58 protein-coding genes (2 of these 58 cut by a window edge) are annotated in these 56,803 nt (G+C 69.4%); 33 read left to right on the top strand and 25 right to left on the bottom strand.

The features are described from left to right. From mtrB to secA, 5 genes are all read left to right on the top strand, one after another. Positions 1-675: the end of an MtrAB system histidine kinase MtrB gene (mtrB, locus tag ACYVHG_RS04855; protein ID WP_461166286.1), read on the top strand. It extends 1,011 nt beyond the left edge of the window; the window shows 675 of its 1,686 coding nt (coding positions 1,012-1,686); the start codon falls outside the window, past its left edge; it ends in the stop codon at positions 673-675. Beyond that, complete coding sequence (gene lpqB, locus ACYVHG_RS04850; RefSeq protein WP_461166285.1) at positions 668-2,494, top strand: MtrAB system accessory lipoprotein LpqB; 1,827 nt, start codon at positions 668-670, stop codon at positions 2,492-2,494. Before mtrB ends, lpqB begins: the two co-directional genes overlap by 8 nt. 26 nt (positions 2,495-2,520) lie before the next feature. Beyond that, complete coding sequence (locus ACYVHG_RS04845; RefSeq protein WP_461166284.1) at positions 2,521-3,282, top strand: ComF family protein; 762 nt, start codon at positions 2,521-2,523, stop codon at positions 3,280-3,282. Between the two features lie 245 nt (positions 3,283-3,527). Beyond that, positions 3,528-4,247: a ribosome hibernation-promoting factor, HPF/YfiA family gene (hpf, locus tag ACYVHG_RS04840; protein WP_461166283.1), complete on the top strand. Its 720-nt coding sequence runs from the start codon at positions 3,528-3,530 to the stop codon at positions 4,245-4,247. Between the two features lie 129 nt (positions 4,248-4,376). Next, positions 4,377-7,088: a preprotein translocase subunit SecA gene (gene secA / locus ACYVHG_RS04835; RefSeq protein WP_461166925.1), complete on the top strand. Its 2,712-nt coding sequence runs from the start codon at positions 4,377-4,379 to the stop codon at positions 7,086-7,088. Between the two features lie 6 nt (positions 7,089-7,094). Here the strand turns inward: secA and ACYVHG_RS04830 are convergent, their stop codons facing one another. Next, positions 7,095-7,688, bottom strand: a complete 594-nt coding sequence (locus ACYVHG_RS04830) for an Rv3235 family protein (RefSeq protein ID WP_461166282.1) — start codon at positions 7,686-7,688, stop codon at positions 7,095-7,097. A gap of 92 nt (positions 7,689-7,780) precedes the next feature. On the opposite strand from ACYVHG_RS04830, the gene ACYVHG_RS04825 reads away from it, so the two are divergent. The 6 genes from ACYVHG_RS04825 to ACYVHG_RS04800 all read left to right on the top strand — a co-directional run bounded on the left by ACYVHG_RS04825 (position 7,781) and on the right by ACYVHG_RS04800 (position 15,177). Next, a complete protein-coding gene (locus ACYVHG_RS04825; RefSeq protein WP_461166924.1) occupies positions 7,781-9,193 on the top strand; it encodes a WS/DGAT/MGAT family O-acyltransferase in 1,413 nt (470 codons plus the stop codon). A gap of 6 nt (positions 9,194-9,199) precedes the next feature. Continuing rightward, on the top strand, positions 9,200-9,727 hold the full coding sequence (locus ACYVHG_RS04820) for a DUF6912 family protein (protein ID WP_461166923.1): 528 nt from the start codon (positions 9,200-9,202) through the stop codon (positions 9,725-9,727). A 100-nt stretch (positions 9,728-9,827) separates the two neighbouring features. Then, entirely contained in the window at positions 9,828-10,973 is a 1,146-nt protein-coding gene (locus ACYVHG_RS04815; protein ID WP_461166281.1) for a ferredoxin reductase, read from the top strand. Between the two features lie 89 nt (positions 10,974-11,062). Further along, positions 11,063-12,328: a fatty acid desaturase family protein gene (locus ACYVHG_RS04810; RefSeq protein ID WP_461166280.1), complete on the top strand. Its 1,266-nt coding sequence runs from the start codon at positions 11,063-11,065 to the stop codon at positions 12,326-12,328. A gap of 116 nt (positions 12,329-12,444) precedes the next feature. After that, entirely contained in the window at positions 12,445-13,731 is a 1,287-nt protein-coding gene (locus tag ACYVHG_RS04805; RefSeq protein ID WP_461166279.1) for a fatty acid desaturase family protein, read from the top strand. A 33-nt stretch (positions 13,732-13,764) separates the two neighbouring features. After that, entirely contained in the window at positions 13,765-15,177 is a 1,413-nt protein-coding gene (locus ACYVHG_RS04800; protein ID WP_461166278.1) for a fatty acid desaturase family protein, read from the top strand. On the opposite strand, the gene ACYVHG_RS04795 is transcribed toward ACYVHG_RS04800, so the two are convergent. From ACYVHG_RS04795 to gabT, 6 genes are all read right to left on the bottom strand, one after another. Continuing rightward, on the bottom strand, positions 15,167-16,024 hold the full coding sequence (locus ACYVHG_RS04795) for a universal stress protein (protein ID WP_461166277.1): 858 nt from the start codon (positions 16,022-16,024) through the stop codon (positions 15,167-15,169). The two genes, ACYVHG_RS04800 and ACYVHG_RS04795, sit on opposite strands and share 11 nt — an antisense overlap. Next, positions 16,021-17,877, bottom strand: a complete 1,857-nt coding sequence (locus tag ACYVHG_RS04790; protein ID WP_461166276.1) for an amino acid permease — start codon at positions 17,875-17,877, stop codon at positions 16,021-16,023. The genes ACYVHG_RS04795 and ACYVHG_RS04790 overlap by 4 nt, the downstream gene beginning before the upstream one ends. Further along, positions 17,870-18,997 (bottom strand): CaiB/BaiF CoA transferase family protein, encoded by a 1,128-nt coding sequence (locus ACYVHG_RS04785; RefSeq protein ID WP_461166275.1) that lies wholly within the window; start codon positions 18,995-18,997, stop codon positions 17,870-17,872. The genes ACYVHG_RS04790 and ACYVHG_RS04785 overlap by 8 nt, the downstream gene beginning before the upstream one ends. Continuing rightward, positions 18,994-20,466: an aldehyde dehydrogenase family protein gene (locus ACYVHG_RS04780; protein ID WP_461166274.1), complete on the bottom strand. Its 1,473-nt coding sequence runs from the start codon at positions 20,464-20,466 to the stop codon at positions 18,994-18,996. The genes ACYVHG_RS04785 and ACYVHG_RS04780 overlap by 4 nt, the downstream gene beginning before the upstream one ends. After that, positions 20,466-21,644 carry an acyl-CoA dehydrogenase family protein gene (locus ACYVHG_RS04775; protein ID WP_461166273.1) on the bottom strand — a complete coding sequence of 393 codons (1,179 nt, stop codon included), beginning with the start codon at positions 21,642-21,644 and terminating at the stop codon, positions 20,466-20,468. Before ACYVHG_RS04775 ends, ACYVHG_RS04780 begins: the two co-directional genes overlap by 1 nt. Before the next feature lie 89 nt (positions 21,645-21,733). Continuing rightward, positions 21,734-23,131 (bottom strand): 4-aminobutyrate--2-oxoglutarate transaminase, encoded by a 1,398-nt coding sequence (gene gabT, locus ACYVHG_RS04770; protein ID WP_461166272.1) that lies wholly within the window; start codon positions 23,129-23,131, stop codon positions 21,734-21,736. Between the two features lie 126 nt (positions 23,132-23,257). Here gabT and ACYVHG_RS04765 point away from each other — a divergent pair, with 126 nt between their 5' ends. The 4 genes from ACYVHG_RS04765 (at position 23,258) to msrA (ending at position 27,134) form a co-directional block, all read left to right on the top strand. Then, positions 23,258-24,850, top strand: coding sequence for a PucR family transcriptional regulator (locus ACYVHG_RS04765; protein WP_461166271.1), 1,593 nt, complete (start codon positions 23,258-23,260; stop codon positions 24,848-24,850). Next, complete coding sequence (locus ACYVHG_RS04760; RefSeq protein WP_461166270.1) at positions 24,850-26,226, top strand: FAD-dependent oxidoreductase; 1,377 nt, start codon at positions 24,850-24,852, stop codon at positions 26,224-26,226. The genes ACYVHG_RS04765 and ACYVHG_RS04760 overlap by 1 nt, the downstream gene beginning before the upstream one ends. 6 nt (positions 26,227-26,232) lie before the next feature. Continuing rightward, a complete protein-coding gene (locus tag ACYVHG_RS04755) occupies positions 26,233-26,430 on the top strand; it encodes a hypothetical protein (protein WP_461166269.1) in 198 nt (65 codons plus the stop codon). Between the two features lie 170 nt (positions 26,431-26,600). Next, positions 26,601-27,134, top strand: coding sequence for a peptide-methionine (S)-S-oxide reductase MsrA (msrA, locus tag ACYVHG_RS04750; protein WP_461166268.1), 534 nt, complete (start codon positions 26,601-26,603; stop codon positions 27,132-27,134). A 3-nt stretch (positions 27,135-27,137) separates the two neighbouring features. On the opposite strand, the gene rsgA is transcribed toward msrA, so the two are convergent. Then, positions 27,138-28,130, bottom strand: a complete 993-nt coding sequence (gene rsgA / locus ACYVHG_RS04745) for a ribosome small subunit-dependent GTPase A (protein WP_461166922.1) — start codon at positions 28,128-28,130, stop codon at positions 27,138-27,140. Continuing rightward, on the bottom strand, positions 28,127-29,410 hold the full coding sequence (gene aroA / locus ACYVHG_RS04740) for a 3-phosphoshikimate 1-carboxyvinyltransferase (protein WP_461166267.1): 1,284 nt from the start codon (positions 29,408-29,410) through the stop codon (positions 28,127-28,129). Before aroA ends, rsgA begins: the two co-directional genes overlap by 4 nt. 92 nt (positions 29,411-29,502) lie before the next feature. Here aroA and ACYVHG_RS04735 point away from each other — a divergent pair, with 92 nt between their 5' ends. The 3 genes from ACYVHG_RS04735 to ACYVHG_RS04725 are packed head-to-tail and all read left to right on the top strand — an operon-like array spanning position 29,503 to position 31,618. Next, on the top strand, positions 29,503-30,375 hold the full coding sequence (locus ACYVHG_RS04735) for a hypothetical protein (protein WP_461166266.1): 873 nt from the start codon (positions 29,503-29,505) through the stop codon (positions 30,373-30,375). A 33-nt stretch (positions 30,376-30,408) separates the two neighbouring features. Beyond that, positions 30,409-30,861 carry a redox-sensitive transcriptional activator SoxR gene (soxR, locus tag ACYVHG_RS04730; RefSeq protein ID WP_461166265.1) on the top strand — a complete coding sequence of 151 codons (453 nt, stop codon included), beginning with the start codon at positions 30,409-30,411 and terminating at the stop codon, positions 30,859-30,861. Position 30,862: 1 nt separating this feature from the next. After that, positions 30,863-31,618: an SOS response-associated peptidase gene (locus ACYVHG_RS04725; RefSeq protein ID WP_461166264.1), complete on the top strand. Its 756-nt coding sequence runs from the start codon at positions 30,863-30,865 to the stop codon at positions 31,616-31,618. A gap of 27 nt (positions 31,619-31,645) precedes the next feature. On the opposite strand, the gene ACYVHG_RS04720 is transcribed toward ACYVHG_RS04725, so the two are convergent. From ACYVHG_RS04720 to ybaK, 3 genes are all read right to left on the bottom strand, one after another. Continuing rightward, the gene (locus ACYVHG_RS04720) at positions 31,646-32,998 is read right to left on the bottom strand and encodes an NAD-dependent succinate-semialdehyde dehydrogenase (protein WP_461166263.1); all 1,353 of its coding nucleotides are present in this window, start codon (positions 32,996-32,998) and stop codon (positions 31,646-31,648) included. A gap of 99 nt (positions 32,999-33,097) precedes the next feature. Continuing rightward, on the bottom strand, positions 33,098-35,215 hold the full coding sequence (locus ACYVHG_RS04715) for an SDR family oxidoreductase (protein ID WP_461166262.1): 2,118 nt from the start codon (positions 35,213-35,215) through the stop codon (positions 33,098-33,100). A gap of 66 nt (positions 35,216-35,281) precedes the next feature. Next, positions 35,282-35,770: a Cys-tRNA(Pro) deacylase gene (gene ybaK / locus ACYVHG_RS04710; RefSeq protein ID WP_461166261.1), complete on the bottom strand. Its 489-nt coding sequence runs from the start codon at positions 35,768-35,770 to the stop codon at positions 35,282-35,284. A 159-nt stretch (positions 35,771-35,929) separates the two neighbouring features. Between ybaK and ACYVHG_RS04705 the strand changes: the two genes are divergently transcribed. Together ACYVHG_RS04705 and rsrA are read left to right on the top strand one after the other, a co-directional pair. Beyond that, on the top strand, positions 35,930-36,595 hold the full coding sequence (locus ACYVHG_RS04705) for a sigma-70 family RNA polymerase sigma factor (protein ID WP_461166260.1): 666 nt from the start codon (positions 35,930-35,932) through the stop codon (positions 36,593-36,595). Further along, entirely contained in the window at positions 36,596-36,877 is a 282-nt protein-coding gene (gene rsrA / locus ACYVHG_RS04700) for a mycothiol system anti-sigma-R factor (protein WP_461166259.1), read from the top strand. A gap of 131 nt (positions 36,878-37,008) precedes the next feature. Here rsrA and ACYVHG_RS04695 read toward each other — a convergent pair whose 3' ends face one another. Then, positions 37,009-37,083 carry a 50S ribosomal protein bL37 gene (locus tag ACYVHG_RS04695; protein ID WP_371820987.1) on the bottom strand — a complete coding sequence of 25 codons (75 nt, stop codon included), beginning with the start codon at positions 37,081-37,083 and terminating at the stop codon, positions 37,009-37,011. Positions 37,084-37,168: 85 nt separating this feature from the next. Between ACYVHG_RS04695 and ACYVHG_RS04690 the strand changes: the two genes are divergently transcribed. From ACYVHG_RS04690 to ACYVHG_RS04680, 3 genes are all read left to right on the top strand, one after another. Beyond that, positions 37,169-38,665: a sensor histidine kinase gene (locus ACYVHG_RS04690; protein ID WP_461166258.1), complete on the top strand. Its 1,497-nt coding sequence runs from the start codon at positions 37,169-37,171 to the stop codon at positions 38,663-38,665. A 119-nt stretch (positions 38,666-38,784) separates the two neighbouring features. After that, complete coding sequence (locus ACYVHG_RS04685) at positions 38,785-39,036, top strand: type II toxin-antitoxin system Phd/YefM family antitoxin (protein WP_461166257.1); 252 nt, start codon at positions 38,785-38,787, stop codon at positions 39,034-39,036. Positions 39,037-39,044: 8 nt separating this feature from the next. Continuing rightward, positions 39,045-39,413, top strand: coding sequence for a PIN domain-containing protein (locus tag ACYVHG_RS04680; protein WP_461166256.1), 369 nt, complete (start codon positions 39,045-39,047; stop codon positions 39,411-39,413). Positions 39,414-39,627: 214 nt separating this feature from the next. Here ACYVHG_RS04680 and ACYVHG_RS04675 read toward each other — a convergent pair whose 3' ends face one another. The 4 genes from ACYVHG_RS04675 to ACYVHG_RS04660 all read right to left on the bottom strand — a co-directional run bounded on the left by ACYVHG_RS04675 (position 39,628) and on the right by ACYVHG_RS04660 (position 42,034). Beyond that, the gene (locus ACYVHG_RS04675; protein ID WP_461166255.1) at positions 39,628-40,038 is read right to left on the bottom strand and encodes a type II toxin-antitoxin system VapC family toxin; all 411 of its coding nucleotides are present in this window, start codon (positions 40,036-40,038) and stop codon (positions 39,628-39,630) included. Continuing rightward, positions 40,035-40,313: a type II toxin-antitoxin system Phd/YefM family antitoxin gene (locus tag ACYVHG_RS04670; RefSeq protein WP_461166254.1), complete on the bottom strand. Its 279-nt coding sequence runs from the start codon at positions 40,311-40,313 to the stop codon at positions 40,035-40,037. Before ACYVHG_RS04670 ends, ACYVHG_RS04675 begins: the two co-directional genes overlap by 4 nt. A 176-nt stretch (positions 40,314-40,489) precedes the next feature. Continuing rightward, positions 40,490-40,744 carry a WhiB family transcriptional regulator gene (locus tag ACYVHG_RS04665; protein ID WP_013125780.1) on the bottom strand — a complete coding sequence of 85 codons (255 nt, stop codon included), beginning with the start codon at positions 40,742-40,744 and terminating at the stop codon, positions 40,490-40,492. Between the two features lie 294 nt (positions 40,745-41,038). Further along, positions 41,039-42,034, bottom strand: a complete 996-nt coding sequence (locus ACYVHG_RS04660) for a diacylglycerol/lipid kinase family protein (protein WP_461166253.1) — start codon at positions 42,032-42,034, stop codon at positions 41,039-41,041. A 40-nt stretch (positions 42,035-42,074) separates the two neighbouring features. Between ACYVHG_RS04660 and ACYVHG_RS04655 the strand changes: the two genes are divergently transcribed. Continuing rightward, positions 42,075-42,512 carry a hypothetical protein gene (locus ACYVHG_RS04655; protein ID WP_461166252.1) on the top strand — a complete coding sequence of 146 codons (438 nt, stop codon included), beginning with the start codon at positions 42,075-42,077 and terminating at the stop codon, positions 42,510-42,512. Here ACYVHG_RS04655 and ACYVHG_RS04650 read toward each other — a convergent pair. Continuing rightward, a complete protein-coding gene (locus ACYVHG_RS04650) occupies positions 42,509-43,123 on the bottom strand; it encodes an acid phosphatase (protein WP_461166251.1) in 615 nt (204 codons plus the stop codon). The genes ACYVHG_RS04655 and ACYVHG_RS04650 overlap by 4 nt on opposite strands. A 37-nt stretch (positions 43,124-43,160) precedes the next feature. On the opposite strand from ACYVHG_RS04650, the gene ACYVHG_RS04645 reads away from it, so the two are divergent. Continuing rightward, a complete protein-coding gene (locus tag ACYVHG_RS04645; protein WP_461166250.1) occupies positions 43,161-43,964 on the top strand; it encodes a ParA family protein in 804 nt (267 codons plus the stop codon). 29 nt (positions 43,965-43,993) lie between these two features. On the opposite strand, the gene ACYVHG_RS04640 is transcribed toward ACYVHG_RS04645, so the two are convergent. The 3 genes from ACYVHG_RS04640 to ACYVHG_RS04630 all read right to left on the bottom strand — a co-directional run bounded on the left by ACYVHG_RS04640 (position 43,994) and on the right by ACYVHG_RS04630 (position 46,233). After that, positions 43,994-45,232, bottom strand: coding sequence for an Rv3212 family protein (locus ACYVHG_RS04640; RefSeq protein WP_461166249.1), 1,239 nt, complete (start codon positions 45,230-45,232; stop codon positions 43,994-43,996). A 36-nt stretch (positions 45,233-45,268) separates the two neighbouring features. Further along, entirely contained in the window at positions 45,269-45,496 is a 228-nt protein-coding gene (locus tag ACYVHG_RS04635) for a DUF3107 domain-containing protein (protein WP_461166248.1), read from the bottom strand. A gap of 65 nt (positions 45,497-45,561) precedes the next feature. Beyond that, a complete protein-coding gene (locus ACYVHG_RS04630) occupies positions 45,562-46,233 on the bottom strand; it encodes a ferritin-like fold-containing protein (protein ID WP_461166247.1) in 672 nt (223 codons plus the stop codon). 193 nt (positions 46,234-46,426) lie between these two features. Here ACYVHG_RS04630 and ACYVHG_RS04625 point away from each other — a divergent pair, with 193 nt between their 5' ends. Continuing rightward, a complete protein-coding gene (locus ACYVHG_RS04625) occupies positions 46,427-48,055 on the top strand; it encodes a DEAD/DEAH box helicase (RefSeq protein WP_461166246.1) in 1,629 nt (542 codons plus the stop codon). Between the two features lie 96 nt (positions 48,056-48,151). Continuing rightward, positions 48,152-49,306 (top strand): DUF418 domain-containing protein, encoded by a 1,155-nt coding sequence (locus ACYVHG_RS04620; protein ID WP_461166245.1) that lies wholly within the window; start codon positions 48,152-48,154, stop codon positions 49,304-49,306. Between the two features lie 13 nt (positions 49,307-49,319). On the opposite strand, the gene ACYVHG_RS04615 is transcribed toward ACYVHG_RS04620, so the two are convergent. Next, positions 49,320-49,997, bottom strand: a complete 678-nt coding sequence (locus tag ACYVHG_RS04615) for a TetR/AcrR family transcriptional regulator (protein ID WP_461166244.1) — start codon at positions 49,995-49,997, stop codon at positions 49,320-49,322. A 103-nt stretch (positions 49,998-50,100) separates the two neighbouring features. On the opposite strand from ACYVHG_RS04615, the gene ACYVHG_RS04610 reads away from it, so the two are divergent. Genes ACYVHG_RS04610 through moeZ form a run of 3 tightly spaced genes read left to right on the top strand, consistent with a single transcriptional unit; the run spans position 50,101 to position 53,378 of the window. Beyond that, complete coding sequence (locus ACYVHG_RS04610; protein WP_461166243.1) at positions 50,101-51,093, top strand: alpha/beta fold hydrolase; 993 nt, start codon at positions 50,101-50,103, stop codon at positions 51,091-51,093. Positions 51,094-51,145: 52 nt separating this feature from the next. Continuing rightward, positions 51,146-52,144 (top strand): DUF3152 domain-containing protein, encoded by a 999-nt coding sequence (locus ACYVHG_RS04605; RefSeq protein WP_461166242.1) that lies wholly within the window; start codon positions 51,146-51,148, stop codon positions 52,142-52,144. A gap of 43 nt (positions 52,145-52,187) precedes the next feature. Beyond that, a complete protein-coding gene (gene moeZ, locus ACYVHG_RS04600) occupies positions 52,188-53,378 on the top strand; it encodes an adenylyltransferase/sulfurtransferase MoeZ (protein ID WP_461166241.1) in 1,191 nt (396 codons plus the stop codon). 7 nt (positions 53,379-53,385) lie between these two features. Here moeZ and ACYVHG_RS04595 read toward each other — a convergent pair whose 3' ends face one another. Next, positions 53,386-53,982, bottom strand: coding sequence for a hypothetical protein (locus ACYVHG_RS04595; protein ID WP_461166240.1), 597 nt, complete (start codon positions 53,980-53,982; stop codon positions 53,386-53,388). A 37-nt stretch (positions 53,983-54,019) separates the two neighbouring features. Between ACYVHG_RS04595 and ACYVHG_RS04590 the strand changes: the two genes are divergently transcribed. Beyond that, positions 54,020-54,460: a nitroreductase/quinone reductase family protein gene (locus tag ACYVHG_RS04590; RefSeq protein WP_461166239.1), complete on the top strand. Its 441-nt coding sequence runs from the start codon at positions 54,020-54,022 to the stop codon at positions 54,458-54,460. Between the two features lie 37 nt (positions 54,461-54,497). Next, complete coding sequence (locus ACYVHG_RS04585) at positions 54,498-55,352, top strand: TIGR02569 family protein (protein WP_461166238.1); 855 nt, start codon at positions 54,498-54,500, stop codon at positions 55,350-55,352. A 6-nt stretch (positions 55,353-55,358) separates the two neighbouring features. On the opposite strand, the gene ACYVHG_RS04580 is transcribed toward ACYVHG_RS04585, so the two are convergent. Then, positions 55,359-55,649: an MGMT family protein gene (locus ACYVHG_RS04580; RefSeq protein ID WP_461166237.1), complete on the bottom strand. Its 291-nt coding sequence runs from the start codon at positions 55,647-55,649 to the stop codon at positions 55,359-55,361. Between the two features lie 3 nt (positions 55,650-55,652). Beyond that, a complete protein-coding gene (locus tag ACYVHG_RS04575) occupies positions 55,653-56,411 on the bottom strand; it encodes an alpha/beta fold hydrolase (protein WP_461166236.1) in 759 nt (252 codons plus the stop codon). A gap of 85 nt (positions 56,412-56,496) precedes the next feature. Between ACYVHG_RS04575 and ACYVHG_RS04570 the strand changes: the two genes are divergently transcribed. After that, positions 56,497-56,803, top strand: the start of a protein-coding gene (locus tag ACYVHG_RS04570; RefSeq protein WP_461166235.1) for an ATP-dependent helicase. Its footprint extends 3,008 nt past the window's final position; 307 of the gene's 3,315 nt are visible here — the first part of the coding sequence; the start codon lies at positions 56,497-56,499; the stop codon falls past the right edge of the window.

Genomic DNA, 56,803 nt, shown 5'->3' with positions numbered 1-56,803 from the left:
ATCGCCGATTCCGCCGACGAGTTGGACCCGGGCCTGCGCCGGACCACCGAGTTGATGGTCAAGGAACTCGACCGGTTCGAGACCCTGCTCTCGGAGCTGCTGGAGATCTCCCGCCACGACGCGGGTGTGGCCGAGCTGCACGCCGAGCAGATCGACATCGAGGTGCCGATCGAATCCGCCCTGGCCACCGTCCGGCACATCGCCGAACAGTCCGGGACCGAACTGATCGTCGACCTGCCCGACGATCCGGTGGTCCTCGAGGCGGACACCCGCCGGGTGGAGCGGGTACTGCGGAACCTGCTGGCCAATGCCATCGATCACAGTGAGGGCAAGCCGGTCATCCTCACCATGCGCGCCGACGACGATGCCGTCGCGGTGACCGTCCGGGACTACGGCGTGGGCCTGCGTCCCGGCGAGGAGAAGCTGGTCTTCAACCGGTTCTGGCGTTCGGATCCGTCCCGGGTGCGCCGCTCGGGCGGCACCGGCCTGGGCCTGGCGATCAGTATCGAGGACGCGCGCCTGCACAGCGGTCGGCTGGAGGCCTGGGGTGAGCCGGGCAGCGGCGCCTGCTTCCGGCTGACGCTGCCGCGTACCCGCAGTAAGAAGGTGCTGGTCAGTCCACTGCCGCTCAAGCCCGCCGCGCGCCGGACCGGAGAGGGGAACGCCGATGCCTGAGCCGTATCGCGCGCCGGGCGCGCAGCCGTGGGTGCGCATCCCCCGGGGGATCGCGGCGGTCCTGGTCGCGGCGTCGCTGATCGTCTCCGGCTGCGCGACCATCCCGGATTCCACCAGCCCGCGGGTGGTCGGGGAACTCGGCGGTGAGTCCACCGCGGAGAAGGCGATCACACCGGCGCGCGATGCCGCACCGGAGCGGATCGTCCGGGACTTCCTCAAGGCGAACGCCGTCGCGGACGGCAATTACGCCGCCTCCCGCAAGTTCATCGCGCAGGCCGCGGGCAGCGGCCCCTGGGACGTCCCGAAGCAGGCCGTGGTGGTCAAGGACATCGACGTCATCCCCACCGAGCGCACCTCGAACCTGATCAAGGTCACCATTCGTGCGCAGGCCACCGGCTTCCTCGGCGCGGACGGCACCTTCGAACCGACCACCCAGTCGATCACCCAGAACGTGCAGTTGATGCAGGTCGACGGGCAGTGGCGGATCCAGGGGCTGAGTTCGGTGGGCGACACCCCGATGCTGGTGATCGACACCGATCAGTTCCGCTCGTCCTACCGGCGCTACCTGCTGTACTTCCCCGACCCCACCGGCCGGACCCTGGTCCCGGACGCCCGGTGGCTGACCGGTCCGCGGAACAAGCTCGCCGCGGACCTGCTGATGCTGCTCGCCCGCGGGCCGCGGGCCGATCTCAAGGACGCGGTGTTCAACCCGTTCGGCTCCAATGCGGCGGTGCGCGGCGCGGTCACCGACGCGCAGGGCGTGGCGCGGGACCCGGGCGTCGGTTTCTCCGGTGTGCGGGTCGACTTCACCGGCCTGCCCCGGATGGAGCCGGACGCGGCGAAGCTGATCGCCGGTCAGGTGGTGTGGACGCTGGCCGGTGCCGACGTGCAGGGACCGTACGTGATCACCGTCGACGGTGCCTCCCTCGACGACAAGCACACCTCCGGGTGGAACCCCAACGACGTGGCACCGATCAGTCCGAACGCCTCCTCGGATCTGGCGGTGGGCCTGCACGGGGTGCAGGAGGGCCGTTTCGTGAAGGTCTCCGGCTCGCAGGTCACGCCGGTCGCCGGTCCGCTGGGTGCGATGAACACCATCCGCTCGATCGGCCTGTCCGGTTCGGGTCGGCAGGTGGCCGCCGTGCTGGACTCCGGTTCCCGCGGCGGACCCGGCACCGCGCTGATGCTCGGCCCGTACGGTGGGGTGCCGACCCAGGTGCTCACCGCCGGTTCGATGACCCGGCCCTCCTGGGCGCCCGACGACATCGGTGTGTGGACGGTGCTCGACGGCAACCGGGTGGTGCGTTTGCGCCAGGAACAGACCACCGGTGAGGTCACCACCTCCGACGTCGATTCCCGTGAGGTGGCCGCCACGGCACCGGGACCGATCACCGAACTGCGTCTGTCCCGCGACGGGGTGCGAGTGGCGCTGGTGGTCGGTGGGCGGGTGCTGGTCGGGGTGGTGCAGACCGCGCCGAACGGGCAGGCCCGGATCACTCACCTGCAGTCCGTGGTCACCGACCGGGAACTGGCGGCCACCTCGGTGGACTGGCAGACCGGTGATTCCTTCGTGATCGGTCGCACCACCGCTGATTCGCCGGTGCTCTCCGTGCACTACGACGTCGGTGATGTGGTGGCGCTGCCCAGCCGCAACCTGTCGCCGCCGGTCACCAGCATCGCGGCGTCGGCGAGCTCGGTGTACGCCACCGACTCGTCCGGGGTGTGGGAGATCGGCACCGGGCCCGAGGGCGGCGCGCAATACTGGAGCCAGGTGGATCGCCTGGCGGGGGGCCGGGCGAATCCGGTGCTGCCGGGTTAGCGCCACCCTCGGCTGATCGGGGACGTATGGGTGACGACCGGGCCACCGACCCGTCCTCCGGCCGGGCCGTCGACCTGTCCTCCGGCCGGGCCGTCGGTGGGGTTCTGGCCGGCGCCCGCCGCGGGGTCGCCGGGCTCGCCGGGGGCGTCGACGACCTGATCGAACTGGCCGTGCCGCGGACCTGCGGCGGATGCGGTGCACCGCGGGTGCGCTGGTGCGGTCGATGCGAGGCGGCCCTGCACGACGTCCCGGCATTGATCGCCCCCACCGTGCCCGTCGGAGTACCGGTGTGGACGCTGGGCCGTTACGACGGTGCCCGCCGCCGCGCGGTGCTCCAGTTCAAGGAACGCGGCCGCGGTGACCTCGCCGAGCCCCTGGGACGCGGCCTGGCGCACGCGCTGCTGCGGCTGCGGGCGTGGGGTGAGATCGACGCCTCCGCGGTGGTACTGGTCCCGGCGCCGACCACCGCCTGGGCGGCGCGCCGGCGCGGTGGTGACGTGGTGACCGCGATGTGCCGGGCAGCGGCCCGTACCTGCGCGCCGGTGTGCCCGGTCCGGGTGTCCGCGGTTCTGCGCACGGCGGGAGCAGCGGACTCGGTCGGGCTGTCCGCCGCGGCGCGAACCGCCAACATCCGCGGATCGGTGCGGATGCGGGGCGCGCCGGCCGCGGGCACCGTCGTCCTGGTCGACGACGTGGTCACCACCGGTGCCACCCTCGCCGAATCGGTGACGGTGCTGGCCCGGCGGGGCATCGGCGTGCGCGCCGCGCTCACCGTGGCCGCGGCGTGAACGCGCCCGCACAGACGCCCGCACGGAAATGTGCGGTGTCCAAATCCTGGCGAGAGCGCAGCAGCGGGACTATGTTCGGAGATACCTTTCCCGGTTCGAGACGAGGAGGTGATCGGCACCTTCCCTGGCGCCAGGCAGTCCGCCCGGCGTTCGAACCCGAGCCTGCTGCGAAGCGCACCTGACCATCGCGCCGGACTGGTGATCCGGCCGAGTGCTCCGCTCCGGGTCTGCACGAGAGGTATCACATGACCCTTCTGTCCCCGCGCGACACCAACCGCGCCAATGCGACCAGCGTCGAGGTCGACCCCTTCCGCGAACCCGGCTACGTTGCCGACGAGCGCGACAGGCAGTACCTCACCCCGAACGCCCCCGTGGCCATCGACGGCCGCAATGTGGAGGTGCCCGAGCATTTCCGCGTCTACCTGGCGGACAAGCTGGCTCGTCTGGAGAAGTTCCGTTCCACCATCACTCTGTTCGAGGTCAACCTCTTCCACGAGCCGAACCCGCGGCAGGCGAAGTCCTGCCAGCGTCTCGAGCTCACCGTGCGCGGTAAGGGCGGCGTCGCCCGGGCGGAGGCGGCGGCCGAGAACTTCTACGCCGCCTTCGAGACCGCGCTCACCCGCCTGCAGAGCCGGCTCCGCAAGGACGCCGACCGCAAGAAGGTGCACTACGGCAACCACCGACCCGTCTCGGTGGCCGAGGCGACGGCACCGTCGGCGCTGCCCGACGCGCCGGAGCCGGATGTCGACCACGACCCGTACGCCGGGACCGTCGAGGACTACGAGCCCGGTCAAGTGGTGCGGATCAAGGACCACCCGGCCACCCCGATGACGGTCGACGACGCCCTTTCCCAGATGGAACTGGTCGGCCACGACTTCTTCCTGTTCTTCGACAAGGAGACCGAGAAGCCGTCCGTGGTGTACCGCCGGAAGGCCTTCGACTACGGCCTGCTCCGGCTGACCTGACATTTCGCCTACGATGGATCCCGGTCGCTGAACAGGCGGCCGGGATTCGTGTGTCCGTTCACAGGATTTGTACGGGATTGAGGTTGCTCAGTGGTTCTCTCCAAGGTGCTGCGGTTCGGCGAGGGCCGGATGGTCAAGCGGCTCGACGGTCTTGCCTCCTACGTGGAGAGTCTGAACGACGAGTACGAGGCGCTCTCCGACGAGGAGCTCCAGGCCAAGACCGAGGTCTTCAAGAAGCGGCTGGAGAAGGGCGAGACCCTCGACGACATCCTCCCCGAGGCCTTCGCCACCGCTCGGGAGGCGGCCTGGCGGGTGCTCGGTCAGAAGCCGTACCACGTGCAGATCATGGGCGCGGGCGCGCTGCACCAGGGCGACATCGCCGAGATGAAGACCGGTGAGGGTAAGACCCTCACCTCCGTCATGGCGGCCTACGCGAACGCGCTGACCGGCGACGGCGTGCACCTGGTGACCACCAACGACTACCTCGCCAAGCGCGACGCAGACTGGATGGGCCGGGTGCACCGCTTCCTCGGCCTGGAGGTGGACTGCATCCTCGCCGGCCAGGACCCGGACCGTCGCCGGCAGGCCTACGCCGCCGACATCACCTACGGCACCAACAACGAGTTCGGCTTCGACTACCTGCGCGACAACATGGCGCACAGCGAGGAGGAGCTGGTCCAGCGCGGGCACAACTTCGCGATCGTCGACGAGGTCGACTCTATCCTCATCGACGAGGCCCGGACCCCGCTGATCATCTCCGGACCGGCCGACGCCTCCAGCAAGTGGTACACCGAGTTCGCCCGGATCGTGCCGTTGATGGAGAAGGACACCCATTACGAGGTGGACATCCGCAAGAAGACGATCGGCGTGAACGAGGCCGGCGTGGAGCTGGTCGAGGATCAGCTGGGTATCGAGAACCTCTACGACGCGCAGAACTCCCTGCTGGTGAGTTACCTGAACAACGCGATCAAGGCCAAGGAGCTCTACGAGCGCGACAAGGACTACATCGTCCGCTCCGGTGAGGTGCTCATCGTCGACGAGTTCACCGGCCGCGTGCTGGCCGGACGCCGCTTCAACGAGGGGATGCACCAGGCGCTCGAGGCCAAGGAGAGCGTGGAGATCCAGGCCGAGAACCAGACTCTGGCCACGATCACCCTGCAGAACTACTTCCGGCTCTACGACAAGCTCGCGGGCATGACCGGCACCGCCGAGACCGAGGCCGCGGAGTTGCACCAGATCTACAAGCTCGGCGTGATCCCGATCCCCACCAACAAGCCGATGATCCGTAAGGATCAGACCGACCTCATCTACAAGACGGAGGAGGCGAAGTTCGCCGCCATCGTCGAGGACATCGCCGAGCGTCACGAGGCGGGCCAGCCGGTGCTGATCGGTACCACCTCGGTGGAGCGTTCGGAGTACCTCTCGCGTCAGCTCGAGCGCAAGAAGATCCCGCACACCGTGCTCAACGCCAAGTTCCACGAGCAGGAGGCGGCGATCATCGCCAAGGCCGGTGTTCCCGGCGCGGTCACCGTCGCCACGAACATGGCCGGCCGTGGCACCGACGTGGTGCTCGGCGGTAACCCGGACATCATCGCCGACCTCCAGCTGCGGGAGAAGGGCCTGGATCCGGTCAGCACTCCGGAGGAGTACGAGGCCGCCTGGGACGAGGTCATCGAGCAGGTGAAGGAGCAGTCCAAGGCCGCCGGCGACGACGTCCGCGAGGCCGGCGGTCTGTACGTGCTCGGTACCGAGCGGCACGAGTCGCGGCGCATCGACAACCAGCTGCGCGGCCGCTCCGGCAGGCAGGGCGATCCGGGTGAGTCCCGCTTCTACCTGAGCCTGGGCGACGAGTTGATGCGGCGGTTCAACGGCGCGCAGATCGAGGCGTGGATGAACCGGGTGAACCTGCCCGACGACGTGCCGATCGACAACAAGTTCGTCTCCCGCGCGATCCGCAGCGCCCAGACGCAGGTCGAGCAGCAGAACTTCGAGATCCGTAAGAACGTGCTCAAGTACGACGACGTGCAGAACGAGCAGCGCAAGGTGATCTACGACGAGCGCCGCAAGATCCTGCGCGGGGAGGACCTGTTCGATCAGGTCAATCACATGACCGACGACGTGGTCACGGCCTACGTCGACGGTGCCACCGGCACCGGGTACGTCGAGGACTGGGATCTCGACGAGCTGTGGACGGCGCTGCGCACGCTGTACCCGATCGAGCTGGACTGGAAGCAGGTCGTCGGCGAGGACGAGAACGGCGACCGCGACGAGATCACCTCGGACGAGCTCAAGGAGATCCTGCTCAAGGACATCCACGCCGCGTACGACACCCACCAGGAGCGGATGGAGACCGCCGCCGGTGAGGGCACCATGCGGCAGGTCGAGCGGTCGGTGCTGCTGTCGGTGCTGGACCAGAAGTGGCGCGAGCACCTCTACGAGATGGACTACCTCAAGGAGGGCATCGGCCTGCGCCAGATCGCCCAGCGCGATCCGGTGGTCGAGTACCAGCGCGAGGGCTACGACATGTTCAACGGCATGCTCGAAGGCCTCAAGGAGGAGTCGGTCGCGACTCTGTTCAAGGTGCAGGTGCAGGAGCCCGAGGACGGTGCGGCGCCGGCCGACACCGCCGGTGCGGGCACCGCGGCCATCACCAGCCCGGTGGCCGATCCCGATCCGGAGAAGGTCACCCTGTCCGGTCCCTCGGAGTCCGGCGATGCGGTCGAGCTCTCGCAGGCCGCCGACGAGCCGCAGGGTTCACGTGCCGAGCGCCGGGCCGCCAAGCGCGACGCCGACCGGGCGGCACAGAAGTCGCAGGGTAAGCCCAAGCACCGCCGGAAGTAGCGGCACTCACGCGGCGGTGGTGAACGCGACCCACCGCCACCGTCCGGCTGCGGCCTCGACCCGCCCGGCCGCGGCGAGCACCCGCTCGCCACGGCTGTAGGTCAGGAAGATCTCCGCGCCCACGTCCGGATCGTCGGTGCGACGACGGGGCCGGGCTGGCACCGTGCGCGGGGCGGCGACGTGCACGTTCCCCCACCCGGTGACGGTGCTGCCGGCACCGGATTCGGCGAGTGTGCGCAGAACGTCCACCACCGTGGCCGAGGCGATGGTGGTCAGGTGCTTGGCCGGACGGCGGCGGTCGAGTACTTCGAAGACCGGTCGCAGTGTCGACAGGACGAATCGGTGCGCGTCCGGATGCACCGCGGTCACCGGCCCCGCGAGCACCGACCGCTCGCTCGCCGCCCGCTCCGGCCCGGCCGGGAGTGGGGCGGCAGGGAGCGGCCCGGCCGGTACCGGCACCGGCCGGGCGCGCACCAGCGGTCGGCTCGGCGGCTCCGCGTCCGGTGCCCGCAGCACGGTGAATCCGACTCCCGGTGGCGGCGCCGGACACTGCGTGCCGGACTCCGCGATGATGATCGCCCCCATATCAATTAGACGCACCGGGGGCGCCGGAGGATCCCGTTCGCTTCCACCGGGGCGGCGCCGCGCGATCCCGTATGCTGACGCCGACGCCGATTCCCGGGGAGGTGCAGGTGAAGGGCAGGCTCAGCCAGTCCGATGCGGAGTTCTACGCGTTGGAGAATTCCACGACTCCCACTCATGTCGGCTCGCTCGCGATCCTGGAACGCGCCTCCGAGGACGGTGAGCGTCTGGGCTACGAGAAGCTGCTGGACATCATCGAGGAGCGGCTCGCCGAGGTACCCCGGTACCGGCAGAAGGTGCGGTCGGTGCCCTACGGCGTCGCCCGTCCGGTGTGGATCGAGGACCGCGATTTCGACATCACCTACCACGTCCGGGTCTCGGCGGTCCCGCACCCGGGCAGCGACGATCAACTCCACGATCTGATCGCCCGGCTGAACTCGCGACCTCTGGACCGGGCCCGGCCGCTGTGGGAGGTGTACCTGATCGAGGGCCGCTCCGACGGCCGGCTGGCGGTCTTCACCAAGACGCACCTGGCGCTGGTGGACGGCCGTGCCAACGTCGATCTGATGCAGCTGCTGCTGGCGGACGCCCCGCGCACGCCGCAGCCGCCGGACGACCTGTGGATGGGTCAGTCCGAGCCCAGCGACGGGGAACTGGTGATGGGTGCCGTGGTCGACATGCTCTCCCGGCCGGCCCGGACGGCGTCGATGATCCAGGGCATCGTGGGCGAGGTCGCCGAGTCGATCACCGGACTCCAGGAGGACGCCGTGAACGTCCTCGAGCGGGCCTCCAGCCTGGTGCGGGCGCGCACCGCGGTGGCCCCGGTGCGGTCGCTGAACGTGCCGATCTCCCGCAGCCGGAGGTTCGCGGTGGCCACCATGGACCTCGCCGACTTCCGCCGACTGCGAACGGCGTTCGGCTGCACCGTCAACGATCTGCTGCTCTCGGTGGTGGCCGGCGGACTGCGCACCTGGCTGGTCTCGCGCGGGGAGCCGATCACCGCTGGTACCGAGGTGCGGGTTCTCGAGCCGATCGCGGTCGACGACATCGGTCTCGGTGTGGGGGAGCAGGTGCGCGCCTACGTGGTGGCGTTGCCGGTGGCGGAGAGCAATGCGGTGGTGCGGATGCGCCAGATCGCGCACGGTGCGGCTGCGCAGGTGGACCGCAACCGTCAGGTCGCGGCGCGGGCGCTGGCCACCGGCGGCGGCTTCACTCCGGCCACCCTGCACGCGCTCGGTGCCCGCACCGCGATGAGCGTCTCGACGCGGGCCTACAACATCCTGGTCACCAACGCGCCCGGTCCGCAGTCCCCGGTGTACCTCGGTGAGGTCGAGGTCGCGCAGGTGTACCCGGTGCCTCCGCTGGTGGCGAACCAGGTGGTGTCGATCGGGATCACCTCGTACAACGGAAAGGTGTACATCGGCTTGAACGCCGACCGCGATGGGATGTGGGACGTGATCTCGATGACCGATTTCCTGTACGAGGCCTTGGACGAACTCGAAGCGTCCGCGAAGGGGGAGTAGATGACGATCCGGGTGTACGTGCCCAGTACCCTCGCCGGGCTCGAGGTGCTGCAGCGCGACGGTGAACTGTTCCCGTTGGGCGGCACCGTCTTCGGAGTCACACCGGGCCTTCGCGAGGCGTACACCAGTGGCGACGACGAGGAACTCGCCGAGGCGGCGATGCGGCAGGCCGCGCGGGCCTCGCTGCGCCTGCTCGCCGTTGAACCGGACACCGATGCCGGCTGCGCCGGTGACGGGTCCGCGGCGCAGCCGGTGCGGCGGGTGGTGATCACCGCCGACGTCCCGGCCGCCACCGAACGTCCCGACCTCGACGATGCGGTGCTCAAGGTGAGTGCCCCGATCCGGCGCAGCGACGTCCTCGCCGTGCACGTCGACATCGCCGAGGCCGAGCCCGCGGTGACCCGCGCGGCGCAGGTGGTCGACGCCGCCGACCTCGGTGACGAGGACGCCGAGCTCGCCGTCGGTGATGCCGAGGACCACGATCTGGCCTGGTACGCCACCCAGGAACTGCCCTTCCTGCTGGAACTGCTCTGACCCGGCCCGGGACACCCGTCTCGGTCCGCACGGGACATCGGTGACGGGACAAAACGGTGGAAATTGTTCCATCGGTGGGTGGCGTTCTACGCTCAGTGTCATGAGCAATTCACTGCGTGCCCTCCGCGACTGGCTCGAGGCTCCGGCCAAGGACGTCTCCGCCGAACACCCCCGCACCAACCTGGTGCGCGGCGCGATCGCGCGGCTCACCACGCCGCTGCTGCCGGACGACTACCTGCACCTGATCAACCCGCTGTGGTCGGCGCGTGAGCTCCGCGGCCGGATCGTCAAGGTCCAGCAGGAGACCGACGAGTCGGTCACCCTGTCCATCGAGACCGGCTGGGGTTTCAACACCCGCTACGAGGCCGGTCAGTACGTGGGGATCGGCGTGCTGATGGGCGGCAAGTGGACCTGGCGCTCCTACTCGTTGACCTCGGTGCCGGAGATGGGCAGCGGCCGCGAGCCGCGCACCGTGTCCATCACGGTCAAGGCGATGCATGAGGGCTATCTGTCGAACCACCTGGTCAGCGGTGTCTCCGAGGGCACCATCGTGCGGCTGCAGGCGCCGGCGGGCGATTTCACGCTGCCGAACCCGGTGCCGGAGAAGGTTCTGTTCCTCACCGCGGGCAGCGGTATCACCCCGGTGATGGCCATGCTCCGCACGCTCGAGCGCCGCGGCCTGCCCGCCACCACCGACATCGTCGCCGTGCATTCGGCGCCCAACGCCGATTCCGCGCTCTTCCGCGAGGAGCTGGAGGCCTTCGACGCCAATCACCCGAATGTGTCGGTGCAGCTGCGGTACACCCGTGAGGCCGGGCGCCTGACGCCGGAGAACCTCGACGAGGCGGTCCCGGACTGGCAGGACCGGCAGACCTGGATCTGCGGCCCCGGCGTCTTCCTGGGCGACATGGAGAAGGCCTGGAAGAGCCGCGGCATCGAGTCGCGCCTGCACCAGGAACGCTTCACCGTCGAGCGGGCAGACGTCTCGGCCAGCGGTGGCGAGGTCACCTTCCTCAAGGCCGGCAAGACCACCGAGGTCGACGGGGCCACCTCGCTGCTGGAGGCCGGTGAGGCGGCGGGTGTGCAGATGCCCTTCGGCTGCCGCATGGGCATCTGTCAGACCTGTGTCGTGCAACTGGCCGACGGCCAGGTCCGGGACCTGCGCAGCGGTGATCTGCACACCGAGGGGGAGCGTATCCAGACCTGCATCTCGGTCGCCGTCGGAGACTGCACTCTGGACGTCTGACCTGCGCTCCGGCCGGGCCCCGTTGACAACCTACGCAACCGTAACCTACGGTTGCGTAGGTTACGACGGACGACCCGAAGGCTGGACGCATGGCGATCACCGACATTCCGGAGTACGCGCACCTCACCGACGCCGACATCGAGACCCTGGGCGCTGAGCTGGATGCCATCCGGCGCGATGTCGAGGACGCTCGCGGCGCGTCGGACGTGCGGTACCTGCGCCGCACGATCGCTGCGCAGCGCGGTCTCGAGGTGGCCGGCCGGGCGATGCTGTTCGGCGCGCACAAGCGGGTGTTCTGGTGGGGCTCGGCGGCGTCGCTGGGATTGGCCAAGATCATCGAGAACATGGAGCTCGGGCATAACATCATGCACGGGCAGTGGGACTGGATGAACGATCCCGAGGTGCACTCGACCACCTGGGAGTGGGACAACGCCGGCACCTCGCGGCTGTGGAAGCACACGCACAACTACGTCCATCACAAGTACACCAACGTGCTGCACATGGACGACGACGTGGGCTACAAGACGCTGCGTGTGACCCGAGACCAGCCGTGGAAGCCGTTCAACGCCGGCAACATCGTCTACAACACGCTGCTGATGCTGCTCTTCGAGTACGGTGTCGCGATCCAGCACCTGGAGATCGGCCGGGCGGTCTCCAAGTGGAACAAGCCCTGGTTCGATCAGGAGGAGTTCAAGGCCGACGCAGCGGACGTCGCCCGGAAGGTCGGTCGCCAGGCGCTCAAGGACTACGCCGTAGCGCCGCTGCTCGGGCTCCCGCTGGGCGGCCGGCGCGGCTGGCGCACCGCGATGACCGCGATGATCACTGCGAACGTGATCCGCAACGTGTGGACCAATGCCGTGATCTTCTGCGGTCACTTCCCCGACGGTGCCGAGAAGTTCACCAAGCAGGACGTGGACACCGAGACCCGGGCGCAGTGGTACCTGCGCCAGATGCTCGGCAGCGCCAACCTCTCCGGTGGGCCGGTGATCGACTTCCTCTCCGGCAACCTCAGCTACCAGATCGAGCACCACCTGTTCCCGGATCTGCCGTCGAACCGACTGGCCGAGATCGGTGTGCGGGTGCGTGCGCTGTGTGAGAAGTACGACCTGCCGTACACGATCGGGCCGCTGCACGTGCAGTACGCCAAGTCGTGGCGCACGATCGCCAAGCTGTCGCTACCGGACCGGTTCCTGCGCGACACCTCCGACGACGCCCCGGAGACCGCCTCCGAGGCGATGTTCGCCGGCACTCCGTACGCCGCGCCGCGGGTCGATGCGGTCACCGGCCGCCGGTTCGGCCTGAAGGCGGCCCGCGCGGCGGTGCACGCCCGCCGGCGTCGCCGAACCGGAGTGTGACCCACACCTCCCCTGGGACAAGAATCGTGATTTCGTCCCATATGCCTGCTACGGTGGATCCCGTTCTGTTCTTGCGGCCGCGCACCCTCGCGGCCTGACCGATTGGGGATCGCCTCGTGGCTATCACTGACATCGCGGAGTACGCGCACCTGACCGATGCCGATATCGAGGCGCTCGGTGCGGAATTGGATGCGCTGCGCCGCGAGATCGAGGAGGGCCGCGGCGAGGAGGATGCCAAGTACATCCGCCGCGTGATCAAGAGTCAGCGGGTCGCCGAGACCGCCGGCCGCGTCTTCGGTCTGGCCGCGGGCATGAAGGGCTGGAAGGGCAAGGCGGCCTGGGCCGCGTCCGCCGCCTGCCTGTCGTACGCGAAGGTGATCGAGAACAACGAGCTCGGCCACAACATCATGCACGGCCAGTGGGACTGGATGAACGATCCGGAGATCCACTCGGCCAGCTGGGAGTGGGACAGCGCCTCCGACGGCAAGTTCTGGCGCCACACCCACAACTACATGCACCACAAGTACACCAACGTCACCGATATGGACGACGACATCGGCTACGGCATCCTGCGTGTCACGCGCGATCAGCCGTGGGAGCCGTACATGCTGTTCAACCCGGTGTACAACGTCATCCTGATGGTCGGCTTCCAGTACGGCAAGGCCGTGCAGCACCTCGAGCTGATGAACGCCATGAAGGCCGCACTCAACGGCGGTGAGCAGTACGCCGAGTACGACTGGCCCGAGTTCCGTCGCCGGCTCAAGATCGTGCTCACCAAGATCGGCAAGCAGACCGCCAAGGACTACGTGCTGTTCCCGGCGATGGCAGTGCCGTTCACCGGTGCCCGCGGCTACAAGAAGGCCGTCACCGCGAACTACGTGGCCAACACCGTCCGTGACGTGTGGGACCACATGACCATCTTCTGCGGTCACTTCCCCGACGATGCCGAGAAGTTCACCATCGAGGACATCGACAACGAGACCCTCCACCAGTGGTACCTGCGCCAGATGCTGGGCACCGCCAACTTCGAGGGCAGCAACGCGCTGCACTTCATCACCGGTCACCTCGGCCGGCAGATCGAGCACCACCTGTACCCGGACCTGCCCTCCAACCGGTACAACTACATCGCCGGACGGGTCCAGGAGATCTGCGCCAAGTACGACCTGCCGTACAACACCGGCCCCATGTGGCGGCAGTACGCCGAGTCCTGGCGCACGGTGATCAAGCTGTCGCTGCCGGACCGCTACCTCACCGCCACCGTCGACGATGCACCCGAGACCCACTCGAACAAGCGCTTCTACGATGAGGCCGGTGTGACCACTGTGGTCAAGGGTGACTTCGACGAGGCGGGTAACCGCCGCGGCCTGGTCTCGCACGTCGAGCAGCTGACGGCCGCGAAGTAACACCCGGTCCGCTCTGCGCGTAGCCTTGTAGACGTGGCAATTAGTGATGTCGGCGAATACGCCCATCTCGATGACGCCGACATCGAGCAGCTTGCGCGGGAGCTGGACGGGATCCGCGCCCGAGTCGAATCGTCGCTCGGTGAGCGGGACGCTCGGTACATCCGCGGAGTGATCCGCGGACACCGGGCGTTGGAGACGGCCGGCCGGATCGCGATCCTCGGATCGCGGAATCGATGGCTGTGGAGTGCCGGTGCGACCATGCTCGGTGTCGCCAAGATCATCGAGAACATGGAACTCGGGCACAACATCATCCATGGCCAGTGGGACTGGATGAACGATCCGGAGATCCACTCCACCACGTGGGAGTGGGACATGGCCTGCCCGGCCGCGCACTGGAAGCACTCGCACAACTTCCTGCACCACAAGTACACCAACGTCGTGGGCATGGACCTCGACGTCGGCTACGGCGTACTCCGGGTCACCCGGGACGAGCGCTGGCAGGCCAAGCGCTCGGCGCAGTTCCTCAACAACCTGTTCCTGGGGCTGACCTTCGAGTGGGGCATCGCCCTGCACGACATCGAGCTCGCGGAGGCGATCGCCGGCAACAAGTCCTGGACGCAGACCCGGCGCCAGCTCCGCGAACTCGGTATCAAGGCCGCCCAGCAGCTCAGCAAGGACTTCGTGATCCACCCGCTGGTGAGCAAGGCGCTCGGCGGCTCCTTCGGGCGGACCGTCACCGCGAACCTCACCGCGAACGTGATCCGGAACCTGTGGACCTACGTGGTCATCTTCTGCGGTCACTTCCCGGACGGTGCTGAGAAGTTCACCCCCGAATCGATCGTCGACGAGACTCCCGGGCAGTGGTACCTGCGGCAGATGCTCGGGAGCGCGAACATCTCGGGCGGACGGGTCATGGATTTCATGACCGGCAACCTCAGCTACCAGATCGAACACCACATGTTCCCGGATCTGCCGTCGAACCGGCTGGCCGAGATCAGCGTCGACGTACGCGAGCTGTGCGAGAAGTACGACATCCCCTACACCGAGGGACCGCTGCTGCGGCAGTACTACCTCTCGCAGCGCACCATCGCCAAGCTCTCGTTCCCGGACCGCTGGCTGCGGGCCACGTCCGACGACGCTCCGGAGACCGCGTCGGAGCTGCGTTTCGCGGCGATCCGTGACCGACTGAGCCAGGCGCAGCACAGCGCCCAGGACCGGCTGGTGCACGCCCAGGAGGACGCGCAGGACCGCCTCGCCCACGCCCAGGAACTCGCCTCGGACCGGCTGGCGCACGCCCGCGAGGCCGCGCATGCCGCCTCGCAGGAGGTGCAGCGGGTGGGGCTGCGCACCGCGATCGCCGAGGCTGCGCGGCACAAGGTCGAACAGAAGCGGGCGCAGGCGCAGGTTCAGCGTGCTCGTCGCGGGCGGCGTCGTATCAGCCGGTGAGCCGCCGCGGCAGGATCATCACCGGTGCTGGTGACGCCTTGATGATCTGCGCGGTCGCCGTCATCGGCATCATCTGCTGCCGCCGGGTGGCGGCGCCCGCCCCGAGCAGGAGCAGCTCGCCGGACTTCCAATTCACGGATTCGACGGCGGTGTTCCAATCGGTGCCGATTCCCAGCTCCACCGGCGTCCGTTCGGCGGTGTGATCGCTGGTCTCCTCGAGTGCCTCCCGGATGCTCGTGCGGGTGCGCTCGCGCCAGGCCCGCAGCATCTGATCGTCGGCTCCGGCGGGGTAGGGCACCGACTCCCGGACCGAGAAGGAGACGATCCGCAGCGGGACGCTCCAAGAGGCCGCCAGCGCGGCCGCCGCGGCCAGCAGACCGTTCGCCCCGGCCCGGCCGCCGTAGGCAGCGGTCATCCGGGTCACGCCGATCGGACCGGGCCGGTAACCGCGCGGGGCGATCGCCACCGGCAGTGCACCGGAGCTCACCAGCCGATCGGTCACCGAACTCATGCTCGCCCGACCGAGCAGACCGAAGGCCGACGATCCGACGGTGACGCAGCTCGCCCGGCGCTGATGCGCCACGGCCATCAGTCCCTCCGCCACGGAACTCGCGCCGGTCACCGTGATCTCGATGAGCGAGCCGCCCGAGACCTCGTCGGCGATCATGCGTAGTTCCCGCTCGGCCTGCTCGGTGGCGAGTCGGGCGTACTCGTCGTCGGACTGTGCACGGCGCTCCACCACGGTGGTTGCGAGCACGGGATCTCCGGTGGTGCGGGCCAATTGGGCGGCGAGCTCGATCGGGGCGGCGGCGTGCGTACCGGTGCGCAGACCGGCGATGACGGTCATGCCGGCGACCCTTCGGTCGTCTCGCCGCTGTCTTCATCGACCGCGTCGTCGGCCGGCACCTCGACCACCGGGAGCCGGTACTGCGCGCGGATCCGGTCGACCACCTCGAAGCGCCGCCAGTCGGAGGCGTCGGCGGCGAGGGTGGAGATGACCAGCCGGTCGGGCTGGAACTCGCCGATCGCGGCCGCGAGCGCTCGCATCGGCCGCTCGTCGCCGATTTCGCCGTCGGCGCTCAGGCCGAGCCGGCGGACCGCCTCGAGGGTGGATCGCAGATCGTCGCGGCTCGGATGCCGCGGGTTCTGCGGGACCACCAGGTGCACCATCGGTGCGCCCGTTCCGGTCGTGCGAGACCCGGTGTGAGGCCCGGCCGGAGCGCCGGTGAGCGCCCCGGCCAGCGCGTCGGCCAGGGCGTCGGAGTGGACGGCCCGTTCCGCCAGCACCAGGATCCGTTCCGCGCGCGGCTCCGGTTCGGTGACCGGACCGGAGGGCGGGCCGGCCGTGACCGGGCGCCGAGAGGCGATGAAGCGGCGGTTCGCGGCGTACAGCACCAGTACCACCAGCCAGGCGCACAGGCTCAGTACCAATTGCGTCCGGACCGCCTGGTCCAGGTACATCTGCACCAGGACCGCCAGCATGGCGACGACGGTGGCGATCGACAGGAACGGGAACAGCCACATCTTGACGGTCAGCCGATCGCTGCCGTTGCGCAGCCGCAGCACGATCTGCGAGATCGCGATCAGGAGGTAGACGAACAGGATGATGGCGCCGGACGAGTTCAGCAGGAACTCGAAGATGCTGCGCTCCCAGAACGATGCGGCGATCACGCACAGAAGTCCGATCACCGAGGAGGCGAGGATCGCTGTCACCGGGACCCCGCGGCGGGAGATCCGCACCAGCCGGGCCGGCGCCTCATGCCGGGCCGCGAGCACGAAGAGCATCCGGGAGGCGGTGTACATGCCTGCGTTCAGGCAGCTCAGGACGGCTGTCAGGACAACGGCGTTCATGATGTGCTCGGCGCCGCCGATCCCCATCCGGTTGAACGCGGAGACGAACGGCGAGGCGGCGATCTCCGGGCCGTTCCAGGGCAGGATCAGCGCCAGTATCAGGGCGGAACCGACGAAGAAGATCACGATCCGGGCGATCACGGAGTTCGCGGCGCGGGTCACCGCGCGTTCGGGGTTCTCGGATTCGGCGGCGGCGATGGTGGCGATCTCGGCGCCGACCATGGAGAAGATGGTGGTGACCACGCCCACCGTCACTGCGCTCACCCCGAGGGGGAAGAAGCCGCCGTGGTCGGTGAGATTGGACAGGTCCATCGAGGTGTTCGGCCACAGGCCCAGTACGAAGCACGAGCCCAGCACCAGGAACACCACGATCGCCGCGACTTTGATTCCGGCGAACCAGAATTCGAACTCGCCGAACGAGGTGACGGAGAACAGGTTGGTCGCCGTCATCAACACCAGCAAGAGCAGCGCGGTGGACCAGATCGGCACGCCCGGGAGCCAGTACCGGATGATCTTGGCTCCCGCGATCGCCTCGAAGCCGACCACGATCACCCAGAAGTACCAGTACAGCCAGCCCACCGAGAACCCGGCCCAATCGCCGAGCGCCGCGCGAGCGTAGTCGGCGAAGGCGCCGGTGGTCGGATTCGCCACCGCCATCTCGGCCAGCATCCGCATCACCATCACGACCAGGACACCGGCCATCGCGTAGGTGAGGAAGGCGCCCGGACCGGTGGACCTGATCACCACACCGGAGCCGACGAACAGGCCGGCGCCGATCACGCCTCCGATCGCGATCATCCGTAACTGGCGCTCACTGAGCGCCTTCTTCAACGGGGGTGCTTCAGCCATGGTGCTCTCCGAGCGCGGGCGGCGCCGAGCGGTAGCTCACCGGTGTACCGGAGAGCCGCAGCGGATTGGCCACCTGCGGGGCGCCCCCGGGAACCGACACCGTCGGACTCAGACCCAAGGATTCGGCGTAGGCGAAGGCCTCGGCCACGTCGTTGATCGGGCCGGCGGGTACGCCGACCGCGGTGAGAGCGGTGTACCAGTGGTCGGCGTCGTGGCCGGCCAACCGGTCGGCGATCAGCCGATACAGGTCCTGACGGTGCGCCACCCGATCGGCGTTGCTCCGGAATCGGGGATCGTCGGCCAGCTCGGGTGCCCCGAGAACCTCCAGGAGGCGCGCGAACTGACGATCGTTCCCCACAGCCAGGGCGAGCGGCCGGTCTGCGGTGGGGAAGGTCTCGTACGGTGCGATCGACGGGTGACGGTTGCCCATGGGCCGAGGCACCACGCCCGCGCCCGCGTACCCGGAAGCCTGGTTGACCAGCGACGACAGCAGAGTCGAGAGCAGGTTCGTCTCCACCAGTTGTCCCTCACCGGTCGCATCGCGGTGGTGCAGCGCGGCCAGCACACCGGTGGCGGCGTGCAGGCCGGTGAGCACGTCGACCAGCGCGACGCCGGTCTTGGTGGGTGCGGCGGGATCCTGGCCGGTCACGCTCATCAGGCCACCCACGGCCTGCACCAGCAGGTCGTAACCGGGAAGATCGGCGCCTTCGCCGGCGCCGAAACCGGTGATGGAGCAGTAGATCAGGTCCGGGCGGGACCGGCGGAGCTGCTGGTAGCCGAGACCGAAACGGTCCATGGTCCCGGCTCGGAAGTTCTCCATGACGATGTCCGCGCCGGCGACGATCCGCTGTGCCCGTTCCTGGCCCTCGGCGGTGCGCAGATCCACCACGTGGGACTGCTTGTTGCGATTGACCGAGTTGAAGTACGTTGCGGTTCCGGCGTTGTCGTAGGGCGGCCCCCACGCCCGGGTGTCATCACCCGCCCCTGGGCGTTCGATCTTGATCACCGTGGCGCCGAGGTCACCGAGCATCATGGTCGCGTACGGTCCGGCGAGGACCCGGGTGAAGTCGGCGACCACGACGCCGTCCAGGGCGCCCCTCCCGGCGTGCGGGGCGTTCACCGGGAGCTCCGGGAGCTGCGGACGTACGCGGTGGTGGTGCGGGTGAAGAACTCCCGGGCCGCTTCGCCCTGCTCACCGGGGCCGTAGGAGCTGGCCTTGGCCCCACCGAACGGGACGTGCGGATCGGCGCCCGCTGACTCCGAGTTCACGTGCAGGATCCCGACATCGACGCGCTCCAGTGCGGTCAGTGCTCGATCCAGATCGTCGGTGAACACCGACGCGGAGAGTCCGAACTCGCCGGCGCCGGCCAGTTCGAATGCCTCCTCGGTACTACCGACCCGGGCCACCGCGAGGACCGGCCCGAACAGCTCGTCGAACCAGATCGACGGTGGCGCTGCCGGATCGACCTCCAGCACCGTCGGCGGGACGAAGTACCCGGGCGTCGGCCCGGTTCCCGCGCCCTCATCCCCGCCGGTGGGTTCGCTGAGCAGGCGGGCGCCGTCGGCGATCGCGGTGTCCACAGCGGCCAGCACCCGGTCCCGGGCGGCGGCGGTGATCACCGGTCCCATGGTGACCGTCGGGTCCAGAGGGTCACCGACCACCTGCGCGGCGGCACCGTCGACGATCGCCTTCAGCAGATCGTCGGCGACGGTGTCGACGACCACCAGCCGCGAGGTGGCGGTGCACTTCTGGCCGGTGGAACGGAAGGCGCCCAACAGGATCTGTTCAGCGGCATGGCCGAGATCGGCGTCGGCGAGCACCACGGCCGGGTTCTTCCCGCCCATCTCGGCCTGCACCGGCACTCCGCGCGCGGCGCAGCTCGCCGCGATGGACCGACCCGCTGCGGTGGACCCGGTGAAGGTCACGGCATCGACCGAGCTGTCACCGATCAGGTGCGCCCCGACCTCGGCGCCGCCCTGGACCAGATTCAGCACGCCGTCCGGGACCCCGGCCTCCAGTAGTGCCGATGCCAGCCGCATCGCCAGCAGCGGAACGGTATCGGCGGGTTTGAACACCACCGTGTTCCCGTGCACCAGCGCAGGTGCGATCTTCCACGCCGGAATGGCGATCGGGAAGTTGAACGGGGTGAGGACCGCCACCACCCCGACCGGCCGCCGGGTGGTCAGGATCTGTTCGCCCCGGCGGGGCGAGCTGAAGATCCTTCCCTGTTCCCGGTCGGCCGCTCCGGCCTGGTAGCGCAGCACCTGGGCGGCGCGCTGAACCTCGCCGATGCCCTCGGCCAGAGTCTTGCCCTCCTCGTGACTGAGGTCCGCGCCCCAGGTGTCGGCGTTCGACTCGATGATCGCCGCAGCACGGGTGAGGATCTCGGCGCGCGCGTGCAGCGGCGTCGTGGCCCACTCGGGGGCGGCGCGGCGTGCTGCGGCGACTGCGGCACTGACGTCCACCGCGCTGGCCGAACGGCCCTGCGCGACGACGCAGTCCGGCTGGGCGGGGCTCACGCTCACCAGGTCCGGCCCGCCACCGTCGACCCAGCGTCCGTCCACGAGGGACCGGATCCGGGCGGGCATCAGCGGAACGCCTGCTGGCCGGTCAGCGCCCGGCCGATCGAGAGCATGTGCATCTCCGACGTCCCCTCGTAGGTGAGCACGGATTCCAGGTTGTTCGCGTGCCGCAGTGGTGAGTAGCCGAGAGTGATCCCGTTGGCGCCCAGGATGGTCCGGCACTCCCGGGCGATCGCGAGGGCCTCTCGGACGTTGTTGAGCTTGCCCAGGCTGATCTGGTCGGGTGCGATGGCGTGGTCGTCCTTGATCCGTCCCAGGTGAACGGCGAGCAGGTAGCCCTTGCCCAGTTCGAGGGTCATATCGGCGAGCTTGGCCTGGGTGAGCTGGAAGCTGGAGAGCGGGCGGTCGAAGACCTCCCGCGTCGCCGCGTAGTCGAGGGCGGTCGCCAGGCTGTCGCGGGCAGCACCGAGAGCGCCGAAGACGATCCCGAAGCGCGCCTCGTTCAGGCAGGACAGCGGAGCGGAGAGGCTGGTGGCCTCGGGCAGCCGGGCGGAATCGGGCAGTCGCACCTCGTCGAAGGCGAGCTCCGCGGTGATCGATGCCCGCAGCGAGAGCTTCCCCTTGATCGGGTTCGCGGTGAATCCCGGTGTGCCCGAGGGCACCAGGAATCCACGTACGCCCTCCTCGGTCTGTGCCCAGACGGTGGCGACGTCGGCGATGGATCCGTTGGTGATCCACATCTTGCTGCCGCTGAGCACCCAGTCGCCACCGTCGCGGCGGGCGTGGGTGCGCATTCCGGACGGGTTGGAGCCGAAGTCGGGTTCGGTGAGGCCGAAGCAACCGATCGCCTCACCGGTCGCGAGGCGCGGGAGCCACTGCTGCTTCTGCTCCTGAGAACCGTAGCGATGGATGGAGAACATCGACAGCGATCCCTGCACCGAGACGAAACTGCGGAATCCGCTGTCGCAGGCCTCCAGTTCCAGGCAGGCGAGACCGTATTCGACGGCGGACATCCCGGCGCAGCCGTAACCGTCGAGGTGCATTCCGAGCAGCCCCAGGGAGCCGAACTCCTGCGCGATCTCCCGCGGCAGTGCCCCCTCGTCGAACCAGTCGGCAACGTGCGGCCGGAGCTTCGCGTCGACGAATTTGCGGACGGAGGAGGCGATCTCACGTTCGTCGGCACTGAGTAGGCGGTCGGTGTCGAACAGGGCCAGTGGCGTGGTGCCGGTGCGTGCGGTGGTCATCGGAGCCTTTCAGTGCGGGTCGTAGCTGAGGTACGGGTCGGGTTCGGAGGATGCGGGTCGGTTCAGGGAGGGGAGCGGGGCGTCCGCTGTCAGAGGGTTCCCAGGCCCTCGCGCAGCACCTGCAGGGCCTCGTCGAGCAGCTCGACGGGCAGGTCGAGCGGCGGCAGGAATCGCACGACGTTGCCGAAGGTGCCTGCGGTGAGCAGGAGTACGCCACGGTCCAGGCAGTACTTGCTCAGGGCGGCGGTCGCGGCGGCGTTCGGTTCGGTGGTGCCGGGTACTACGAGCTCGGCGGCGATCATCGCGCCGCGGCCCCGGATCTCGCCGATCAGACCGCCGGTAGCGGCCTGCATATCGGTCAGTTCGGTGGTGAGGGCGGTGCCGATCTCCCGGGCCCGTTCCAGCAGACCCTCGCCCTCGATGGTCTCGAAGACGCCGAGCGCCGCCTCGCAGGCGACCGGGTTTCCGCTGTAGGTGCCGCCGATTCCGCCGCGGTGTGCGGCGTCCATGACGTCGGCCCGGCCGGTGACGCCGGCCAGCGGTAGGCCACCGCCGAGGCCCTTGGCGGTGGTCACCAGATCCGGCACGAGTTCCTCGTGTGCGCTGGCGAACCAGTCTCCGGTACGGGCGATTCCGGTCTGCACCTCGTCCGCGACCAGCAGGATGCCGCGCTCGCGGCAGAACTCGGCCACCTGCGCCAGGAAACCCGGTGCGGGAACGATGAAGCCGCCCTCGCCCTGGATGGGTTCGACCACCACCGCGGCGACCTGCTGGGCGCCGATCTGCGCGTCGATCAGCAGCCGGAACTGTTCGAAGGCCTCGGCGGCGGCGTTCTCCGGACCGCTCGGCCACCGGTACGGGTACGCCATGGGCGCGCGGTAGACCTCCGGGGCGAACGGGCCGAAGTCCTTCTTGTACGGATCGGCCTTCGCCGTCATGGACATCGTCATCAGGGTGCGGCCGTGGAAGGCGTGGTCGAAGACGACCACCGCGGGGCGGCCGGTGGCGATCCGCGCGTACTTGACCGCGTTCTCCACCGCCTCGGCGCCGGTGTTGAACAGCGCGGTGCGCTTGTCGTGGTCACCGGGTGTGAGCTCGTTGAGACGTTCGGCCACCGCGATGTAGGACTCGTACGGGGTCACCATGAAGCAGGTGTGGGTGAATCGCTCCAGTTGCGCGTGGGCCCGCTCGACGACTCGCGCGGCGCTGTTGCCGACGGTGGTCACCGCGATCCCGCTGCCCAGGTCGATGAACGCGGTCCCGTCCACGTCGACCAGTAGTCCGTTGCCGGCGGTGTCGGCGAAGACCGGCATGCTCGATCCGAGACCGGCGGGCAGCGCGGCCTCACGCCGGGCCGCCAGCGTGCGTGATCGCGGGCCGACCAGCTCCGCCGGGGTCCGGCTCGTCGATGCCGCCGGGGTCCGGCTCGTCGATGCCGCCGGGGTCCGCTGCTGTTCGGTGCCTGGTGCACCTGCCGTTGTGGTCATCGTCGGTGTCCTTCCGCTGGAGGTATCCGCCGACGGTAGGTGTGAACCCGCCCACAGCGATATGGCCGAGCTGTACAATTGTTCTGTTGCCACTGTCCGGTCTGTACAACTCCGTCAGGAGGTCTCGTGCCGCTCACAGTGCGGAACCTCGCCCGCCGGCAGTCGCTGGGGCTGCGCCTGGTCGCCGGTGCGCAGGCCGCCGACAGGGAGATCCTGTGGGCGCATCCGATCGAACTGGAGGACCCCTCGCCCTGGCTTTCACCCGGCGTCCTGGTGATGACCACCGGCCCGAACCTGGGGAGCACGGCCGCGCAGCAACGCCGCTACGTCGAGCGCCTGGTCCGTGCGGGCGCCGCCGGACTCGCCGTCGACACCGGCACCGTCGTCGACCGCGTGCCCGAGGGGATCGCCGCCGCCGGCACCGAACTGGGACTGCCGATCCTGGCGGTACCGGCCCGCACCCCGTTCATCGCGGTGACCCACGAGGTGGTCGACGAGATCACCCGTTCCCAGGTGAGGCAGGTGCAATCGGTGGTCGATCAACAGGACCGGCTCGCCCGTGCGCTGCTGCGTGACGGCCTGCCGGGACTCGTTGCGGCGCTCGGGAAGGCCGTCTCCGCGCCGCTGGCGGTGGTCGACGGTGACGGTTCTGTGCTGGCCACCGCGGGCCGCTACCCGGCCGCGATGATCGAGCGCGCCCGCGCCGCCATCGCCGACGCCTTCGACGGGCAGTCGCTGCCCCGCAACGTCACTCACGTCATCGAGGACGCCACCGGATGCACCACGCTGATGGGAGCGGCGCTCGGCGGTGGGCGCATCGTGATGCTCGGCGCCGCCACACCGGCGCCGCTCGAATCCTCCGGCCGCATTCTGATGGCCCACGCCATAGCGCTGGCCACCCTCGCGCTGGGGCGGGCGACCGAACTGCTCGACGCGGAGGAGCGGCTGCGCGGTGCGATCACCTCCGCGCTGCTCGCCGCGCCCGGCACCGTCGCCCCCGACCTACTGACCACCTACGGATTCGATCCCGCCGAGCGAGTGGTTCCCATCGTGCTGACCGGCGTCGAACAGGGCTCGGCGAACGTCGTCCTGTCGGTGATCCGGCGCGGACGCATCCCGTACCTGTCCACCACGATCGATCAGGGACTCGTCGTGCTGGTGCCCGCCGAACGCGCCGGCGAGACCCTCGACGCCGTCGAGCGTGGCACTGCCGAGGTGCTGCGACGCACGGTGCGCGGGGTGCGCGGACCGGAGACCGGATGGGACGGGATCGGTGAGGCGGTGCACCGGGCCGCTGCCGCAGCGCTACTCGCGGACGGCGGCGGGATCTCCTCGTTCGGTGAGGCGACCGCCCTGATGCTGGTGCTCAGTGGACGCGACCGCGCGGATCTGCGGGCGATCGCCGCCGCCGCGCTGGGCCCTCTCGACGGCGAGCTCACCGACACCCTGCGCGCCTACCTGGACGCCGACGGGCGCCTCGAACGGGCCGCCGAGACACTCGGGGTGCACCGGCACACCGTGCGGCACCGTCTGGCCCGCGTGGAGGCCCTGCTCGGCTGCGATCTCACCGCATCGTCCAGTCGCGCGGAACTGTGGCTGGCGCTGCGTGCGCAGGACCTCGCCGACGTCCTGGAACCGTCTTCGAACGCGGTGCCCGGTGCTGCGGGGCGTACCCTCGACGTGCAATTCGTAGTCGAGAGGTCGTCGGGAGTCGAGTGATGAAGCCCTTGCGTGTAGCGATCGTGGGGTCCGGGCCATCGGGATTCTTCGCCGCGGGGAACCTGCTGGAGCAGGACGATATCGAGGTCCAGGTCGACGTCTTCGACCGCCTGCCCACGCCCTTCGGCCTGATCCGCTACGGCGTGGCCCCCGATCACCCGGCGATCAAGTCGGTCACCAAGATCTTCGACCGCACGGCGCAGCACGAGGGTTTCCGCTACTTCGGCAACGTCGAGGTCGCCACCGATGTGCAGGCCTCCGAACTTGCGCAGTGGTACGACGCGGTGATCTACGCGATCGGCGCCTCCGGCGGCCGGCGGCTCGAGGTCGACGGCGCCTGGCTGCCCGGCAACCACCCGTCCAGTGACTTCGTCGGCTGGTACAACGGACACCCGGACCGGCGGGAGCTCGATGTGGACCTGGGCGTTGAGCGGGCGGTGGTGATCGGGAACGGCAACGTCGCATTGGACGCGGCGCGGATCCTGGTCACCGACCCGGCCAAACTGAGCGATACCGATATGGCCGACCACGCACTCGCCGCGTTGCGGAACTCGTCTGTGCGGGAGGTGGTGGTGCTCGGCCGCCGCGGTGCCGAGCAGGCCGCATTCACCCCTGCCGAGGTCGCCGAGCTGGGCAAACTGCCCGGGGTCGATGTGATCGTGGACCCTGCGGATGTTCCCGCCGAGGACAAGGAGCGCGACAAGGCCCGTCCACCGGTTGAGCGCAACAACCTCAAGCAGCTGCGGCGACTGGCCGCACTCGAACCCGGCGGAGCCGACCGCCGGATCGTGCTGAAGTTCCTGCGCTCGGTGGTCGGCATCGGCGCCGGCGAGGACGGCGCCTCGGTGGCAACGGTGTCGGTCGCCCGCAACGAACTCGTCGAGGGGACGGACGGCACCGTCGAGGCGCAGCCCACCGGAGCCGTGACCGAGCACGAGGCGGGCCTGGTGATCCACGCCGTGGGCTACCACGGAACCCCGATCCCGGGGATCCCGTTCGACACCGAGCGGGGGGTGTTCAGCAACGCCGACAGTCGGATCGTCGGCTACGACGGCGAGCCGCTGGTCGGGCACTACGTGGTGGGCTGGATCAAGCGCGGCCCGTCCGGGGTGATCCCGACCAACCGCGATTGCGCCCGCGACACCGTTTCGGTGCTGCTCGCCGATGTCGCGGCCGGCCGGATCGAGCGCAGTTCGTACGACGCCGCGCAGGTGGAGCGGCTGATCGTCGACCGGGTCCCGGACCTGGTGGAGTACGACGGTTGGATGGCCATCGACGCTCACGAGACCGCTCTCGCCGAGGAGCACGGCCGGCCCCGAGTGAAGCTGACCAGCGTCGACGCGATGGTCGACGCCGCCCAGCGTCCTTCGGAGTAGCTCTGCGTGTGTCGCCGTATCGCCCGGGCGGACCTCACCGATCCGCTTCTCGCGCAGTTCCTGGCCGAGCACCTGCGGGAGATGGAACCGACCGCCCCGCCCCAGAGCAGGCACGCCCTGGACCTGACCGGCCTCGCTGCCCCCGGTGTGCGGCTGTGGACCATGCACGACGATGACGAGTTGGTCGGACTCTTCACCCGGTAGCTGCACCAATGTCGGTCTCAGCGGCGCCCGTCTTTTCTGACCTGCGGTTTTGTTCTGGGTGCGCCGCTGAGGCCGACATTCGTGCGGACCTGGCGAGTATGGGCGGAGGTACCGTCGGAAGTGGGCCGTGGCGCACCGAAACCCACAGGCAGAGTTGATGAGGAGCGGACATGACCGACAGCGGTGCCATCACCGAGATCCCGGGCTATGAGACTGCGGTCCTGGCCGGTGGTTGCTTCTGGGGCATGCAGGATCTGATCCGCCGACAGCCCGGGGTGGAGTCGACCCGGGTCGGGTACACCGGCGGCACGAACGCCCACGCCACCTACCGCAATCACCCCGGCCACGCCGAGGCGGTGGAGATCGTCTTCGACCCCAGCAGGACCAGCTACCGGGACCTGCTGGCCTTCTTCTTCCAGATCCACGATCCCACCACTGCGGACCGACAGGGCAACGACGTCGGCACCAGCTATCGATCGGCGATCTTCCCGGTGGGCGGGGAGCAGGAGCGGATCGCCCGCGCGACCATCGCCGATGTGGACGCCTCGGGCCTCTGGCCCGGCAGGGCCGTGACCACGATCGAGCCGGCCGGCCCGTTCTGGGAGGCCGAACCCGAGCACCAGGACTACCTGGTGAAATACCCGAGCGGCTACACCTGCCACTTCCCGCGCCCGGGCTGGACGCTGCCCGAGCACACCGGTTAGCCGTCAGGCCCAGTCCGGGGTGGCACTGAGATCGGTGAGCAGTCCCCGCACCGCCATCGCGCGGCGGTGCGCGGTGCCGTCGAGCCGATCGAGGGCGCACTCCGGATCCGCCGGCGGCCCCAGGTGGGTGCAGCCACGGGGGCAGTCGTGCACCGTCTCGGCGAGATCGGGGAAGGCCGCCATCACATCGTCCGGGCTGATGTGTGCCAGACCGAAGCTGCGAATGCCGGGGGTGTCCACCACCCAGCCGCCGTCGGGCAGCCACAGCGCCACCGATTGGGTGGAGGTGTGCCGCCCCTTGCCCACCCCGGAGACCACGCCGGTGGCCCGGTTCGCATCCGGTACCAGGCGGTTGACCAGCGTTGATTTGCCGACGCCGCTGTGCCCGATCAGTGCCGTGACCGCTCCGGTGAGCAGTTCGTGCGCCTCGTCCAGCGGGTCACCGCGACCGGCCACGATCACCTGCAGATCGAGGTCGGCGAAGGCGGCGGAGAACTCGGCCGGATCGGCGAGGTCGCTCTTGGTCAGGCACAGCACCGGGGTCAGGCCGCCGGCGTAGGCGGCGATCAGAGCTCGCTCGACGAAGCCGGTCCGCGGCGGGGGATCGGCCAGGGCCGCCACGATCAGCAGTTGCTGTGCATTGGCGACCACGATCCGCTCGTACGGGTCGGTGTCGTCGGCGGTACGCCGAAGGACCGTCGCCCGCTCGTCGACGCGCACGATCCGCGCCAGGGTGTCCTTACGGCCGGACAGGTCGCCGACCACGCCGACGGTGTCGCCGACGACGATCGGTGAACGGCCGAGCTCGCGGGCGCGCATGGCGACCACGATCCGGTCCGGATCACCGTCGAGAGCGCACCCCCAACGTCCCCGATCGACGGACACCACCATCGCGGTGACCGCCTCGCTGTGGTCCGGACGGTTCTTGGTGCGCGGTCGGCTGCCCTTGCCCGGGCGTACCCGGACATCGGACTCGTCGTACTCGCGCCTGCTCAGGAGCGGTCGCCGTCGTCGGTGCCGAGCAGGGTCCGCCACATGGCCGGGAAATCCGGCATGGTCTTGGCGGTGGTGCCGATGTCGTGGACCTGCACACCGTCGGTGACCAGTCCGAGGATCGCCCCGGCGGTGGCCATACGGTGGTCGGCGTAGCTGCGCCAGGTGCCCGCGCGGAGCGTGGCGGGTTCGATGTGCAGGCCGTCCTCGGTCTCGGTGCAGCGCCCGCCGAGTCCGGTGATCTCGGCGGTCAGCGCCGCCAAGCGGTCCGTCTCGTGGCCGCGCAGGTGCGAGATTCCGCGCAGGTGGGAGTCGGTGTCGGCGAGCGCGGCCAGCGCTGCGACGGTGGGCGTGAGCTCACCGATGTCGCGCAGGTCCCAATCCACGCCGTGCAGTACACCGGTGCCGCGGGCGGTGATCGCTCCATCGGTGTAGCTCACTTCGGCGCCCATCGCGGTCAGGATGTCGGCGAACTGGACGCCCGGCTGGGTGGAGTCGCGGTTCCAGTGCGGGACGGTGACGGCGCCACCGGTGACCGCCGCCGCGGCCAGGAAGACGGTGGCGTTCGACAGGTCCGGTTCGACCACCCAGTCATGCGCGTGCAGCCCACCGGGCTCGACCCGCCAGGTGTTCGCCGTGGCGGTATCGACGACGGCGCCGGCGCTGCGCAGCATGTCCACCGTCATCTCGATGTGCGGCATCGAGGGGACCGGCTCGCCGACGTGGTGGACGGTGACTCCCTCGGTGAAGCTCGGGCCGCTGAGCAGCAGGCCGGAGACGAACTGCGAGCTGGCGGAGGCGTCGATGGTCACGACGCCGCCGGTCACCGGGCCCTCGCCGTGCACGGTGAAGGGCAGGCCGTCACCGTCGATCCGCGCACCGAGCCCGCGCAGCGCGCCCAGCACCGTGTCCAGTGGGCGGGTGCGGGCCTGGGGGTCACCGTCGAACTCGACGGTGCCGCGTGCACCGGTCGCCAGGGGCGGCAGGAAGCGCATGACGGTGCCCGCGAGTCCGCAGTCCACGCGACCACCGTGCAGCGCGGCGCCGGTCACCGCAACCGTGGTTTCGGTGACGAAATCCACGTCCGTACCCAGGGACGATAGGCCCGCGGCCATCAGATCGGTGTCACGGCTACGCAGCGCGTTGGTCAGAGTCGAGGTCGAACGCGCCTGTGCGGCAAGGATGTACGCGCGATTGGTGATCGACTTGGAGCCGGGCAGGGCGACGGTGCCCGTGACCGGCCCAGCGGCACGGGGCGCAGGCCATAGCTCCGGAAGCTCCACTCGCACATCCTCGCACATGAGGATCGACTGAATGTCGTGCTACCTTGCTGCTGAAGAAAAGCTCAGGTTCATACACCGCCGGGAGACCCTCGATGAAGCGTTCCTCTCTGTCCGTGGGCGTGGCCTCCGCCGTCACTGCCGTGGTGGCCGCTGCCGGCCTGCTCGCGCCCGTCGCGTCCGCGGAGCCGAAGCCGGCCGAGCCGCCGAAGAACAAGGCGGGTGAGCTGGTCATCGGCTCGGGCAACCTGCCCGACGGGATGAACTTCGGGGGCGCGGTGCTCTCCGGCGCCGCCGCAGGGTGGAACGCCGCCTGGGCTTCGCTGAACGCCGCCAAGGTCGAGCCGGCCGAGTGCAAGGTTCTCTACGCGGGCCTGCCCATCCCCAAGGGCACGGACACCGCCCAGACCAACGGCTCCGCTCGCGGTGTGAACTGGTCGATGGTGGTTTCGAAGTTCGCGATCGACCTCGCGCCGGTGCGCGGCGCCCTGCCCAAGTGCGGCACTTTCAAGGCGACGAAGGACGGCGTGGTCAACGAGATCAGCGTTCGCACGATCGCCGTCACCGGCGCCCCGGACGGCCTGGGCCTGGAGTTCAACCAGAAGAGCAAGCGCGGTACCCAGGTCGAGTACATGCAGTCGCGGCAGTACACCGCCGTGGTCAACGGTGTCACGATGTCGATGCGCGGTGGTCGTCAGTCGCTGCAGCCGGCGCCCTTCGTCGGGGCCGACGATCAGCTCGCCGTCGACCTGCTGGGCGTGCAGATCGCGATTCTGAAGAACCCGCCGGCGCCCGCGCAGCCGGCTCCGGCTCCGGCTCCGTCGGCCAAGCCCGGCGCCCCGGCTCCTGCTCCGGGGGCCGCCCCGGCTCCGCGGCCCGGCGCTCCGGCTCCGGCCGCGGCTCCCAAGCCCGGTGCCCCGGCTCCCGCGCCGGCTGCGAACCCCGCTCCTGCGGCTCCCGCTCGCTGATCCCTCAACAATTGTCGAGGTAGACTCCCGGGTGTGGAATCCACCCGGGAGTTCAGCGTCGGCCAACTGGCCGCCCGCAGCGGTGTGGCCGTCTCCGCGTTGCACTTCTACGAGCGGGAAGGGCTGATCAGCGCCCGCCGCACCACCGGTAATCAGCGGCGGTACCCGCGTGAGATGTTGCGTCGCGTGGCCTTCATCCGGATCAGCCACCGGGTGGGTATCCCACTCGCCACCATCCGGGAGGCCCTGGCCACGCTGCCCGACGGTCGCACTCCCACCAAACGTGATTGGGAGCGGCTGTCCCGGCACTGGCACGACGATCTCTCCCACCGGATCGACGAACTGACCCGACTACGGGACAATCTCACCGACTGCATCGGCTGCGGCTGCTTGTCCATGGCGTCGTGCTCGCTGGCCAACCCGCACGATGCGCTCTCCACCACCGGCGTGGGCCCGCGCCGCGTCTTCGACAGCTTCGAGGAATGACATGTGCGGACGGTACGCGGTGACCACCGACCCGGCGCTGCTGGCGGCCGAGATCGATGCGCTCGACGAGACCGAGCCCGCTGACCTGGACGTTCCCGGGTACAACGTGGCGCCGACGACGACCATCGTCACCGTCGTCGCTCGGCACTCGAAGGACCGTCCGGAAGCGCCGGCGACCCGCCGGCTCAGGGCCATGCGCTGGGGGCTGCTGCCGCATTGGCAGAGGACGCTCTCCGGACCGCCGCTGTTCAACGCCCGCGCCGAATCGGTCGCCGAGAAGCCCGCGTTCCGGTCGGCTGTCAAGAACAAGCGCTGTCTGATCCCGATGGACGGCTGGTACGAGTGGCAGGTCATCGGGGACGGGCCCAAGCCGCGCAAGCAGCCCACCTACCTGACGCCGGCCGACGGTACCCGGATGTACATCGCGGGCCTGTGGTCGGTGTGGCGGCCGGCCGGCGCGGGACTGGACATCCCGCCCACGCTGTCCGCGACGGTGCTCACCACCGATGCGGTCGGACCGCTGCGCGCGGTGCACGATCGGATGCCACTGGTGCTCACCCCGGACCTTTTCGACCACTGGCTGAGCCCCGACGGTCCGGCCGACCCCGACCTGCTGCTCCCGCCCGCGGTGGAGGTGGCCGAGCGGATCGAGATCCGCCCGGTTTCCGCCCTGGTCAACACGGTCAGCAAAGACGGCCCGCAGCTGATCGAACGCACCGAACCGGGTAGTGAGCCCGGGCAGCTCAGCCTGCTGTAGCGATCCGCAGCCCCGCCGCGGACGCCGTCAGCGGACGACGCGGATCAGCTTCTTGTTGAGGAACTCCTCGATCCCGAGCGGACCCATCTCACGGCCGAAACCGGAGCGCTTGACGCCACCGAAGGGCAGCTCGGCGCCCTCGGCGAGGACGCCGTTGATGAACACCATGCCGGCCTGCAGCCGGTCCGCGACACGGGCGGCCTGTTCCGGATCGGTGCTGAAGACGTATGAACCCAGTCCGAACGGGGTGTCGTTGGCCAGCGCGAGGGCTTCATCCTCACCGCTGACGCGGTAGACCGATGCCACTGGACCGAACAGCTCCTGCCGGTACGCGGGGTTGTCCTCGGAGATGTCGGTGAGGACCGCCGGCGGATGGAAGGCCCCGTTGCGACTACCCTCGACCGCGATCGTGGCGCCCGCCGCCACCGCCCGGGAGACCTGTTCCTCCAGGTTCTTCGCGGCGCGCTCCGAGGAGAGCGGCGCGATCCCATCGCCGGCCGCGAGCAGTTCGGCGGTGAACTTCGCCAGGAACTCGTCGTAGAGGTCCGCGGCCACGATGAAGCGTTTCGCGGCATTGCAGGATTGACCGGTGTTGTCCAGGCGCGCCGCGACCGCCGCGCCGACCGTGGCGTCGAGGTCGGATGTGGAGAGCACGATGAACGGGTCCGAGCCACCGAGTTCGAGCACACACTTCTTGAGGTTGCGGCCGGCGACCTCGGCGACCGCGGCACCCGCTCGCTCCGAACCGGTCAGGGAGACGGCGGCCACTCGCGGATCGGCGATGATCTGCGCCGCCTGCTCGTTGTCGACCCGGATGTTGACGTACGCGCCCGGCGGCAGTCCCGCCTCCTCGAAGATCAGCGCGATCGCCTCCGCCGATTCCGGGCACTGCGGAGCGTGTTTGAGCAGGATCGTATTGCCCGCCACAAGATTCGGTCCGGCGAACCGCGCCACCTGGTAGTAGGGGAAGTTCCACGGCATGATGCCCAGCAGGACGCCGATGGGGGAGCGGCGGATCACCGCCGAACCGCCACCGTCGAGCAGTTCCAAGGGCTGATCGGCCAGGAACTTCTCGGCATTGTCGGCGTAATAGGTGTAGATCGCCGCGGAGAAGTCGACCTCACCGAGGGCGTCCTCCTCCGGCTTGCCCATCTCCCGGCCGATGATCCGCGCCAGCATCTCCCGCCGTTCGGTGTGCAGTTGCGCGACGCGGCGGATCAGGGCGGCGCGGTCTGCGACGGTGGACTGCAGCGGCCAGGTGCGCACGGTACGGGAGGTCGCGTCCAGTGCGGCTTCGATCTCTGCGGCCTCCGCGGTGGGGTAGGTCTGCAGGACCTCACCGGTGGCGGGGTCGGTCACGGCGTACTGGATCTCGGCCATCGTCGAATCTCCTTGTGGGGGACGGAACGGTTCGCCCCCCACGATAGGGCCGCGACGCAGCCCGTGGGCCGAGTCCGCAGCTACTGCGGGCGCCGCGGCCTACCAGTTGATCCCCGGGAGGCGGTTGAGCGTCTTGCGAGCCAGGCGGCGCAGCCCCTGATCGCCGGAGATGCCGAGCAGCGGGCTGGCGACGGCGGAGGACAGATCCTTGGACATCTCCTTCGTCGCCTCCCTGGTCGCGGCGAGACGACCGCGGGGTGTGTCCACCTCGGCGACCTCCACCTCGACCGGGGCCTCGTCGGCCTCACGGCCCTCGGCGGCCGCGGATTCCGGGAACAACAGGTACCCCTGGTGCTGCGCCACCGCCGAGATCCGCGGCGACAGGAACTGCCCGAACTGGGCGAGCGTGCCCAGTGGGGTGTCGATCCGTCGCGGCCGCTCCACGATCGCCCGCACCACGATCTGGCCGGCCTTCTCCACCGGCAGGGCCATCGCGTTGTCGTAGCTCTCGGTGGGCTCGATCATCCGGGTCCGGGTCAACGGCATGTGAATGTTGGTGAAGGTCACGTGGTCCGACATGGTTTCGGCTGCGGTGATGTCACTGAACGCCTCCAGCGCCGACTTCGAGGCGATGTAGGCGGCGAACCGTGGACCGCGCACCTGCACCCCGATCGACGAGACGTTCACCACGTGGCCGGACTTGCGGGCCGTCATGTGCGGCAACAGTTCCAGGATCAGGTAGACCGCGCCGAAGTAGTTCACCGCCATCGTGCGCTGGTAGTCGTGCGCACGGTCGACCGAATTGATGGTGGAACGGCGGATCGACCGCCCGGCACTGTTGACCAGCACGTCCACGTGACCGTGCTCGGCCAGGATCTGCGCCACCGTGGTGCGCACCGCTTCCGGATCGGTCACATCGCACTCGTAGGCGCGGACGATGCCCTTCGGGATCCCCGGCAACCCCGGCTCGGATTCGATGCGCAGCACCGCATCCGCGAGATCCTCGGGTTTGCGCGCCACGATGAACACATTGGCGCCCTTGAGCACCGCCTGCTTCGCGGCCTCGCGGCCGATGCCGGACGAGCCACCGGTGAGCAGGATGTGCTTGCCCACCAGGGGGCCTCGCGGATCGTCGCGCCGGTTGCGGGACGGGTCCAGGTGCTCGGCCCAGTAGCGGAAAAGCCGCGGCCCGTACGACTTCAGCCGGGGCAGCGCCACCCCGAGATCGGACAGCGTCCGGTACGTCGAATCGGAATCGAACCGCGTGTTGAAGAACGGGTAGTCCAGCACCGACGGCGGGATCCCCAACTGCCGGGCGACGGTGTCGCGCAGTGCCCGCACCTCGTGACGGCGGCCGATGCGCGCGGCGAATTCCCCGAGCGGGGCACTCGGCAGCGGAACCGCCTTCGGTCCGGAGAATGCGGGTGCGAGCGCATCGTAGAGGGTGGTCAGACTCTGACCCTTCGGGTCGGCCAGGTGGTAGACGGTGCCGGGCGCCGGCGGAGCGGTCACCAGCGCGACGATGGCATTGGCGACGAAATCGACCGGCACGATGTTGGTGTAGCCGAGGTTCGCGAACGGTACCCGTAGGTGATGCGGGATGGTGCCCATCAGCCGCAGGAACGGGAAGAAGTAGTACGGACCGTCGATCTTGTCGATCGCACCGGTCATCGAATCGCCCACCACGATCGACGGCCGGTAGATCTGCCACGGCAGCCCGGATGCGCGCACCAGGGCCTCAGCCTCGTACTTGGTCCGGTGATAGGCGCTGGGGAAGGACTGCTCGACGTCGAAGTCGGTCTCGGCGAACCGGCCCTCGTGGCTGCCTGCCACGGCGACCGACGAGACGTGGTGCACGGTGGCGCCCAAGCGCTCCGCGAGGGCGAGGGTGTTGCGGGTGCCCTCGACGTTGGTCTGCTGCTGGACCTGCTCCGGTGCGTCCATGTCGTAGACCGCGGCCACATGGATCAGGTGATCGATCCGGTCCGGGAGGTCGCCGTCGGCGATGCCGAGGCCGGGCTGATCGATGTCTCCGGCGACCGGAACCACCTGAGGTGCGAGGTCGTGGCCGAGGTCGGCGATGAGGCGCTCGAAACGGGGCAGCGAATCGTCGCGGACCAGCAGGTAGATCGTGCTGCCGCGATCCGCGGCGGCGAGCCGGGTCACGACGGCACGGCCGATGAAGCCGGTGCCACCCGTGACGAAGTAGCTGGCCATATCACGAACCCACTTTCCGTTGCGGCCGCCACCGAAACGTCTTCGCGGCCGCGTCCCCCTTGATTATCACGGGGCGGCCAGCGGCGCCACCACGGCGGAGGTCGTTTCCGCCAGGTCCGACGGTGCCAGCTCCACCTCCAACCCCCGTCGTCCGGCGGAACAGAACACGGTCGCGAAGCCCAGTGCGGTCTCGTCGAGCGCGGTCGGGAGTCGCTTGCGCTGGCCCAGCGGGGAGACACCGCCCAGCACGTACCCCGTCACGCGGCGCACGTCCGCCGGGTCGGCCATCGTCGGGCGGTGCAGTCCGAGCGCCGCACCGGCCGCCTTCAGACTGAGCGTGCCGGAGGTGGGCACCATCGCCACCGCGAGCGTCTTCCCGTCGGTGATGACCAGCGTTTTGAACACCCGCGCCGGATCGTGGCCGAGTGCCTGCGCCGCCTCACCGCCGAAGGACTGCGCCCGCGGATCGTGGGTGTACTCGTGCGTGGTGAAGGTGATCCCCGCCGCCTGCAGCGCCGCGATCGCCGGTGTGGCGGCCCCGCCCTTCTTAGCCATGCGGCCAGTCAATCAGACCGGCGGCGCCGCATCCTCACCCTCGGCTCTGCTCGCAGTGTGCTCGGCGTCGGGAACAAGGCGGTGCCCCGTGCGGTTGCAGAGGTGGTGAGTGCAGGTAGCGCAGCGGCGGTCCTCGAGCGACCGGTAGCCTTCGTCGGTATGACCGACGGCGACGACACCGACCTGGTGGAACTGAACGAGTCGACGGACGCCCAGACCGAGAGCCCGGAGGAACTGACCGCACGCTTCGAGGCCGAGGCGCTGCCGCTGCTCGATCAGCTCTACGGCGCCGCGCTGCGGATGACCCGCAACCCCGCCGACGCGGAGGATCTGGTCCAGGAGACCTACGTCAAGGCCTACAGCGCGTTCCGGAGCTTCAAGAAGGGCACCAACCTCAAAGCCTGGATGTACCGCATCCTGACCAATACCTACATCAACGGCTACCGCAAGAAGCAGCGGCAGCCCGCGCAGTACCCGACCGACGAGATCACCGATTGGCAGCTCGCCGCCACCGCCGAGCACAGCTCCACCGGCCTGCGGTCGGCGGAGATCGAGGCGCTGGACGCACTGCCCGACGATGAGATCAAGCAGGCCCTGGCGAAGCTCCCCGAGGAGTTCCGGATGGCGGTGTACTACGCCGACGTGGAGGGGTTCCCGTACAAGGAGATCGCCGAGATCATGGGCACCCCCATCGGCACGGTGATGTCGCGGCTGCACCGCGGACGCCGCCAACTGCGGGCCGAGCTCGAAGGGGTCGCGCGGGAGCGAGGGTTCCTGCGCGGTGGCGGGGAAGCCGATGCCGCCGCCGATCAGGAGGTGCAATAAGTGACGTACTCATCGGACGGCAATCCGGATCTGGAGCTCGACTGCTCCGCGGTGATGGCCGATGTCTGGTTGCTGCTCGACGACGAATGCGACGCCGAGGCCAAGGCGCGGCTCAAGGCGCACATCGACGGATGCTCGCAGTGCCTCGCGCACTACGGCATCGAGCAGCAGATCAAGTCCCTGGTCAACCGCAAGTGCGGCGGTGAACGCGCCCCCGAGGGGCTGCGCGAACGCCTGACCATCTCCATCCGTCACACCGAGGTGCGCTACCGCGCCGAGTGACCGCCGTGCGGGGCATACGGGGGCGTACGGGCGGCATCGTCGCCATCGCACCGAGAGCGCCGGTGACACGACGAGGGCCCGTCGACATGGTCGACGGGCCCTCGTGATGCAAGTGGTGAAAACCTGACGGGTCAGGAGTTCGGACGCTTGCCGTGGTTGGCGGCGTTCTTCTTGCGCCCGCGCTTCTTACGTCCACGCTTTCCCATGGCTGTCTCCTTCCTGGCCTCGGCTTCTTCGCAGCAGACGGCTATTGTTTCACGAGGGCACCGACGACGACAAAAAGGCGGTCACATGGCCTCGCTCGCCGACCTCCTGGCGATCCACACCGATCTGCCCGCACGGGCTGCGCGGCACCTGCAACGGATCGCCGGAGAATGGCAGCTGCTCGCCGACCTGTCCTTCGCCGACCTGCGACTGTGGGTGCGCGAGGATCCCGACGGTGACCGCGACGAACCCGCGTACATCTGCATCGCCCAGTGCCGGCCGAACACCACCCCCACCGTCTACGACTCCGACGGCGTCGGGGTGCGCGTGCAGCCCTGGGAGACCCCTACCCTGCACACCGCGTTCGAGGGCGCCGACGTGGTCAAGGGAGTCACCCCGGCCTGGACCGGTCCGGCCCGGGTGCGCCGTGAGGCCGTCCCGGTGCCGTCGGACGGCACGGTGATCGCGGTCCTGACCCGCGACTTCAACGTCACCCACCCGCACACTCCGAGCCCGCTCGAAGTGGCCTACAAGGAATGCGCCGACGACCTGTGCACCATGGTCTCCGAGGGCTCCTTCCCGGAACCGGAGGACCTACCCACCGGTGAGGCCGCCCCGCGGGCCGGCGACGGCTTCATCCGTCTCGACCCGCAGGGGAGGGTGGTCTTCGCCAGCCCCAATGCGCAGTCCGCGTATCGCCGGATGGGCAGCCCCACCGTCCTCGAAGGCAGCGACCTCGCCGAGGTCACCGCCGAACTCGTCGGCGACTCCTTCGAATCCGAGGACCTCGCCGCCGCCCTGGACGCCGCTCTGCTGCGCGGCGAGGGCTCACGGATCGAACTCACCAAGGGCGGGGTGACGGTGGTGCTGCGGGTACTCGGCCTGCATCCCGGCGCCCGTCCGGCGGGGGCGGCGGTGCTGCTGCGCGACGTCACCGAACTCAAACGCCGCGACCGTGCCCTGATCTCCAAGGACGCGACGATCCGGGAGATCCACCACCGGGTCAAGAACAATCTGCAGTCGGTCTCGGCACTGCTGCGGCTACAGGCCCGGCGCACCCGCAACGACGAGGCGAAGCGGGCCCTGCACGAGTCGGTGCGCCGGGTCGCGTCGATCGCCCTGGTGCACGAGACGTTGTCGATGAGTGTCGACGAGCACGTCGACATCGACGAGGTGATCGACCGGCTCATCCCGATCATGGCCGATGTGGCACCGTCGGACGGCCGGGCGGCGGTGACGGTGATCCGGCGCGGCGACATCGGGCCGCTCGACGCCGACCGGGCGATGCCGCTGGTCATGGTGGTCACCGAGTTGATCCAGAACGCACTCGAACACGCCTACGGACCCGGCGACACGGGCACCGTCGAACTACTCGCGCAACGCTCGACCCGGATGCTGAAGGTGACCGTCCACGACGACGGTGCGGGCCTGCCGGAGGGCTTCACCGTGGAGGGTTCGGACCGCCTCGGGCTGCAGATCGTGCGGACCCTGGTCACCTCCGAGTTGGGCGGGGAGCTGAGCCTGGGCGCGGGTGCCGGCGGCGGCACCGACGCGGTGGTCCGGGTGCCCTTGCAACCGTCCTGACCGGCGGCTGGCACGGCCCGTTGCATCATGCTCGGGAGGTCTGAATTGTCATTCGACGGTCTTTTACATGTCAAGTTGCGCAAACAAACTACTGTAGCACAGATGCTACAGTAGTTGATATGAAGACGATAGGGCTTCGCGAACTCCGACAGAACGCGTCCGATTTGGTACGTGATGTTGAGGCGGGCGAGGAGATCACGATCACGGTGGCGGGACGTCCGAGCGCACGGATGGTGTCGGCGGTCCCGCGCGCCTGGCGGCACTACGGAGAGATTGCTGCGCTCTTCGAGGGAGGTGGTGCTGATCCGGATTGGGATGCTGATCGAGATCGCGTGGATCAGCAGCTTCGCGATCCGTGGTCGCCCGAGTGAAGGCAGTATTGGACACCAGCGTCGTGATCGCGACAGACGTTGCGCCGCTTGAAGGCGAGCTAGCGATCAGTGCGGTCACACTCGCGGAGATGCACTTCGGTGTTCTGGTGGCCCGTACACAGTGCGTCCGTGCTGAGCGGCTGAGGCGGCTGCTTGTTCTGGAACGCACCTTCGATGCGCTGCCGCTCGATGAGGCTGTGGCAGAGAGCTACGGACGCCTCGCAGCCGCAGTGGTCGATGCTGGGCGCAAGCCCCGCGGCCGGGTGATGGACTTGCTCATCGCGGCCACCGCACACGCGCATGGTGCGTGCCTGTACACCAGAAACCCGGCGGACTTTCGTGGCTTGGACGACCATCTTGAGGTGGTATCGGTCTAAGCCGTCGCGCGCGTGATCGCAGGTGGGGGCGCAGGTTCCGACGTCGTCGAGCGTCTCTCAGCCCCACGCGCCCGTATGGAATCCGGTGTGGCTGGCAGCGGTTCGCGGGCCTTGCCGGAGGCCGGCAGCGACTCGTACCGCGTTTCCAGCTCGGGGTCTGTCGGATCATCTGTGTGTAGCACGGCGGGGATTTGCGTGATTGTCTCCGTTCGTCTCATGGGCTGGTTGTCGCACCGGGTGCCGCGACGGATAGGCCGACTTCGCGACAAGCTTCTTGCAGACGATGGTCGTAGGTCACGAACGCGGTCAGTTCTGATTCGACCTGTAGCGCAGCAGCGAGGTGTAGTGCGTCGAGGGATCGAAGGCCTGGTGATCCCACGGTCTCTGCGAGTTCGATGACCGGCTCCGACAGCGGAAGAAGGTCCAGACTGTCGAGAACGTACTGGGCTTGTTCGGCGAGTCCTGATTCGCCCGCTCTCAGGACGGTCCGCATGAGTTCGACCCGCGAGAGGTCGCTGCTGATGGATGCTTCGCCTTTCCGGCTGGCCAGCCAATTCAGGAGAGATGGCGTCTCCTTCTCCTCGACGAGGAGTTTGACCAGGGCTGACGTATCCAGGTAGATCACTGCTCGTTGCGCATGTCGTCGAGAACGGCAGACAGGTCACGCTTCGCGGAGGTGAGCGTTCGCGGACGTAGCGATGCGAGGTCTCGCGAAGCCCTTGCTCGCTTCAAAATCCCTGCGTCTATCAACGTCTCACGGGAACGGACTGTTGCGGCGACAGGTACGAGACGGGCCACTAGGCGCCCGTGGTTAGTCACTGCGAGCTCCTCGCCGGCTTCAACTCTCGCCAGGTACTTTGACGCGTGCTGCCGCAGTTCACGGACGCCGATCGTCTCCATGTCGCAATCGTAGCACCAAGTGTGCTACGCATCCACCGGTCTTCGGGAACGGGCACCCATGCCCGCCGTCTCAAACGAGTTCCACGACGGCAGTCCCATATGTCTGGTTTACCGGACCCGGACAGTAGCGAGGCCCGGTGGAACAGGTCCACCGGGCCTCGCGGGATGAAGCGTTGTCACACAGCGGTGCGCGTGCGGGTACGAGCATTGCGACGCTTCAGCGCGCGACGCTCGTCCTCGCTCATGCCGCCCCACACACCGGCGTCCTGACCGGACTCGAGGGCCCAGGACAGGCACTCGGCGGTCACGGGGCAGCGGTTGCAGACCAGCTTGGCGTCCGCGATCTGCGCGATGGCCGGACCGCTGTTACCCACCGGGAAGAACAGCTCCGGGTCCTCGTCGCGACAGATGGCCTTGTGGCGCCAATCCATGTCAATCTCTCCTTCAGGCGCACCAGGGCACCAGTCATCGCAGGTGTCATCCGACACCGAGTTTGTAGGCTGTTAACGCGGAGGGAACCGTACTGTTTCCGCGTTGTTACTCCCATGAATACTTCCAGCTTCCCGGCAGGAGTCAATAGCTTCCGGCTCAGAGGTGGGGGATCTCACAGCAGGGGCGGTGCGATCGACCCTCCGAGCGGTGTACTACACTGCCGCCGGTTCGGTGCAGTACCCACAACAGTAACTCTGCACGCTGGGGGTTTGCAATAGGTATACGAAAGGTGCTCAGCGGACCCGCGGCAGCGGCGGGAGGTCTGCGACCACTCGGATCCGTTCCGGGGAGTACCCGAAACCGATCTCCGTCCGCTCACCCACATGGTCGCCGTCGACCTGCGCCGGCACCGGAACGCTGCTCGTGACCCGCAACCGGGGCAGATCGTCGCGCCGGATCACGTGCCGCACCGTCGGCCCCTTGGTCCGCCGCGCCGACAGCATCTGCCGCACCAGCACAAGGTTCGGCAACGTCCGCATCGACCGCGACGCGAAAACGCCCAGACCGGTGCCGTAGTCCGTTCCCGGATTCGTCAGCACCGCCCGATCGTTGAGAAAGGTCCACGGGCTCGCATTCGAGACGAACGCGTAGTGCACCCCGTCGAAGTCCTCCCAGGTACCGGGCTGTTCACCCGGCAGGTGCACGGTCAGTTTCGGCTCCCGCCGCGCCGCCGAGAAGAAGGTGCGGACCGCCGTGCGCACGTACCGCGACGGCGTCGCCGCTTTGCCCTTGTCGCGCTGAGCCTCCATGTTCGCGATCACCTCGGCGTCCACCCCCAGGCCCGCGTTGAACAGGAACCACCGGTCGTCGGCGCAGCCCAGGCCGATGGTCCGGAAACTGCGCTGCGCCAACAGATCGGTCAGGTGGACGGTGGCCTTGTCCGGTTCTCGCGGGACGGCCAGTGAGCGGGCGAAGACGTTCGCGCTGCCGCCCGGGATCACCGCGATCGCGGGCAGCTCATCGGCCGGAACCGGGTCCGGGCCGCCGGGCATGCCATCGCGCCCGAGGATGCCGCAGACCACCTCGTTGACGGTGCCGTCACCGCCGTGCACGATCACCAGCTCGGTGCCGTTCGACCGGGCCTGCGCGGCGAGCTCACTGGCGTGACCGCGCTGCTCGGTCTGCACCAGGGTGATGTCCAGCGTGGAGGAGAGCGCCATGGCCACCAGATCCCGGCCCGCCGGGGTGATCGAAGTCGCATTGGGGTTGACGATCAACAGGGCGCGCACACCGGTCAGCCTACCGAGTGCGCACCGATACGCTGGTCCGGTGACTTCCCCGCGACGCCCTGCCCGCACCTCCGCCACCGGCGAGACCCGTACCGCGGCCCCCGGCACCGTCCGCGCCGCCGGCGTCCTGGTGGCACTCGAAGGACTCGCCGCCATCGGCCTGGGCCTGGTGGAACTGGTCCGCGGACTCACCGGCGTCGCCGACACCCGGATCGGCGCCTACGGCATCGCCTTCTGGATGCTGCCGATCGGCGCGGGCGTCCTGGCCGGCGGTCTGGCGCTGCTGCGCGGCAAGCGCTGGGGCCGCACCCTGGGCGTGCTGACGAACCTGCTGCTCGGCTTCGCCGGGATCAGCGGAGCGTTCTCCCAAGGGCGCCCGGAGATCGGCCTGCCGCTGGTCGCGATCGCCGTCGTGGTGCTCGGCCTGATGTTCAGCCCGCCGACGGTGGCCTGGCTGGAGGGGGAGTACCGCCGCTAACGGCCGGTGTAGTGCGCGGCCGCGTATCCGGTGAGCCCGAACCGGGTCAACTGCGGCACATCATCCCGGTCGAAACCGAACACCGCCGCCGACGCAGGCAGGATCATCACGTGCCGGCCGAATGCGGGCGGCTGCGCCAGGAACCGCGCCGTCAACACCCGGCCCAGGTGCCCGTGCGCCACCAGCACCACATCACCGCCGGACAGCTCGGTACGCGCCCGCTCGATCACCCTGTCCGCGCGCGCGGCCACCTCCGCCATGGACTCCCCGCCGGGCGCACCCGAACGCCACACCGTCCAACCGGGGTCGTCGACCCGGATCTCCGCGCTGGTACGCCCCTCGTACTCGCCGTAGTCCCACTCCGCGAGATCCGGATCGATACCGGTCACCGTCAGGCCGGCGAGCTCCGCGGTACGGACGGCGCGGGTACGCGGACTGGCCCACACCGTCGGACGGTGCAGTTGCAGATCGGCCAGGACCGGGGCCAGGGCGGCGGCCTGCTCCGCGCCGGTCTCGGTGAGGCCGATGTCGGTGGCGCCGGTGTGCCGGCCGGCCCGCGACCATTCGGTCTCACCGTGCCGGATGTAGACGAGGCGGTTGGAGGTGCTCACCCGGTCATCCTGACCTACGAGTGGGTAGTGTGCAGCCATGTCCGGTGCCAGCCCGTTCGTCCTCGCCGTCGCCAACCAGAAGGGCGGGGTCGCCAAGACCACCACGGTGGCCAGTCTCGGGGCCGCGCTCGCCGAGCTCGGCTCCCGCGTCCTTGTCGTCGACCTCGATCCGCAGGGCTGCCTGACCTTCTCGCTCGGGCACAATCCCGACCGGCTCGATAGCAGCGTCCACGAGGTACTGCTCGGCGATAAGGCCATCGGCGACGTACTGCTCGAGACCGAGGACGGGGTCACCGTGCTGCCCGCCACGCTCGACCTGGCCGGCGCCGAAGCGCTGCTGCTGATGCGGGCCGGGCGGGAGTACGCGCTCAAGCGGGCGCTGGCCGAGGTCGCGGACCGGTTCGACGTCGTGATCATCGACTGCCCGCCCAGCCTGGGCGTGCTCACGCTCAACGGGCTCACCGCCGCCGACGCGGTCGCGATCCCGCTGCAGTGCGAGACGCTGGCGCACCGCGGCGTCGGGCAATTGCTCAAGACCGTGCGCGACGTGCAGGCCATCACCAACCCCGACCTGGCGATGCTGGGCGCGATCGCCACCCTGTACGACGCGCGCACCACCCACAGCCGCGACATCCTCGCCGACGTGTGCGATCGGTACCAACTGGACGTTCTCGCCCCGCCGATCCCGCGTACCGTGCGCTTCGCCGAGGCCAATGCGGCCGGCCGCACCGTCCTCGCCGGACGCCGCAACAAGGGGTCGGACGCCTACCGGGAACTGGCGAAGAACGTGCGCGCGCACCTTCGCGAGGGTGCCCCGCTCACCGCCTGGACCGCCGACTAGCGTCGCCCGGCGAGTCGATCACGGCTCGTTCACGCCGGACGGTAGGCCTGCACCGTCGGACCCCACTGGGTGACCAGTGCATCACCGTTGACGGTCAGCAGGACCGGGCCGCCCGAGTATCCGGTGCGGGAGACCGGTACCGATCGGACCTGCGCGCGGGTGGCCAGATCGTAGGCGGTCAGCGTGGTCGGACCGGGAACCACGATCTGTCCGCCCACCACGGCGCCCGGCCCCAGGGTTCCCGGGATCACCATCACGGCGGTCAGCGACGGGACATCGATCACCACCGTCGAGGTCCCGGTGAAGAAGGACGCGATTCCCGCCTCGTTCGGCACCGGGACGTCACGCGGGGCGCCACCGGGGGAGGTGGTCACGTCCACCGCGCGCATCGTCCGGCCCTGCTGGTCGACGGTGACCACCCGCGCGGGCCGGCCGTCCTGCGCCGGCACGTAGACCGCCGCGCCCGAGGCGCCCGCCGCGACCAGCCGCGGCCGGTCGGCACCCGCGGGCTGGGCCGCACCGAGGTCGGGGGCCACCACCGACGCCGTCTCCTGCGGTTCGGTCGGCTCCTTGGGGGTCGCGCCGATCACCGTCAGCCGCGGGTTCGGCTCGGTGGGGCAGGTCTCGACGATGGTGATGGAGGTGCCGGCCGGCAGCGCCGAGCCGATCGTGCACCCCGAGCGCGGCTGCACCCCGGGGTTCACCGGCACGTCCGGCTTGCCGTACTCCACGGTGCGCACCAGATCGGAGCGGAAGACGTCGACGCGGGTCGGTCCCTGGACCACCACGTGGTTGCCGTCCCCGGTGATTTCGACCTCGGCGTCCTCCCGGGATGAGCGGGTGTACCGGCGCTGCCCGGTACCGGGATCGAGGGCGATCACCTCGCCGCAGCCGCGTGCATCCGGGTAGAAGGCCAGCACCAGCCCGGCGTTCGCGATCAGGCCGCACGCGGTCACCTCGCGCTGGTATCGCCAGGTGCGCTGCCCGGTGGCCGGATCGTGTCCGGTGACTTCGCCGCCGCGGGCGGTGACCACCGTGCCCGCCAGGGACAACACCGGCAGATCCGAACGGGCGGTCCACGCGTCCCGGACCGCGGTGGGGAGCTCGGCGAGCGCGTCGCGTACCGACGACGGTGCCGGAGCGGTCTCGTTGACCGCCGTGCGCACCGAGCTCATGCTCCAGGCGCCCAATCCGGCCAGCAGGACCGCCACCACGATCACCGCGGTCACCGCGAGATCGGCACCGGTCCTGCGTTCGGGTTTCACCACGGCCCAGAGCCTACTGGCGGACGGGGCGCCGGCGCGTCAGCTGGCGTTGAAGCCGACCGAACGGCTCTCCGTGGTGCCGACCTCGACGTAGGCGACGCGCGCCGACGGGACCAGGTACTGCTTCCCCTTCTCGTCGGTCAGTTCCAGCACCTCGGTGCGGCCGGCCAGCGCGTCCGTGACGGCCTTCGTGACGTCCTCGTTCGAGTCCTTGCTCTGCAGCACGAGTTCGCGGTTCGAGTCCGCGATACCGATCTTGATCTCCATGGTTCGAGGTTATCCGCCGAGCGCCGGGCCGGGCCCGCCGCCGTCGCCGATTCTGCTGACAGCAGTCATCCCAGCCGCAGCGCCGCCATCCGCTCCGCGTGCCTGGTCTGCAAGGACTCGAACAACTGCGCCACACCGGGCAGCGCGCCCGAGGCCTGGAACAACAGCGCCGCCAGCTCGTCGCGCGCTGCGAGTACCTCCTGGGCCTGCGTGATCGCCTCCGACAGCAGTCGCCGCCCCCACAGAGTCAGCGGTGACCGCAGCGCCGGATTCGAGCGGACCGCCGCCTGTACCCGCTCCACCGCGAAATCCGACTCCCGGGTATCGGCGAGCACCGCCGCGATCACGGCGGCCGGTTCCGCGGGCAGCGCCCGCGCCACCTCGGAAGCGAAATCGGCGGCCAGGCCGTCTCCGATGTATGCCTTGACCAGGGCCTCGTTCCAGTTCCGCGCAGGGGTGCGCTCGTGGTACCGGGTGATCACCGGCACGTACGGGGCGGTGGCGTCCACCACGTCCACCGCGCGCCGGTCCAGTTCGGACTCGAGCACCGCGAAACTGCGCATCTGCGCCGCCGCCATCGCCGACATCGCGATCCGGCCGCGCAGGTCCGGAGCCATCTCCGACTCCTTCGCCAGCCGCTCGAACGCGGCCAGTTCGCCGCACGCCAGCACCGCCAGCAGGGCCGCCACTCCCGGGTGCTCACCAGGAAGCGCCGAGGACGGCGGCTGTTCGCTCATGACTGTCATGCTAGTCGGAGGCGGTCGACGGGGTACCATGGTCAGGTGCGATCCATGGAGGTCGCAGGTATGTTGTGCGCGCACTCCGCCCGGACGCCGGGCGTGGAGTCCGCTGAGGGCGGCCGCGAAGGTCGCCGATTCATCGGCCGCAATCGTGCGCGCGGGAAGAGAACAAGCGACGCATACGCCGCCGATGAAAGGCAGAACCATCACCACCTCACAGACCACGAACACCGATATCCGCACCGAGCCCGCCGTCGAGGAGGGCATGCCGGACGTGCACGTGATCGGCGACGATCACGTCTCGCCCACCTTCGCCGAACTCGGTGTCGACCGGGCCGTCGTCGACGCCCTCGGTAAGCGGGGCATCGAGCGCACGTTCGCGATCCAGGAACTGACGCTGCCGCTCGCGCTGGCCGGCAACGACCTGATCGGCCAGGCCCGCACCGGCATGGGTAAGACCTACGGTTTCGGTGTCCCGCTGCTGGACCGCCTGATCACCCAGGCCCGCGCCGACGCCGGCGAGGACGGCCTGCGCGCCCTGGACGGCACCCCGCGCGCACTGGTCATCGTCCCCACCCGCGAGCTGTGCGTTCAGGTCACCGAAGATCTCGAGCGCGCCTCCGACGGGGTCCGCGTGCAGACCACCAAGGGTGAGCGGGACCTGAAGATCACCTCGATCTACGGCGGCCGCCCCTACGAGTCCCAGATCGAGGCGCTGCAGAAGGGCGTCGACGTGGTCGTCGGCACCCCGGGCCGGCTGCTGGACCTGGCGAACCAGGGCCACCTGGTGCTCGGCAAGATCCAGATCCTGGTGCTCGACGAGGCCGACGAGATGCTCGACCTGGGCTTCCTCCCGGACATCGAGAAGGTTCTGGGGATGGTCCCCGCCGACCGGCAGACCATGCTGTTCTCGGCCACCATGCCCGGTCCGATCATCACCCTGGCCCGCACCTTCCTGCGGCAGCCCACCCATGTGCGCGCCGAGCACCACGACGACTCCGCGGTGCACGAGCGCACCACCCAGTTCGTCTACCGCGCGCACGCGCTGGACAAGACCGAGCTGGTGGCGAAGGTGCTGCAGGCGCAGGGGCGGGGCGCCACCATGATCTTCACCCGCACCAAGCGCACCGCGCAGAAGGTCGCCGACGAACTCGGTGAGCGCGGCTTCAAGGTGGGCGCCGTGCACGGCGACCTGGGCCAGGTGGCCCGCGAGAAGGCCCTGGGCAAGTTCCGCGACGGCACCATCGACGTGCTGGTCGCCACCGACGTCGCCGCGCGCGGCATCGACATCGACGACGTGACGCACGTGATCAACTTCCAGTGCCCGGAGGACGACAAGACCTACGTGCACCGCATCGGTCGCACCGGCCGCGCCGGGAAGACCGGTACCGCCGTCACCCTGGTCGACTGGGACGAACTGCACCGCTGGGAGCTGATCGACAAGGCGCTCGGACTGGGTAAGCCCGAGCCGGTGGAGACCTACAGCTCCAGCGAGCACCTGTTCACCGACCTCGGTATCGACCCGGCCGTCAAGGGCGTGCTGCCCGGCACCCGCAAGCGCGCCGAGGGCGAGGTCGTCGAGCGCAAGCCGCGTGAGCGCCGCGAGCGCACCCGTACCCGCACGCGCGGTGGACGGGGCGCCACCGCGACCGCCGCTACGCCTGCTGCGACTGCCGGCGCCGCACCGGCCGCAGCGCAGTCCTCCGGACCGTCCGATCAGGCCGAGGGGGACGCCGCAGCTCCGCGCAAGCGTCGCCGTCGCCGCCGCTCCGGTGCGAAGAAGCCCGACGGCACCGCCACCGCGACCGCTGCCGAGTAGGCCGGACCGGGCCGAGTACGGTCCCCCGAACGATGGACCCCGCGACCGCCGAACGGTGGTCGCGGGGTTCTGCTCTCCGCGCCAGGATCGGTCACCATGAGCACCATCGCGGCCCCGACGACCGCGCGCATCGCGGCACTCGACGTAGCGCGCGGAATCGCCATCCTCGGCACCTTCGGAACCAACGTGTGGATCTTCACCGATCCCGCCGGGATCCTCGGCTACATCGACACCGTCGGCGCCGAGTCCTGGCCGATCCGGCTGCTGCAGACTCTGGCGCAGGGCAAGTTCCTCGGACTGCTGAGCCTGATGTTCGGCGTGGGCCTGGCGATCCAACAGGCCTCCGCGATGCGGCGAGCCGCCGAGGCCGGGCAGTCCGGCCGTCGCGCGTGGCCGGGACGGTACTGGCGCCGGGCCGCGGTGCTCTTCGCCGACGGACTCCTGCACTACCTGCTGATCGCCGAGTTCGACGTGCTCATGGGCTACGCGGTGGTCTCGCTGATCGTCTCGTCGCTGTTGATCCTGGCCCCGGCGGCCCGCACCCGCTGGATCGTCGGATGCCTGGTGCTGCACCTGGGGCTGGTCGCGGTGGTGATCGTCGGATTGGCCGGCACCCCGGCCGGGCAGCCGCAGCCGGCGGACCAGTCCAACCCGTTCGCCGACGACGGCTTCTGGGACCTGGTGCGCCTGCGGATCGACGAGGCGCTGCTGTTCCGCGCCGAGGCGATCTTCATCGTCCCGCTGACCATCGCCCTGTTCCTGATCGGTGCGCGGCTGTACCAGGCCGGGATCTTCGGCGAGACCGGTGGCGAGCTTCGTCGCCGGCTGATCACCATGGGAGCCGTCGCTGCGGCCGCTGACCTCACCCTCGGCCTGGCCGGGGAGCCGTTGCACGTGTCCGGACCGGCGGTCTTCGCCGGACGCTACGTGCTGGCTCCGATGGTCGCGGCCGGACTGCTCGCCCTGATCGCGCAGGTCTACCTCCGCCGCACCCCGGGACGTCTGGGCAGCGCGCTGTCCCGGGTGGGGAAGACGGCCCTGAGCTGCTACGTGCTGCAGAACCTCATCGCCTCCGTGCTCTGCTACGGCTGGGGGCTGGGACTGGCGCAGCGGTACGGCGCCGAGCACCGCCTGGTGTTCACCGTCGCGGTGTACCTACTGGTGGTCGGATGCCTGATCGCCGCCTCGACCGCCTGGACCAGGCGCTTCTCCCGCGGGCCGATCGAGATGCTGATGCACCGGCTGGCTTGAGCGGCTCGCTCGGCTACTTCCTGGCCGCCGCGCGATGCCCGGCCAGCGGCACTCCGCTCAACCCGCCCCACAGCAGTTCGACGGTGGTCGCCACCGCCTCCTCCTTGGGGATCGGACGGTCGGCGTACAGCCAGTAGCGAGCACTGACCTGGCTCGCCCCCACCAGGCCCACCGCCAGCATCCGCGCCCGATAGGGGTCCAGGCCGGAGTCCTCGGAGATCAAGTCGTAAACCGCATCGACGCACTTGTCCACGGCACCCTCGACGCGCTCCTGCACCACCGGCTCGAGTACATCTGACTCGAAGATCAGCTTGTAGCCCTGGCTGTCGAGATCGACGAAGTCGAAGAACGAGCGGACCGCTCCGATCACCCGCTCGTGGTTCGCGGTGACGCTGCTCAGCGCCTCCCGGACGCCGGTCACGAGCGCTTCGCTGTGCGCGTTGAGCACCGCCACGTACAGTTCCAGCTTGCCGGGGAAATGCTGGTAGAGCACGGGCTTGCTGACACCGGCTCGCACCGCGATCTCATCCATACCGGCCGCGTGATAGCCCAGATCGACGAACACGCTGCTCGCGGCCTCGAGCAACTGGATACGGCGTGCGCTGCGCGGCAGCCGGGCGGTACGGCGAGGGGCAGGATTGGCTCCGCCGCGGGAATCCCCCGCTGCGGCCGTCGCACCCAGATCCGCCATGTACCCCACCTCACAGTTCGTTGGGGCGTGTCGCTGCCCCTGACCCGTCGACAATACTCCCGTCGCGTTCGACCACCCGTCCGTGCTCTGGCAAGCTGCCGGTGTGTCGGAACTCGCAGCGGTGAACCGGAGCAGTGAGGTCTGGCCGGGACGGTTCGTCACCCTCCGCGGCCGGAGGCTGTTCGTCCGGCACGTCGACGCCGCCGCCGGTGGAGATTCGCGGCCCGCCGCGGTTCTGGATTCGCGGCCCGCCGCGGTTCTGGATTCGCGGCCCGCCGCGGTCATGATCCACGGCCTCGGCGGATCGTCGATCAACTGGACCGACCTCGGCCAGGTGCTCGCCCCGGTCGCCGCGTCGTACGCGGTGGACCTGCCCGGATTCGGACTCTCCGACCCACCCGCCGACGGCGACTACTCGGTGGAGGAGTTCGCGCAGACCGTGATCGCCTACCTCGAGACCGTGGTCGCCGTGCGGCCCGGCCGGGTGCACCTGGTGGGCAACTCACTCGGCGGTGCGATCGCCGTGCGCGTGGCGATGCTGCGCCCGGACCTGCTGGCCAGCCTGTCGCTGATCTCGCCGGCCTTCCCGGACCTGCGGCCACGGGTGCGCCGACTGCAATTCCTGCCGTTGTCGCTGGTCCGGCTGCCCGGGGTGGGGCCAGCCGGTTTCCGGCTGGTCGCCAGTGCCTACCCGGAGCGGCAGGTCGACCAGACCTTCCGCGAGATCCTGGTGGACCCGACGGTGCTCGGTCCGGTCCGCAGGCGTCAGGCGATCGACCAGGCCGCGGCCCGCGCGTCGATGCCCTGGGCGCCGTCGGCGCTGGCGGCGAGCTTCAACGCGCTGGTCCGCAGCTGGATCGTCGACTTCGGAGCAAGCCATTGGGCGGCCGCGCGCGCGATCAGCGTGCCCACAGCGGTACTGTGGGGCGCGCGGGACCTGCTGGTGAGCGTCGGAGTGGCGCCGAAGGTGGTCCGGCACATCCGGGGCAGCACCCTGACCGTGTTCGAGGACGTCGGACACGTCGCGCAGATGGAACGCCCCGAAGCGACCGCGCGGATCATCGCCGACCTGATCCGCTCCGCCGGATCGGACTGAGCGCGCGTGTCGTTTCCACAACAGAGGTTCCCGTCGTGGAATTGTTGACGACGTGAGCAGTCCTTCGAACCCGAGGCGTCCGAGGCCGGACGGTCGCGCGCCGCTGCGGGCGGAGTGGGACCCGATCAATTCGCAATCCACCTCCCGGGAGGGGCGCAACCGGCCCGCCCGCGAGCGGCAGTACCGCAAGCAGGGCCGTCTGGGGCGCGTGCTGAGCACCTACGGCTGGCGGGCCTACGCCGTGCCGGTGCTCGCGATCCTCACGGTGTTCGCCCTGTTCGTGACCTTCGCCGGAAACCCGTTCGCCACCGAGAAACCGGTCCAGGACCCGTCCACCGAGAACCTCTCGCGCAATCCCACCCCGGGTAAGACCATCGTGGGTGCGCCCAGCAAGGTGCAGGGCCCGGTGCCGCAGGCCGGAATGCTGCCGGCCGGTGGACCGTACACCGAGAAGGGGCAGGGCATCTGGCACGTCGTTCCGGGCGCCACCGCGAAGGTCGGAGAGGGCAAGCAGCAGACCTTCACGTACATGGTCGCCGTCGAGGACGGTGTGGACATGGGCGCACTCGGCGGCGACCAGCCCTTCGCGACCATGATCGATCGCACCCTCGCCGATCCGCGCAGCTGGATCCACGATCCGGCGGTCGCCTTCCAGCGGATCGACCGGGGAGCCCCGGACTTCACCATCTCGCTCACCTCGCCGATGACCACTCGTTCGGCCTGCGGCTACACCATCCAGCTGGAATCGTCCTGCTACAACGGTGAGCTGGGCCGGGTGGTGATCAACCTGGCCCGCTGGGTGCGCGGCGCCGGCGGCTTCGAGGGCGACCTCACCGGCTACCGCCAGTACGCGATCAACCACGAGGTCGGGCACGCCATCGGCTACCCGCAGCACGTGGCCTGCCCGGCGCAGGGCGCCCTCGCGCCGATCATGATGCAGCAGAGTTTCGGGGTGAAGAACCGTGACATCTTCAACCTCGACAAATCCGACGGTTTCAACAACGACCTGGTCTGCAGGCCCAACGCCTGGGTGGCACCGGTCCTGAACTGACCCGCGGGGGAATGGTGCGCGGCTCGACGGTGTTGAACCGCTCGTGAGTACGTTGCCTCCGCTCGTCGAACCCGCCGCCGATCTGACCCGCGACGAGGTCGCCCGGTATTCGCGGCACCTGATCATCCCAGAGATGGGCGTCGAGGGGCAGAAACGCCTCAAGAACGCCAGAGTGCTGGTGATCGGTGCCGGCGGACTCGGCAGCCCCGCGCTGCTGTACCTGGCCGCAGCCGGTGTCGGCACCATCGGCATCGTCGAATTCGACGAGGTCGACGCCTCCAACCTGCAGCGCCAGGTCATCCACGGCGTCTCCGACCTGGGACGGCCGAAGGCCGAGAGCGCACGCGACTCGATCGCCGAGATCAATCCGCTGGTGCAGGTGAACCTGCACCGGCAGCGGCTGGAGCCGGAGAACGCGGTGCAGTTGTTCGAGCAGTACGACCTGATCCTCGACGGCACCGACAACTTCGCCACCCGTTACCTGGTCAACGATGCCGCAGTCCTCGCGCACAAGCCGTACGTATGGGGATCGATCTTCCGGTTCGAGGGTCAGGCGTCGGTGTTCTGGGAGGACGCGCCCGACGGTCCCGACGGGCAGAAGCGGGGCCTGAACTACCGCGACCTGTACCCGGTGGCTCCGCCCCCGGGGATGGTGCCCTCCTGCGCCGAAGGCGGTGTGCTCGGGGTCCTGTGCGCCTCCATCGGTTCCATCATGGGCACCGAGGCGGTCAAGCTGATCACCGGGATCGGTGAAACGCTGCTCGGGCGGCTGATGGTCTACGACGCACTGGAGATGAGCTACCGCACCATCCGGATCCGTAAAGACCCGGACTCGCCCACCATCGAAGGACTCATCGACTACGAGGAGTTCTGCGGCGTGGTCTCCGATGCTGCCGAGCGCGCCGCCGCGGGTAGCACGATCACCCCGGCCGAACTCGCCGGGATGGGCACCGCCGGCCTCGATTACGAACTGGTGGACGTCCGCGAGCCGGTGGAGTGGGACATCGTCCACCTCGACGGCGCCAAGCTGGTCCCCAAGGGCGCCTTCGAATCCGGTGAGGGGCTCGCACAGGTCTCCGCCGACAAGAAGCTGGTGCTGTACTGCAAGACGGGTGTCCGCTCGGCGGAGGTACTCGCCGCGGTGCAGGGCGCCGGGTACCACGACGCGGTGCACCTGCAGGGTGGCATCAACGCCTATGCGCGGCAGGTGGACCGGTCCCTGCCGGTGTACTGACGCCCGATCAGTTCGGCGGGTTCGCCGAGAGCCACGCCGCGTACTCGTCGAGCAGCGCGATCAGCGGTAACGAGTCGGTGGTGCGCACCGGCTCACCCGCCAGCGCCGCGCGGATACCCGGCAGGCGGGAGTCGATCGCCGCCCGGTCGGAGAGCTCGTGATGGCTCAGTCCCCGCTGCTCCCCGAGGACGATGCGGCGCGGATGCTCCGCGCGCAGGGAGTCCAGCAGATCAGCGAACTCGTCGCGGCCGAGCGCCGGCAGGTGCACCGAGAAACTCAACACCGGACCGGATTCGGCGTCGTCGGTCTCGGCGGACTCCTCCAGCCAGTCCGTGTACTCCTGGCTGAGATCGTCGAGCGCCTCCTCGTCGTCGAAGGAGAGCCGGCGGCCCTCGATCACCGCTCGCAGCGCGTGCACCAGCGCCTGCACCGTGTCCGGATCCGACGATGCCGCGTACCAGCGATGCGCGTGGTGCGGCACCACGATCCGGTCCGGATGCCCGGCCGTCAGCCGGGCACGGACACCGTCGAACTCCGGCGCCGACAGGTCGGGGAACTGGACCGAGACCGTCACCACGGGCCGGTGGGGATCAACTGCGTGCACCCGCCCATTGTCCGGCAATCGGCGTTACCGTGGAGCCATGGCCCTCGAAGGTGAGTACGCGCAGGAGAAGACCGGTTGGGTCGCCGACCAGCTGGCCAAGATCGACGAGACCGGAACCACTGATTCGGTGGGCGTCGCGGGGATGAAGGTCGTCCTGATGACCTACCGCGGCCCGAAGTCCGGCAAGCTGCACCGTCGCCCGCTCATGCGGGTCGAACACGATGGCGTGTACGCCGCGGTCGCCTCGCTGGGTGGGGCCCCGCAGAACCCGGTGTGGTTCTCCGCGATGCTCGCCGCCGGGGAGGTCGACGTCCAGGACGGCACCGTCGTCGTCTCCGGGCCGGTGCACGAGATCCACGGCGCCGAGCGCGAGCAGTGGTGGGAGCGGGCGGTCGCCGCCTACCCGCCGTACGCGGAGTATCAGGACAAGACCGATCGCCTGATCCCGATTCTCCTGGTCGAGCCGCGCCGCGCCTAGCGGCTTCCGGGCCCCGGCACGGGTAGATTTCTCTACTGTGAGCCCCGTCGAACCTCCTGCGCACGTCCTATCCACGTTCGGTCTGGGCGGCGCCGAGCCGATCGCGCTGGGTGCCGAGTGGGACGGCGGATGGCGCTGCGGTGAAGTGGTGCTCTCCCTGATCGCCGACCATGCCCGCGCGGCCTGGTCGGCGAAGGTCCGCGAGGACCTGTTCGTCGACGGAATGCGGTTGGCCCGTCCGTTCCGCGCCACCGACGGCCGGTACGTGGTGTCCTCCTGGCGTGCCGACACCTTCATCGCCGGTTCGATCGAGCCCCGATTCGACGAGATCATCTCCATGGCCAACCGGCTGCACGAGGTGACCGCCAAGCTCGAACGGCCCCGGTTCCTCTCCGCCCCGGCGGTGGCGCCCTACACCGATGTGGACTACTTCGGCTTCGCCGACCGGGCGGCCTGGGAGGACCGTCCACTGACTCTCGCGCGCAAACTCGGCGCGCTCGACGAGACCGTCGAGCACCGGCAGCGCGCGGTGGAACTGGTCGGGCAGCTCGCGCAGCTGCGCACCCCGGTCGAATCCGCGCCTCAACTCGTGCACGGCGACCTCGCCGGATCGGTGCTGTTCGCCGGCGCCGCAGCGCCCGGTATCACCGACTTCACCCCGTACTGGCGGCCCGCCGCGTGGGCAGCCGCGGTGGTCGCCGTGGACGGCCTGGCCTGGGGCGGTGCCGACGACGGCCTGTTGATGCGCTGGAAGGATCTCCCCGAATGGCCGCAGATGGTGCTGCGCGCGCTGATCTTCCGGCTGGCGGTGCACGCGCTGCATCCACGGTCGGAGGCCGAGGCGCTGCCCGGACTCGAGCACATCGCCGAGGTCGCCCGCTGGCTGCTCTGAAACGGGTCAGAGCCGGTACCGGCGCAGGTCGATCCGGCCGCCGTCGCTGAGCACCCCTTCGGCGCGCAGGAGCTCCAGTTGTCTGCGCGCGATGTGCTCGGATGGGCGCCCGCTCGCCGGAACCACCCGCTGCCAGGGCAGATCCGAGGCGTCGGTGCGTAGCACCCAGCCCACGGTCCGCGGCGTCGACAGTCCCACCTCGTCGGCGATGTCGCCGTAGGTGCGGACCCGTCCGGGTGGGATCGCGGCGATCGCCGCGCGTACCGCCTCCACCTGCTCCTCGGTCACCGCCGCCACGGTTCAGCCGATCATCCGGCGGGCGTGCTCACCGACGACGCCGGGAACCTCCTGCGCCACCATGTGGTCCGACGGTACGTCCACGACCTGCGCGTGCGGCATGGCCGACAGTTGCGCCTCGCCGACGAATCCCGCCCGCTGCGCGCGCAGCAACACCGTCGGCACGTCCGACGGTGTCCCGACCGCGGTGCGCGCCAGCTCACCCCACAGCGCGACCATCGCCGGGCGACTGACGTCCCATTCCCACCGGCCCGAGTCCCGGTGCACCAGGTGTTCGGCGATCTCGGCGTCCAGAACATCCTCGGGCACCTGTGCCCACGCCCCGGACCGCTTGTCCTGTTTCGCCTCCGACGGGGAGGTGAAATCGAAGAACTCGATGCTCTGTTCGGCGGTGATCCGGCACAACCGCGGATCGAGCTGCTGCGCCGGATCGAGGAGCAGCACCGCCCGCACCAGGTCCGGGCGGGCCGCGGCGAGCCGACACGCCAGCGCTCCACCGAGCGAATGCCCGATCACCGTCACGGGCCCGCCGCCGTGCCGCTCGACGACCCCGATCAGATCGGCCACGTGCTGCTCCAGGTGCCACGGCGGAGCCCAGGTCGAACGGGCGTGGCCACGCAGGTCCGGCGCCAGTACCCGCACCCCGGGCAGCTGATCGTCGGCGAGGCGGCGCCAACGGCCGCCGTGACCGGTGACCCCGTGGATCGCGAGGACGGTGGGAGCGTCCGGGGAATCCGGTCCGTAGACGTGCGTGTTCAGCATGTTCCGATTGTGCCCCCGCGGTGGTGTGCGGACCTGTCGGTGGCCTGTGATGTGATCGACGGACGCACGATCGGGAGGGGGCGGGATGGACGGCGATGAGTTGAGCGGGGTTCCCGCCGGATCCGGGGCCGGTTCCGGTGAGGGGCGCCGCCGCCCCCGCCTGCGGTTGCACTACACCGAGCCGCCGCCACCTCCTGCCCGGGAGTGGGAGGGGCTGGTAGCCGAACTCGCGGCACCGTCCACCGGTGCCCTTCCACTGGATGTGGGCGGCTGGTCTCCGTACCGCATCCGTGGCGGCCCGGGCACCGGGAAGACCTCCGCCCTGATGGACATCGCCGTCGCCAAACTGACCGATCCCTTCGTGGAACCGGAGTCGGTTCTGATCCTGGTGG

Source organism: Tsukamurella serpentis, from assembly GCF_054780975.1.
Note: the sequence above shows the minus strand (reverse complement) of the source record. Positions and strands in the feature narration are given on the sequence as shown.

Bases quoted from the DNA above. Each gene is read 5' to 3' on its own strand.
- lpqB (WP_461166285.1), top strand. From the start codon at position 668: ATGCCTGAGCCGTATCGCGCGCCGGGCGCGCAGCCGTGGGTGCGCATC.
- ACYVHG_RS04845 (WP_461166284.1), top strand. From the start codon at position 2,521: ATGGGTGACGACCGGGCCACCGACCCGTCCTCCGGCCGGGCCGTCGAC.
- hpf (WP_461166283.1), top strand. From the start codon at position 3,528: ATGACCCTTCTGTCCCCGCGCGACACCAACCGCGCCAATGCGACCAGC.
- secA (WP_461166925.1), top strand. From the start codon at position 4,377: ATGGTCAAGCGGCTCGACGGTCTTGCCTCCTACGTGGAGAGTCTGAAC.
- ACYVHG_RS04815 (WP_461166281.1), top strand. From the start codon at position 9,828: ATGAGCAATTCACTGCGTGCCCTCCGCGACTGGCTCGAGGCTCCGGCC.
- ACYVHG_RS04810 (WP_461166280.1), top strand. From the start codon at position 11,063: ATGGCGATCACCGACATTCCGGAGTACGCGCACCTCACCGACGCCGAC.
- ACYVHG_RS04795 (WP_461166277.1), bottom strand. From the start codon at position 16,024: ATGACCGTCATCGCCGGTCTGCGCACCGGTACGCACGCCGCCGCCCCG.
- ACYVHG_RS04790 (WP_461166276.1), bottom strand. From the start codon at position 17,877: ATGGCTGAAGCACCCCCGTTGAAGAAGGCGCTCAGTGAGCGCCAGTTA.
- ACYVHG_RS04780 (WP_461166274.1), bottom strand. From the start codon at position 20,466: ATGCCCGCCCGGATCCGGTCCCTCGTGGACGGACGCTGGGTCGACGGT.
- ACYVHG_RS04775 (WP_461166273.1), bottom strand. From the start codon at position 21,644: ATGACCACCGCACGCACCGGCACCACGCCACTGGCCCTGTTCGACACC.
- gabT (WP_461166272.1), bottom strand. From the start codon at position 23,131: ATGACCACAACGGCAGGTGCACCAGGCACCGAACAGCAGCGGACCCCG.
- ACYVHG_RS04760 (WP_461166270.1), top strand. From the start codon at position 24,850: ATGAAGCCCTTGCGTGTAGCGATCGTGGGGTCCGGGCCATCGGGATTC.
- msrA (WP_461166268.1), top strand. From the start codon at position 26,601: ATGACCGACAGCGGTGCCATCACCGAGATCCCGGGCTATGAGACTGCG.
- ACYVHG_RS04735 (WP_461166266.1), top strand. From the start codon at position 29,503: ATGAAGCGTTCCTCTCTGTCCGTGGGCGTGGCCTCCGCCGTCACTGCC.
- ACYVHG_RS04725 (WP_461166264.1), top strand. From the start codon at position 30,863: ATGTGCGGACGGTACGCGGTGACCACCGACCCGGCGCTGCTGGCGGCC.
- ACYVHG_RS04720 (WP_461166263.1), bottom strand. From the start codon at position 32,998: ATGGCCGAGATCCAGTACGCCGTGACCGACCCCGCCACCGGTGAGGTC.
- ACYVHG_RS04715 (WP_461166262.1), bottom strand. From the start codon at position 35,215: ATGGCCAGCTACTTCGTCACGGGTGGCACCGGCTTCATCGGCCGTGCC.
- ybaK (WP_461166261.1), bottom strand. From the start codon at position 35,770: ATGGCTAAGAAGGGCGGGGCCGCCACACCGGCGATCGCGGCGCTGCAG.
- ACYVHG_RS04705 (WP_461166260.1), top strand. From the start codon at position 35,930: ATGACCGACGGCGACGACACCGACCTGGTGGAACTGAACGAGTCGACG.
- ACYVHG_RS04690 (WP_461166258.1), top strand. From the start codon at position 37,169: ATGGCCTCGCTCGCCGACCTCCTGGCGATCCACACCGATCTGCCCGCA.
- ACYVHG_RS04685 (WP_461166257.1), top strand. From the start codon at position 38,785: ATGAAGACGATAGGGCTTCGCGAACTCCGACAGAACGCGTCCGATTTG.
- ACYVHG_RS04670 (WP_461166254.1), bottom strand. From the start codon at position 40,313: ATGGAGACGATCGGCGTCCGTGAACTGCGGCAGCACGCGTCAAAGTAC.
- ACYVHG_RS04665 (WP_013125780.1), bottom strand. From the start codon at position 40,744: ATGGATTGGCGCCACAAGGCCATCTGTCGCGACGAGGACCCGGAGCTG.
- ACYVHG_RS04645 (WP_461166250.1), top strand. From the start codon at position 43,161: ATGTCCGGTGCCAGCCCGTTCGTCCTCGCCGTCGCCAACCAGAAGGGC.
- ACYVHG_RS04635 (WP_461166248.1), bottom strand. From the start codon at position 45,496: ATGGAGATCAAGATCGGTATCGCGGACTCGAACCGCGAACTCGTGCTG.
- ACYVHG_RS04630 (WP_461166247.1), bottom strand. From the start codon at position 46,233: ATGAGCGAACAGCCGCCGTCCTCGGCGCTTCCTGGTGAGCACCCGGGA.
- ACYVHG_RS04625 (WP_461166246.1), top strand. From the start codon at position 46,427: ATGAAAGGCAGAACCATCACCACCTCACAGACCACGAACACCGATATC.
- ACYVHG_RS04620 (WP_461166245.1), top strand. From the start codon at position 48,152: ATGAGCACCATCGCGGCCCCGACGACCGCGCGCATCGCGGCACTCGAC.
- ACYVHG_RS04615 (WP_461166244.1), bottom strand. From the start codon at position 49,997: ATGGCGGATCTGGGTGCGACGGCCGCAGCGGGGGATTCCCGCGGCGGA.
- ACYVHG_RS04590 (WP_461166239.1), top strand. From the start codon at position 54,020: ATGGCCCTCGAAGGTGAGTACGCGCAGGAGAAGACCGGTTGGGTCGCC.
- ACYVHG_RS04575 (WP_461166236.1), bottom strand. From the start codon at position 56,411: ATGCTGAACACGCACGTCTACGGACCGGATTCCCCGGACGCTCCCACC.